This is a genomic window from Siphonobacter aquaeclarae, assembly GCF_900103285.1.
GTDB lineage: Bacteria > Bacteroidota > Bacteroidia > Cytophagales > Spirosomataceae > Siphonobacter > Siphonobacter aquaeclarae.
In genome coordinates this window covers 57,672-104,520 of the sequence record NZ_FNGS01000005.1, presented here as the reverse complement: position 1 = coordinate 104,520, position 46,849 = coordinate 57,672, and the positions used below count along the sequence as shown (strand labels likewise).

General features: G+C 54.1%; 44 protein-coding genes and 1 tRNA gene (1 of these 45 running past the window's edge). 25 read left to right on the top strand and 20 right to left on the bottom strand.

The features are described from left to right. Positions 1-151: 151 nt before the first annotated feature. Positions 152-814, bottom strand: a complete 663-nt coding sequence (locus BLR09_RS13755; protein WP_143011090.1) for a DUF6624 domain-containing protein — start codon at positions 812-814, stop codon at positions 152-154. A gap of 94 nt (positions 815-908) precedes the next feature. Beyond that, positions 909-2,348: a gluconokinase gene (locus tag BLR09_RS13750; protein ID WP_093203153.1), complete on the bottom strand. Its 1,440-nt coding sequence runs from the start codon at positions 2,346-2,348 to the stop codon at positions 909-911. A gap of 172 nt (positions 2,349-2,520) precedes the next feature. On the opposite strand from BLR09_RS13750, the gene BLR09_RS13745 reads away from it, so the two are divergent. From BLR09_RS13745 to BLR09_RS13720, 6 genes are all read left to right on the top strand, one after another. Beyond that, positions 2,521-3,390, top strand: a complete 870-nt coding sequence (locus tag BLR09_RS13745; protein WP_093203150.1) for a nucleoside phosphorylase — start codon at positions 2,521-2,523, stop codon at positions 3,388-3,390. A gap of 75 nt (positions 3,391-3,465) precedes the next feature. Then, on the top strand, positions 3,466-4,626 hold the full coding sequence (locus tag BLR09_RS13740; RefSeq protein WP_093203147.1) for a PepSY-associated TM helix domain-containing protein: 1,161 nt from the start codon (positions 3,466-3,468) through the stop codon (positions 4,624-4,626). Further along, positions 4,623-4,946 carry a hypothetical protein gene (locus BLR09_RS13735; RefSeq protein ID WP_093203145.1) on the top strand — a complete coding sequence of 108 codons (324 nt, stop codon included), beginning with the start codon at positions 4,623-4,625 and terminating at the stop codon, positions 4,944-4,946. The genes BLR09_RS13740 and BLR09_RS13735 overlap by 4 nt, the downstream gene beginning before the upstream one ends. Before the next feature lie 161 nt (positions 4,947-5,107). Continuing rightward, positions 5,108-7,951 (top strand): TonB-dependent receptor, encoded by a 2,844-nt coding sequence (locus BLR09_RS13730; protein ID WP_093203142.1) that lies wholly within the window; start codon positions 5,108-5,110, stop codon positions 7,949-7,951. A gap of 235 nt (positions 7,952-8,186) precedes the next feature. Beyond that, positions 8,187-8,260, top strand: a tRNA-Cys gene (locus BLR09_RS13725). A gap of 45 nt (positions 8,261-8,305) precedes the next feature. Next, the gene (locus tag BLR09_RS13720) at positions 8,306-8,914 is read left to right on the top strand and encodes a redoxin domain-containing protein (protein ID WP_093203139.1); all 609 of its coding nucleotides are present in this window, start codon (positions 8,306-8,308) and stop codon (positions 8,912-8,914) included. A gap of 314 nt (positions 8,915-9,228) precedes the next feature. Here BLR09_RS13720 and BLR09_RS13715 read toward each other — a convergent pair whose 3' ends face one another. The 4 genes from BLR09_RS13715 to BLR09_RS13700 form a co-directional block, all read right to left on the bottom strand. Beyond that, positions 9,229-10,326: a methionine aminotransferase gene (locus BLR09_RS13715; RefSeq protein ID WP_317039221.1), complete on the bottom strand. Its 1,098-nt coding sequence runs from the start codon at positions 10,324-10,326 to the stop codon at positions 9,229-9,231. Between the two features lie 50 nt (positions 10,327-10,376). Then, positions 10,377-10,685, bottom strand: coding sequence for a hypothetical protein (locus tag BLR09_RS13710; RefSeq protein ID WP_093203134.1), 309 nt, complete (start codon positions 10,683-10,685; stop codon positions 10,377-10,379). 78 nt (positions 10,686-10,763) lie between these two features. Next, complete coding sequence (locus BLR09_RS13705) at positions 10,764-11,978, bottom strand: sterol desaturase family protein (protein WP_245689930.1); 1,215 nt, start codon at positions 11,976-11,978, stop codon at positions 10,764-10,766. Between the two features lie 30 nt (positions 11,979-12,008). Beyond that, on the bottom strand, positions 12,009-12,242 hold the full coding sequence (locus tag BLR09_RS13700; protein ID WP_143011089.1) for a hypothetical protein: 234 nt from the start codon (positions 12,240-12,242) through the stop codon (positions 12,009-12,011). A gap of 216 nt (positions 12,243-12,458) precedes the next feature. On the opposite strand from BLR09_RS13700, the gene BLR09_RS13695 reads away from it, so the two are divergent. Beyond that, positions 12,459-13,268, top strand: coding sequence for a mechanosensitive ion channel family protein (locus BLR09_RS13695; RefSeq protein WP_093203128.1), 810 nt, complete (start codon positions 12,459-12,461; stop codon positions 13,266-13,268). Positions 13,269-13,451: 183 nt separating this feature from the next. Then, positions 13,452-14,417, top strand: coding sequence for a sulfite exporter TauE/SafE family protein (locus BLR09_RS13690; protein WP_093203126.1), 966 nt, complete (start codon positions 13,452-13,454; stop codon positions 14,415-14,417). Between the two features lie 75 nt (positions 14,418-14,492). On the opposite strand, the gene BLR09_RS13685 is transcribed toward BLR09_RS13690, so the two are convergent. Then, positions 14,493-15,413 (bottom strand): aspartate carbamoyltransferase catalytic subunit, encoded by a 921-nt coding sequence (locus BLR09_RS13685; protein ID WP_093203123.1) that lies wholly within the window; start codon positions 15,411-15,413, stop codon positions 14,493-14,495. An 84-nt stretch (positions 15,414-15,497) separates the two neighbouring features. After that, positions 15,498-16,034 carry a bifunctional pyr operon transcriptional regulator/uracil phosphoribosyltransferase PyrR gene (gene pyrR, locus BLR09_RS13680; RefSeq protein ID WP_093203121.1) on the bottom strand — a complete coding sequence of 179 codons (537 nt, stop codon included), beginning with the start codon at positions 16,032-16,034 and terminating at the stop codon, positions 15,498-15,500. 149 nt (positions 16,035-16,183) lie between these two features. Between pyrR and pth the strand changes: the two genes are divergently transcribed. From pth to BLR09_RS13665, 3 genes are all read left to right on the top strand, one after another. Next, positions 16,184-16,744 (top strand): aminoacyl-tRNA hydrolase, encoded by a 561-nt coding sequence (pth, locus tag BLR09_RS13675; protein ID WP_093203118.1) that lies wholly within the window; start codon positions 16,184-16,186, stop codon positions 16,742-16,744. 242 nt (positions 16,745-16,986) lie between these two features. Beyond that, complete coding sequence (locus BLR09_RS13670; RefSeq protein WP_143011088.1) at positions 16,987-17,457, top strand: hypothetical protein; 471 nt, start codon at positions 16,987-16,989, stop codon at positions 17,455-17,457. Between the two features lie 236 nt (positions 17,458-17,693). Further along, entirely contained in the window at positions 17,694-19,034 is a 1,341-nt protein-coding gene (locus BLR09_RS13665; protein ID WP_093203112.1) for a M28 family metallopeptidase, read from the top strand. An 89-nt stretch (positions 19,035-19,123) separates the two neighbouring features. Here BLR09_RS13665 and BLR09_RS13660 read toward each other — a convergent pair whose 3' ends face one another. Further along, the gene (locus tag BLR09_RS13660) at positions 19,124-19,828 is read right to left on the bottom strand and encodes a head GIN domain-containing protein (protein WP_093203110.1); all 705 of its coding nucleotides are present in this window, start codon (positions 19,826-19,828) and stop codon (positions 19,124-19,126) included. A gap of 90 nt (positions 19,829-19,918) precedes the next feature. On the opposite strand from BLR09_RS13660, the gene BLR09_RS13655 reads away from it, so the two are divergent. Further along, a complete protein-coding gene (locus BLR09_RS13655; protein ID WP_093203107.1) occupies positions 19,919-20,560 on the top strand; it encodes an NUDIX hydrolase in 642 nt (213 codons plus the stop codon). A gap of 57 nt (positions 20,561-20,617) precedes the next feature. Here BLR09_RS13655 and kbl read toward each other — a convergent pair whose 3' ends face one another. Further along, complete coding sequence (gene kbl / locus BLR09_RS13650) at positions 20,618-21,817, bottom strand: glycine C-acetyltransferase (RefSeq protein WP_093203105.1); 1,200 nt, start codon at positions 21,815-21,817, stop codon at positions 20,618-20,620. Positions 21,818-21,827: 10 nt separating this feature from the next. After that, positions 21,828-22,772, bottom strand: a complete 945-nt coding sequence (locus tag BLR09_RS13645; RefSeq protein ID WP_093203102.1) for an NAD-dependent epimerase/dehydratase family protein — start codon at positions 22,770-22,772, stop codon at positions 21,828-21,830. A gap of 217 nt (positions 22,773-22,989) precedes the next feature. Between BLR09_RS13645 and BLR09_RS13640 the strand changes: the two genes are divergently transcribed. Then, positions 22,990-23,454: an Lrp/AsnC family transcriptional regulator gene (locus BLR09_RS13640; protein ID WP_093204225.1), complete on the top strand. Its 465-nt coding sequence runs from the start codon at positions 22,990-22,992 to the stop codon at positions 23,452-23,454. On the opposite strand, the gene BLR09_RS13635 is transcribed toward BLR09_RS13640, so the two are convergent. Both BLR09_RS13635 and BLR09_RS13630 read right to left on the bottom strand, forming a co-directional pair. Continuing rightward, positions 23,455-24,147 (bottom strand): LytR/AlgR family response regulator transcription factor, encoded by a 693-nt coding sequence (locus tag BLR09_RS13635; RefSeq protein ID WP_093203099.1) that lies wholly within the window; start codon positions 24,145-24,147, stop codon positions 23,455-23,457. Continuing rightward, positions 24,144-26,015, bottom strand: a complete 1,872-nt coding sequence (locus tag BLR09_RS13630) for a PAS domain-containing hybrid sensor histidine kinase/response regulator (RefSeq protein WP_176785544.1) — start codon at positions 26,013-26,015, stop codon at positions 24,144-24,146. The genes BLR09_RS13635 and BLR09_RS13630 overlap by 4 nt, the downstream gene beginning before the upstream one ends. Before the next feature lie 513 nt (positions 26,016-26,528). Here BLR09_RS13630 and BLR09_RS13625 point away from each other — a divergent pair. Beyond that, positions 26,529-27,278, top strand: coding sequence for a hypothetical protein (locus tag BLR09_RS13625; protein WP_143011087.1), 750 nt, complete (start codon positions 26,529-26,531; stop codon positions 27,276-27,278). A gap of 20 nt (positions 27,279-27,298) precedes the next feature. Here BLR09_RS13625 and BLR09_RS13620 read toward each other — a convergent pair whose 3' ends face one another. Beyond that, positions 27,299-28,066: an enoyl-CoA hydratase/isomerase family protein gene (locus BLR09_RS13620; RefSeq protein WP_093203092.1), complete on the bottom strand. Its 768-nt coding sequence runs from the start codon at positions 28,064-28,066 to the stop codon at positions 27,299-27,301. Positions 28,067-28,164: 98 nt separating this feature from the next. On the opposite strand from BLR09_RS13620, the gene BLR09_RS13615 reads away from it, so the two are divergent. Then, a complete protein-coding gene (locus tag BLR09_RS13615) occupies positions 28,165-29,040 on the top strand; it encodes a tyrosine-type recombinase/integrase (RefSeq protein WP_093204222.1) in 876 nt (291 codons plus the stop codon). Here BLR09_RS13615 and BLR09_RS13610 read toward each other — a convergent pair. Continuing rightward, entirely contained in the window at positions 29,003-29,563 is a 561-nt protein-coding gene (locus BLR09_RS13610; protein WP_245689929.1) for an AAA family ATPase, read from the bottom strand. The two genes, BLR09_RS13615 and BLR09_RS13610, sit on opposite strands and share 38 nt — an antisense overlap. 58 nt (positions 29,564-29,621) lie before the next feature. Here BLR09_RS13610 and BLR09_RS13605 point away from each other — a divergent pair, with 58 nt between their 5' ends. Beyond that, positions 29,622-30,746 carry a glycoside hydrolase family 88/105 protein gene (locus BLR09_RS13605; RefSeq protein WP_218126657.1) on the top strand — a complete coding sequence of 375 codons (1,125 nt, stop codon included), beginning with the start codon at positions 29,622-29,624 and terminating at the stop codon, positions 30,744-30,746. A gap of 529 nt (positions 30,747-31,275) precedes the next feature. Here BLR09_RS13605 and BLR09_RS13600 read toward each other — a convergent pair. From BLR09_RS13600 to BLR09_RS13595, 3 genes are all read right to left on the bottom strand, one after another. Next, positions 31,276-32,259: a 2-hydroxyacid dehydrogenase gene (locus BLR09_RS13600; protein WP_093203088.1), complete on the bottom strand. Its 984-nt coding sequence runs from the start codon at positions 32,257-32,259 to the stop codon at positions 31,276-31,278. A gap of 14 nt (positions 32,260-32,273) precedes the next feature. Then, a complete protein-coding gene (locus tag BLR09_RS25700; protein WP_394331409.1) occupies positions 32,274-32,861 on the bottom strand; it encodes a polysaccharide deacetylase family protein in 588 nt (195 codons plus the stop codon). A 77-nt stretch (positions 32,862-32,938) separates the two neighbouring features. Further along, positions 32,939-34,744 carry a glycoside hydrolase family 9 protein gene (locus tag BLR09_RS13595; protein WP_218126655.1) on the bottom strand — a complete coding sequence of 602 codons (1,806 nt, stop codon included), beginning with the start codon at positions 34,742-34,744 and terminating at the stop codon, positions 32,939-32,941. Between the two features lie 391 nt (positions 34,745-35,135). On the opposite strand from BLR09_RS13595, the gene clpB reads away from it, so the two are divergent. From clpB to BLR09_RS13565, 5 genes are all read left to right on the top strand, one after another. Continuing rightward, complete coding sequence (clpB, locus tag BLR09_RS13585; protein WP_093203083.1) at positions 35,136-37,745, top strand: ATP-dependent chaperone ClpB; 2,610 nt, start codon at positions 35,136-35,138, stop codon at positions 37,743-37,745. A gap of 216 nt (positions 37,746-37,961) precedes the next feature. Continuing rightward, positions 37,962-38,759 (top strand): hypothetical protein, encoded by a 798-nt coding sequence (locus tag BLR09_RS13580; protein WP_093203080.1) that lies wholly within the window; start codon positions 37,962-37,964, stop codon positions 38,757-38,759. A gap of 77 nt (positions 38,760-38,836) precedes the next feature. After that, positions 38,837-39,478, top strand: coding sequence for a hypothetical protein (locus tag BLR09_RS13575; protein ID WP_093203078.1), 642 nt, complete (start codon positions 38,837-38,839; stop codon positions 39,476-39,478). After that, positions 39,475-40,266 (top strand): sensor histidine kinase, encoded by a 792-nt coding sequence (locus tag BLR09_RS13570; protein WP_093203075.1) that lies wholly within the window; start codon positions 39,475-39,477, stop codon positions 40,264-40,266. Before BLR09_RS13575 ends, BLR09_RS13570 begins: the two co-directional genes overlap by 4 nt. A gap of 58 nt (positions 40,267-40,324) precedes the next feature. Continuing rightward, on the top strand, positions 40,325-40,966 hold the full coding sequence (locus BLR09_RS13565) for a response regulator transcription factor (RefSeq protein WP_093203072.1): 642 nt from the start codon (positions 40,325-40,327) through the stop codon (positions 40,964-40,966). A gap of 311 nt (positions 40,967-41,277) precedes the next feature. Here BLR09_RS13565 and BLR09_RS13560 read toward each other — a convergent pair whose 3' ends face one another. Beyond that, positions 41,278-43,563 (bottom strand): efflux RND transporter permease subunit, encoded by a 2,286-nt coding sequence (locus BLR09_RS13560; RefSeq protein WP_093203070.1) that lies wholly within the window; start codon positions 43,561-43,563, stop codon positions 41,278-41,280. Between the two features lie 380 nt (positions 43,564-43,943). Here BLR09_RS13560 and BLR09_RS13555 point away from each other — a divergent pair, with 380 nt between their 5' ends. The 4 genes from BLR09_RS13555 (at position 43,944) to BLR09_RS13540 (ending at position 46,751) form a co-directional block, all read left to right on the top strand. Next, the gene (locus BLR09_RS13555) at positions 43,944-45,236 is read left to right on the top strand and encodes a DEAD/DEAH box helicase (protein WP_317039220.1); all 1,293 of its coding nucleotides are present in this window, start codon (positions 43,944-43,946) and stop codon (positions 45,234-45,236) included. Continuing rightward, positions 45,237-45,887 carry a YdeI/OmpD-associated family protein gene (locus BLR09_RS13550; protein WP_093203067.1) on the top strand — a complete coding sequence of 217 codons (651 nt, stop codon included), beginning with the start codon at positions 45,237-45,239 and terminating at the stop codon, positions 45,885-45,887. Continuing rightward, on the top strand, positions 45,887-46,378 hold the full coding sequence (locus BLR09_RS13545; RefSeq protein WP_093203065.1) for a DUF2867 domain-containing protein: 492 nt from the start codon (positions 45,887-45,889) through the stop codon (positions 46,376-46,378). Before BLR09_RS13550 ends, BLR09_RS13545 begins: the two co-directional genes overlap by 1 nt. A gap of 88 nt (positions 46,379-46,466) precedes the next feature. Further along, positions 46,467-46,751, top strand: a complete 285-nt coding sequence (locus BLR09_RS13540; protein ID WP_093203062.1) for an osmoprotectant transporter permease — start codon at positions 46,467-46,469, stop codon at positions 46,749-46,751. Here BLR09_RS13540 and BLR09_RS13535 read toward each other — a convergent pair whose 3' ends face one another. After that, on the bottom strand, positions 46,752-46,849 hold the final stretch of the coding sequence (locus BLR09_RS13535) for a glycoside hydrolase family 43 protein (RefSeq protein WP_218126654.1). The gene runs 928 nt beyond the window's last position; only the last 98 of its 1,026 coding nucleotides appear in the window; its start codon lies beyond the right edge, outside the window; the stop codon is at positions 46,752-46,754. It lies immediately after the preceding gene.

Sequence of the window (46,849 nt, the reverse complement as noted above, 5' to 3'; positions counted from 1 at the left end):
GGCGAGAGCCCGGAGTAGCTGTATGCGGGGCGAGAGCCCGGAGTAGCTGTATGCGGGGCGAGAGCCCGGAGTAGCTGTATGCGGGGCGAGAGCCCCGGGCTGCGCCCGGGGTTACTGGGGTTTGACCCCTTCGGGGTTGGTGTGTTGCTTGCTACTTCGCTTTTTTCAGGAGTTCGCGGGCGTGGGGAAGGTAGGATTTGTAGTCGGATAGGCTCCAGTCCTTGACATAGGTGGCCATCGGGGGCATACCCATCGTTTGGCGGAGGCTGTCGAGGTGGTCTGCATCTTTGAGTGGATAAATGAACGTCTTTTTCTTCTCGCGGTCGGCATAACCCTGGGAGCCGTAGATCTGCTCCCTCCCTTCCCGGACGGCAATGCGGTCTTCGAGAATCGCAACGTTGCTCGACAAGATCTTACCGTCTTTTTCCGCTTTTTTGATCAGGGGATAGTATTTCTGCTGCGTCGGGAGGTCGGCATGCTGGATAACCAGAAACAACGCCTGACTCCCCGTCATACCGACATCCTGCGGACCGAGCCAACCGTATTTTTCTAGTATCTTTTCAGTAAACCGCAGGTTCGAGATGTCTTTTTCGCGGACGACGGCCTTGAGGCTGTCGAGTGATTTTGCCGGAATTTCTTCCCGCATCCATTTGGCAAGCAGTATTCGCGCGGCCTGGTCTTCCCGGAAAAGGGAATCGAGACGGGCTGCGAGCGGTTGGTTGATTTTGCTTTGATCGATGGAAAAGGAGGTAACCTGGGCATAGGTGCTCCCTGTAACCAATAGCAGGAATAGTACCGGAAGAAGGCTTTTCATGGAGAGTCGGGGTTTCGTACGACAGGTCACCGATACCTGCCGGAACGAAAGGACGAAATCCGCTGAAAGAACCAAATGAAATTGTGATGTGCGGTCAAAGGGTTTCCAGCTCCTTCGTCACTTCATACAACTTCAGCTGCCTCTCCCCCAACCTCCTGTATAGCGCTGCCCGTACGGGATCCGGCTCAAATGTCCGCGTAATCTGCAAGCCTTCCAGCCATTTCAGGTGGTCGCGACCGGCCTGTTTCATCGCCAGGAGTACCGCGCCCCAGGCGCCTGCTTCGACGGTCTCGGGCAGACGAACCGGCTTACCGGCGCAATCAGCCAGTAGTTGCACCCACTCCGGACTTCGGGCGAAGCCACCGGAAGCAAATATCTCGTTGACCGGCCCCCGCTCTTCCAGAATACGGACCAGCGAGCAGGTATGCAGGCAGATACCTTCCAGTACGGCCCGGACCAGGTGCGCCGGCGTATGCTGCAGGGTCAGACCGAAGAAGCCGCCGCGGGCGTTGGCGTCCCAGAGGGGGGCGCGCTCGCCCAGGAGATACGGCAGGAAGATCAGGCCGTCGGCGCCGGGTTCGATAGCTGCCGCGCGGGTGATGAGTTCGTCGGTCGGAATACCCGGAAACAACTGCTCCGCAATCCATTGCAGGATTACTCCGCCGGAATTGGTACCGCCGCCTACGATGTACGTTCCTTCGTCGAGTACATAGGTGAAAGTGCGCATGAGCGGGTCGGTCGCCGCGTCAGGCGAGCAGACACGTACTGCGCCGCTGGTCCCGATGGTAATCGCGAGCCGGCCGGGTACAATTGCCCCCGTACCCAGGTTAGCCAGGCACCCGTCAGACGCCCCGATAATCAGCGGCGTTCCGGCAGGCAGTCCGGCTCCTCCTGATGCCTCCGCCCGGTGGTAGGGAGATACCGGCGGCGAAAGCTTCGCCTCCGGAATACCGGCCGTCTCCAGTGCCGGAGCGTGCCAGGCGAAGGTCGAAATATCAAACATACCCGTTGCGGAAGCCAGGGAGTAGTCAATCGCCCATTCTCCCGTCAACCGAAACCAGATAAACTCCTTGATTCCCACGAATTTATAGGACCGCTGAATGACTTCCGGCTGATGACGGCTCCACCACATCAGCTTGCAGAGGGGCGTCATGGGATGCAGCGGGGTACCGCACACCCGGAAAATGGCGCGGCCGGCTTCGCTGTCGCGCAGCTCCTGCGCTTCGACTTTGGCCCGGTTATCCGCCCAGATGACAAGGTTGCCAAGAGGGTTACCGGCGGCGTCTACCGGCAGCAAACTATGCATGGCGGCGCTGAAAGATACCGCGCGGATGTCGGTCAAACCGCCGGAGACAGCCTCCAGAACCGTTTTCACGGCCTCCCAGATTGCTTCCGGGTCCTGCTCGCTGTAATCAGGCTCCGGATGTATCATGTCGTAGCCGACGCTGTGGTGGGCCAGGACCCGGCCTGCCTCGTCAAAAACTACTGCTTTGGTATTGGTCGTACCGATGTCGACGCCGATCCAGCTTTCCATTTCGTAAGAGTCAATTCCTGCAAAAATGGAAATACCGGGCATTGGTTGGTCTGCCGGGTACGTCTTTTTTTGCGTTGCCGCTATTTCGGCGCAAGGGCGTATACATTCCTCCGAAAATCGGCTAACATTGCATCCCGGCGCTGCCGGCCACAGACACTTGTCCTTTTTGCGTATGGCTTTTCCTTCATCCGAGCTGATTCTGAATCCCGACGGCAGCATCTACCACCTGCGCCTGCTACCGGAAGACCTGGCCGATACCGTGATTCTCGTCGGCGATCCCGACCGCGTCGCCCTGGTATCCCGGCATTTTGATACGATAGACGTGCGCAAACAGCACCGGGAATTTGTCACCCATACCGGGACCATCGGCCGGAAACGGATGAGCGTCGTCTCCTCCGGCATCGGCTCTGATAATGTGGAGATCGTCATGACCGAGCTCGACGCCCTTCGCCACATTGATTTGCAGCAGCGGGTTCCCCGCACCGAAAAGCGCCCGCTAAACCTGATCCGTATCGGAACGTCGGGTAGTCTGCAGGAAGATATTCCGGTCGATTCTGTCGTTGCTTCCCGGCGGGCAGTTGGTCTTGACGGCCTGCTGGATTTTTATGCGACGGACGAATCCCGCTGGCAACCGGATCTCGCCGCTTCCCTCAAGACCACACTCGGCCTCCGCCTGCAACCCTATGTTGCGGAGGCTTCTCCCGTACTTTTCGAATCTTTTCACGACGTCGTTTCGTCGGTTCCTGGCTTTACACTGACGTGTCCGGGTTTTTATGCGCCGCAGGGACGGCACCTTCGCCTCGCTCCGAAAATTGACGGCGTAATCGGCAAGCTGCAAGCCTTCCGGCACGAAGGCTGGCGGTTGACCAACTTCGAAATGGAAACGGCAGCCTATTACCTGTTCGGCGCCCTGCTCGGTCATGAGATGCTGTCGCTCAATGCGATTGTCGCCAACCGCGCGACAGGCGAATTTTCCACCCGACCGGAGCAGACCATCGAAAAACTCATCCGCGATACGCTGTGCTGGGCGAGTGATTTGTAATTTTTCTTATTTAGACTAAATAAATATTGACTTGTATAAACAGGGATTGTTTCTTTGCAGGACGATCCCTGTTCCATGCGCGTCTTTCTCCGAAACATTGCCCGTCATCAGAAACGCTGGTTTGCCCGCTGGCACCTGTACCTCGGCCTGGGAGCCGGGGTTATTGTGGCGATTGTCGGGTTAACGGGCAGTATCCTGGTTTTCCGGGACGAAATCGATCAGGCGCTTAATCCGGCGCTGCTGCGGGTCGAACCGAGGGGGCTGAAACTGTCGTTCGACCGCGTCATCCCGCTCATCAAGGCCCAGCGGCCTGCGTTGAAATTCCAGTACCTTTATGACGAGCAGGGCCTTCCGGATACTCCTTATCAGCTCTTCGAAACCAAAACCCGTAATCAGGTCTATGTGGATCCGTATTCCGGCAGGATACTCGGCGAGCGGAACTACGAAAGCTCGTTCATCGGCTTCACCTTGCGCCTGCACCGCACGTTGCTGATTCCGGCGGCGGGGAGGTACCTCGTCGGGCTTTCCGCGCTTACTCTGCTTATTCTGACTATCAGTGGGTTACGACTCTGGATTCCGAAGAAATGGAAGCAACTCCGGGCCGGACTGACTGTCAACTTCAAGGCCGGGTTCAAACGCCAGAATTACGACTGGCACAATGTTCTCGGCTTGTACTCCGCGCCGGTGGTGAGCCTGCTATCGCTTACCGGCTTCTGCATTACATTTTCGACGGCGGTTATTCCGGTGTTGTTTCTCCTGAGTTTTCAATCACCGAAAAGCCTTTCCAATCTCCTGAATCCGAAATCCGCCTGGCAGAAAGGCGCGAAGCCGGTACCGCTGAGCGAGGTACTCGCGACGGGCCTCCAGGCAGTACCCGGAAGTACCGTCCGCGGTCTGTTTATTCCGGATACGGTGACCGGCGCGTACCGGATCGACCTCTCCAGTCCGGGAAAGCCGAAGTCCGGCGAGCGGGACCTGGTCATCGTCGATCAGTTTACCGGAAAAATCCTGTTCAATACCCGGACCGAATTACCCAACATCGGCCGTGCGTACCTCAGCTGGCTGACACCGGTGCACTACGGTACGTTTGGCGGCCGGCCGACGCAGGTACTGGCCCTGATTGGGTCGTTCATGCCCTTTGTACTATGCGTGACGGGCTTCATCATCTGGTATCCGCGCTGGAAAAAATCCGGCAGGAGGCGTCGTCCGCTCCCCCAACCCGACCTGCAGCCATGACCTACTTCGCTTCTCAGCTCCGCCTCGGACTCCGGTATGCTGCCTGGTTTGCGGCGATTGCCGCCGCTTTCGGTTTTTGCTACGGACTTATTTCGGGAATTGTCTGGCAGCCTGCGGTATTCGCCGTGCTGTTTACCGGAACCCTCGCCAGCCTTAACTTTGTGGTGGCGGTACTTTGCCTGCTGGTCCATTTAGGGGGACTCCCGTTTGGAAAAGGAAGTCGCCGGCTGGTCCGGTATTTCGGTCTTTCGCTCGGTTTCTTTCTGGTATACCTTTCCTTTTTCGGGTTGATCAAGCTCTTTAATCCGTCTATTTTCTGAGTTGAAAGCAGTAATTTTTCCGGCTTTCGTCTTTCAAAAGTTCAATTTTCTACTATTTCTCTAGGATTTCTTACCTTTTTTGAAAAATATTAATCTATAAACTTGGTAGAGTTAATAGTGTTGTTGCATCTTTGCAACAGAAACTTTGACATACCCCTTACATGAGAAAGCTTTTATTGCTTGCATTTGTATTGATTTCCAGTACGTTATCCGCACAACAGCTTTATTTGGTTTCCGGAAAACTGAAAGATGCCGAGAACAAGGAGCCGCTGATCGGCGCCTCGATCCGGATCAAAGGTACCGTCGCCGGTACTACGACCCGTCAGGATGGCAGCTTTGAGCTGAAAACCAACCGGAAACCTCCGTTTACCCTCGTGTTGTCGTCAGTAGGCTACAAGCAGGAAGAAATCGACGTAGCATCTGATAGTCAGTCCCTCATCGATCTGCAACTGAAGCCGCAGGCGCTGCTGGCGGAAGAGGTTGTTGTTTCCGCTTCCCGGATTGAAGAAGGTATTCTGAAGTCGCCGGTAGCGATCGAAAAGCTCGACATCCGTGCGATCAAGTCCTCCCCCGCTCCGAGCTTCTATGACGCCCTTGAAAACGTCAAAGGGGTACAGATGACTACCTCCAGCCTGACGTTCAAAGTCCCCAATACCCGCGGGTTCAATATTCCGAATAACTTTCGCTTCATGCAGCTCGTCGACGGTGTCGATATGCAGGCAGCGACGCTCGGCGTACCGCTGGGAAATGCCATCGGTCCTACCGAGCTTGATATTGAAAGCATCGAAATTACGCCTGGCGCCGCGTCTGCCCTTTACGGGATGAACGCGATCAACGGGATGGCTAACCTCCAGACCAAGAGCCCCTTCCAGTACCAGGGCGTCAGCATTTACCAGAAAATCGGCGTAAACCACGTGGATGGTATCGACCGTGATCCTTCTGCCCTTACCGAAACGGCTGTACGTATCGCCAAGGCGTTCAACAACAAGTTTGCCTTCAAGCTCAACTTCAGCTACCTCCAGGGAACGGACTGGCTCGCCAATACGCAGACCGACCAGAATCCGCAGAACCTGAACTCTGCCAACCCCCGTTTTCCGGAACTGTCAGGCGCCAATAACCCGGCAGCCGATCTCTGGAACCGGTATGGTGACGACCGCAGTGCCCGTTCTTCCATTGGTATTCAGTACAAAGGCCGTACAGAAACGTTTAACGTCAGCCGGACCGGTTACTACGAAAAAGACCTCATCAGCCCGACAGTACGCAACCTGAAATTCGACGGCGGTCTGTTTTACAAGCTCAATGATCACCTCGAACTTTCCTACGGCTATCGGTATGGATTGATGGACGGGATCTTCCAGCGCGGAAACAAAATCCAGCTGAAAGACGTGACGGTGCAGAACCATAAGCTCGAACTCCGCGGCAGTAACTTCGTAGCCCGCGCATACATGCTGATCGAAAACACCGGCAAGTCATACAACCTGAACCCCCTCGCCTACAACCTCGACCTCAACAACGGCTCCAACTCAGCCTGGGCAAGCAAGTTTCAGAAAGAACTGCAAACGCAGGTAAACAACGGCGTGGACCTGGCATCAGCGATGCAACTGGCCCGGAAAGTAGCCGACGCCGGTCGTGTAGAGCCGGGTACCGAAGCCTTCAACAACCTGAAGAATACCATCGTCAACATCAATAACTGGGACATCGCGGTCAACGTACCGGGCGCTCCGGCCACCGGCGGCGCAGCTCTTTGGCAGCGCAGCAACACCTACCATGCTGATTTCCAGTACAATTTCGGTGATCGCATCAAATTTGCGGATGTAGTAGTCGGCGCTGATTACCGCCTGTACTCGGTCATTCCCGACGGCAACAACTTCGTCGATTTCTCCAAACCGCTCGCAGAACGTACCACTCCCGGCGGCAAAAACCAGATCTACCAGAAGTATGGTGCCTTTGCCCTCGCTACGAAGAAATTCTTCCAGGATAAACTGAAGGTATCCGCTTCGGCACGGGTCGATAACAACCCGGAATTTTCGCCGAAGTTTAACCCGCGGATCGCGCTGGTGTACACCGCTGCCGAAAAGCATAACATCCGTTTCTCGTACCAGAACGGCTTCCGTTTCCCGGCGTTGTTTGAGGCGCTTTCATTCGTCAACAACAGTAACGTACGCCGCGTAGGCGGTCTGGCCCGGGTAAACGAAGGCCTCGGCTTCCTCGAAAACTCGTATACGCTGGTATCGTTGGATAACTTCACGGCGGCGGTCAACGCAGACGTAGCCGCGGGTCTGTCGAAAAACGACGCCGCCCTGAAAAACCGGAACGTACTGCAGGTAGCCAACCTTAAACCGGAACAACCGGAGCAGATCAACTCCTTCGAAGCGGGTTACAAAAGCGTACTCGCCAACAACAAACTGGCGATCGACGGAGAAGTATACTACAACGTCTACAAAGGCTTCCTCGGACAGGTGGAAGTAGCAGTGCCGACGTCCGGAACGGTACTCTCGGACGCGGCCGTACTCGACATGCTGACCCGCGCCAAGCAGGTGCGCTACCGGGTGTATACCAACGCCAAGAACACGTACCACAGCTATGGCGCAACGCTCGGCCTGACATACAACTTCCACAAGAAGTATACGATTTCAGGTAATGCCAACTTCAATGATATTCAGGCAAATAAGACGTCCGACGTATTTGTAACGGGCTTCAACACGCCGAAATGGGCGACGAACCTGTCGCTCGGAAACCGGGAAGTAGCGAAAAACCTCGGCTTCAACGTGGTATGGCGCTGGCAGGACAGCTTCCTGTGGCAAAGCCCGCTGGCCGACGGTATCGTGCCGGCTTACAGCACGGTCGACGCGCAGGTTACCTATCGCCTGCCCAAGGCTGGTCTGACGACCAAACTCGGCGGTTCCAATATCTTCAACAACCGGTACATCCAGTATGCTGCCGGCCCGACGATCGGCGGACTGTACTACGTTGCCTTCACCTGGGACGTGCCGAAGATTTTCTGATACGCTCTGGTACTATTTGAAAGGGGTTGCTCCACAAGAGCAGCCCCTTTTTTCTGTGAAGTCTGTGTAGTCTGTGAGAACATGATTTGTTTTCTCACAGACTACACAGACTTCACAGAAATCGGATTTTGATTTTTCCCCTGATACTCAACGCAAACGAAGATTTTCATAAAAATTTATTAACCTACTATTTCTATAGAGAATATATTTTACTATGTTTGTGATGTGCTACACGGGCTGCGTGGTCGAGTGGTGAGGCAGAGGCCTGCAAAGCCTCCGACGCGGGTTCGAGTCCCGCCGCAGCCACCACCGGATCACCCCAAGACCGAAGATTCTATTATTCCGCTGTTGATTATGTTGTACGAGATCGAAGACGAACTGGGAAATATTACTTCCCTCAAAGCGAAACCCCTCCCGGCCCGGCGTCCGGAGCGGACCAGCCCGCTGGTCAAGGGTCAGCAGGCGCCTTCTTTCCAGCTCCGCGCTACGTCCGGAGTCTGGAACGCCCGCCTCGCTGCCCGCGGGGACGAAGAGCTGACATTGGGTCAGCTGGTGCAGGAACGCCCCCTCGTACTGAGCTTTTATTGCCCCTGCTGGAACGCTTACGCGCCGAAACACCTGCATTACCTGCAGCAACTGTACCAGAATATCCGCGGTTTGGGCGGCGAACTGCTCGTGTTATCGAACGAGCCGGGTCCGCTGTTGCAACAGCTGGCTGAGCAGGAGGATCTGGATTTCAACCTGGCCTATGACCGGTACAACCAGATCGCCGGGAGCTTCGGCGTTTATTCCGATTCGCACCCGCTTTGGGAACGGGTATCGGGTATTTCGGATGACGCGTACATCCCGGCGGTCTATGTCATCGACCGGCAGCGGCAGATTGTTTTTGATTTTGTGGACGAAAACCTGGAGCTGACCTGCGATGCCCGCGAGCTGCTCACCGCGCTCTACCACGCCCGATAAGCTTTTTTTCTTTTCATCAACTGAACTATGTCTTCCTTCCGAATCACGCCAAACTCCCGGCGGTCTGCCAGACGGCACGACCAGGGCCAGCATTGACCTGTATCCTCCGGGGTCCGCGTGCGAAAGCAATGTCCTGCGTATTTTCCACCGCCCCGGTATAAATCCCATTCACGGTTTCACCCGCGATGTGAACGCCGACCGGCCCGTTAAAGGCCGGAAGCCACGCACGCCGGCCAACCGGCGAGCTGAAAGTAAGTAAGTGTGTATGCAATCAAGGTGAGAAATGCCGCTGGATTTTCCGGCGGCATTTTTGTTTACCAGGAAAGGCGGGAGAGTCGTTCGGCCGCTTCCAGCAGCATGGTGTCATCCTTGGCAAAACAGAACCGCAATTGCTTGTGGTCGTCCTTCCGGTGGTAAAAGACCGAGACCGGTATGGACGCCACGCCGATCTGCTTCGTCAGCCGCACGGCGAGATCATAGTCGTTTTCCTGACTCAAATGGCCGTAGGAAACATTCTGAAAAAACGTTCCCTGAGAAGGTACAAACCGGAAAGCGGAGGCCTCCAGCGCCTGCACGAAAAGATCGCGCTTCCGCTGATAAAAAGCCGCGACAGTAAGGTAATGCTCCGGATTACCGAGGTACTCCGCCAGCGCGTATTGCACGGGCGTTACGGTACTGAAGGTAAGGTATTGGTGGATTTTCCGGAACTCGGCCGACAGTGCTTTCGGAGCCAGGCAAAAACCGATTTTCCAGCCCGTTACGTGAAAGGTCTTGCCGAGCGAGCCGCAGAGAAACGTGCGGTCCTTCAGATCCGGGTGTGACGCCGGAGAAAGATGCGGCTGGCTATCAAACGTAATGTGCTCGTATACTTCATCCGACACGACCCAGGCATCAAGCGGTTTCAGCAGCGCTGCCAGCGCATCGAGGTCGGCCTGTGTCCAGACATAGCCCGTCGGGTTATGGGGCGTATTGACGATGACAGCGCGGGTACGGGAAGATATCTTCCCGGCCACTGCCGTCCAGTCGATCGCATATGCCGGTCCTTCCGGCGTGATGTATACCGGAATACCTCCATTTAGTTCGATTGCTGGCGCATAGGAATCGTACGCCGGTTCGAAGATCAGAACTTCGTCTCCCGGCCGGATCACCGCTGTAAGCGCCGCAAACAGCGCCTCGGTAGCGCCGGAGGTCACAGTCACTTCGGTATCCGGGTCGTACGTCAGGCCAAAAACGGACACGGCCTTCGCTGCGAGCGCCTGTCGCAACGGCGGCACGCCGGTCATCGGCGCATATTGGTTGAAGCCGCCGCGGGTATATTTCGCGACGAGCTCCGACAGCGCGGGGTCGCAGTCAAATCCCGGAAATCCCTGAGACAAATTAAGGGCCTGGTGCTCATTCGCCAGGCCCGACATTACGGTGAATATGGTGGTCCCCACATGAGGGAGCTTACTCTGCAACATAGTTACTCTCTGGTCACGGATAGTTTCGCTACAAGGTCGGCGCTGCGGCTCTCATCCGCATAAACGCCATAGGGAGTCAGCAGGGTACCTTTCTGCCCCTGCCGGGATTCGATGGCATAGACGATCAGGTTATCGTCCGGGTCGGATTCTCCCTCGAGCCGGATCGTCCTGACAATTTCAAAATCCTGGGGATGGAGCCGGATATCGTCACATTCCAGACAGTCCTGCGTCAGGTTAAAATCGAGGGTAAATCCTTCGTCTTTCAGGGAACTGAGAACGCTCACGAGCGTCTCTTCGGAAGATTGGGCCATGACGGAAAACGGATTGATGAGTCAGCCGACAAGTTACACGATCACGCGCCTATCCTGCTTTCTTCCTTCGAAAAAAACTCAGCTATAGACCCACTGGACGTATTGCTTCCGGAGAAAATTCGACAAAAACAGGAAGACAATACTCGCCAGGTTCAACCCCACCAGCAGCCATTGATTACCCGTCAGCCCATAAGCGGTGAGAATAATCACGCTGACCCGCGCGTATTCGAGGTACAGTACCCAGGTTTTCTTTTCGAGGATCGCTCCTATGTTAATGAGGCTCAGGAGGATAAATGCCCCGGCGCCAGTCAGAATCGACGACGGCCAATAGGTATCAAACAAAATCAGAAAGAACAACACGGCCGAGGTAATCGCCAGCTGCGCAATAATATAAAACCGCATTCGTCGGCTGACCACAACCTCCGGCTGCCGGGAAAGAAAAATCTCCTCCAGCTCGCCGCGTACGGTTGGATCAAACGCGGAGGGCGGCCCGAACACTACTTTCACCTTGTTCCACCAGCCGCTGGTTTTCCGGACAGACTGCCCGATCTCCAGTAAAAAGTGAAAATGCTGCCAGAGAAAGCTATAGCTCTTCAGCGGTTTGGTGAGGCCGTATACCGGCTCCTCGGTTTCTTCCTGATAAGTACCGAATAGTTTGTCCCAGATAATGAGGACATCGCCATAGTTTTTATCGAGGTACAGCTCGTTGCTGGCGTGGTGAACACGATGGTGAGAAGGCGTGACCAGGATATATTCCAGCCAGCCGAGTTTGCCCACCAGGCGCGTATGCGTGAAGAACGGATAGGCGCCGTGTACCAGCAGCAACACCGTGATCATATCCGGCGGAAACCCCGCCAGCGGCAGTACGCTCCAGAATCCTCCGCGGACAATCGCCTGAAAAACCGTAATCCGCGTCGAAACCGTATAATTAAATTCTTCACTCTGATGGTGAACCACATGCACACCCCAGAAGAGGTTGATTTCATGCGCCAGACGGTGGTACCAGTACCAGACAAAGTCCGTCAGCAGAAACAGCAGGATAAACGTCCAGAAGCCGGCTTCGAAGGTGAAAATCCGGAAATGGGTATAGATGAACGTAAAGACGTAGAAAAAGAGACTACTCGTGTACAGGTCAAACAGACGCTCGGAAAGCCCGACACCTACGTTCGTAGCCGAGTCCGCAAACTGGTGTACATCCTTTCCCATACGGCGGGAAAGGATATATTCCAGGCCGATCAGCCCGGTAAAAAGAGGAATGGCAAAAGCTAAAATATTGATTTCCAATCCGTTCATAAGTGGTCAGTTGTATGCAAGGGCGCCGGATCAGGCCGGAAAAACTTTCAGTACTCCCTCTACCGCGGCGATGCGCCGGATGAGGCTTTCCTGGGGTTCCTGCGATTCGATGTTCAGGATACCCCGCTGGGAATTGTTGAGCCAGCTGAAGTCAAGCTGGCGGATCCGGTTTCCTTTTCGGCGGACAATCGCATTCAGAATATCGTGGACAAGCGGCTTACGTGACGTTCCAAAGACACGCAGGCGGAGTTCGGTATGATTCATGGCATTGTTGGTGAAGTACCGCCGCAAATTAAATCTATTTATCCTATAAAATAGATAGATTATTTGTGAAAAAATGTGAATCTGCTGCCAGTTATCTGATTGTCAGTCCTGCTCATCGAAAAACAGCGACGAACCCTCTGCATTACGTGATAATTTCCGGTATCTTTTCGTGGAACAAATTCCACTCGTATTCAACGCACATAAACCTGATCTGACATGAATCTGGAAAGTATCAAGACCGCCGTGTTTTTAGCCATTTCCAATTACGGCGGGAAAATCCTGCTGGCGCTGATCGCCTTCATCATTGGCCGCTTCATCATCGGCAGGTTATCGAAATTTATTTCCGCCCGGATGACCCAGAGCAAGATTGACCGGGACGTACAGCCCTTTTTGCTCTCGCTGGTAACAGTCATGCTCAACGTGATGCTGTTGCTGAGCTGCGCGGGTATTCTGGGCATTGAAACGACCTCCTTTGTAGCCGTACTCGGCGCCGCCGGTCTGGCCGTAGGTCTGGCGCTGCAAGGTAGTCTCGCCAACTTCGCGGGTGGCGTATTGATTCTGATTTTCAAGCCGTTCCGCGTAGGCGACCTCATCAATGCCCAGGGCTTCACCGGCCATGTGGAGGCAATCCAGATTTTCAATACCCTGCTCGTAACGCCCGACAACAAAACGATCATCCTGCCGAACGGCGCGCTTTCAACCGGCTCGGTTACCAATATCTCCGGCAAAGGCCTTATCCGGGTGGATATGGTCTTCGGCGTCGGCAGCCAGAACTCCCTGGACAAGACGAAATCAGCCATTCAGACGGTCGTAGATACCTGTCCCACTGCACTTAAAGACAAAGCGCACGATATCCTGGTTACCAAACTGGAACCCAACGCCGTGTATTATGACGTCCGGGTATGGACGCATCCGGACAACTACTGGGATACCTATTATTATGTAAACGAACACATCAAACGCCAGTTCGATCTGACGGGAATTGAAGCCCCCGAACGCTGGCTGCATGTTGTCCAGAAAGGCTGAGCCTGACCGGCAACCGACCAAAGAGAGCGGAGCGCTATGCGCCCCGCTCTCTTTTTATTTACTATTCAACATGCTGATAATCAAAGAGATACCTTTATTCTCTTTTGCGTGCCTGAATTTAATATTCTACTGTTTTGGTGGAGTAAGAGTTAGTCTACTATTTTTGTAGGTAAACTATTTTCTATGGAGTCTCCGACTACAGAAGCAGAAGTCCCTTCCGTGCAGCACGTTCCGAAGAAAAAATCGCGGAAAAATCCGTTCGAAGAAGCCATTGTGACGCTCTGGAAACGCGAACGTAAGCCGGCGGAAGTGATCATCCATATCTTCAACGCCATAGCGCTGATGGTAGTCGGGCACCTGCTGCTGACATTCGTCACCGTTGATTCCATTACCAATGCCTTCAATTCCATTACCGTCGATATCCTGTACTACATCGCAGGCGGGTTTATCGCTCAGCTGGTCGACGGCGCCCTGGGCATGGCCTATGGCGTAACAGCGGCTACCTTTCTTGGGAACGTCGGCGTTTCTCCGGCTGTCATTTCCATGAGTGTGCATACTTCTGAGATCTTTACGTCCGGCGTTTCCGGCTACATGCACCTGAAGTATGGCAACGTCAACGCCAAGCTTTTCAAGGTTATCCTGATTCCCGGCGTGATTGGCGCGGTACTCGGCGCCTACCTGCTTTCGTCGGTTCTGGAAGAATACATGCGGTATGTAAAACCCGCTGTATCGGCCTATACCCTGATTCTCGGGATTATCATCATCCGGAAAGCCCTCGTCAAACGTCAGAAAAAGAAGCCGATCAAGCTCATCGGCCCGCTGGCGTGGTTTGGCGGTTTCATGGATTCGATTGGCGGCGGCGGCTGGGGTCCTATTGTTTCCTCGACGCTCATCGCTTCCGGCCGGCACCCGCGGTATACCGTCGGATCGGTGAACCTCGCGGAGTTTTTCATCTCCTTTTCCTCGTCTCTCACTTTCTTTTTTGTGATCGGCCTCTCGCAATGGCAGGTCATCGCCGGGCTGATTCTGGGAGGTATGGTGGCAGCACCGATCGCCGCCCGGCTGGCCAGCAAGTTGCCGGTGAAGGCGATGATGATTCTGGTGGGTATTGTGGTGATTCTCGCAAGCCTGAAACGACTGATCGGATAACCTTTCCGGGACATAAAAGCAAAAAGAGACCGGAGTATTCCGGTCTCTTTTTGCTTCTATATCCATTGAAAAACGCTATCTGTTCGCCGCCAGCAGGTACAAAACCGCCATCCGCGTCGCCACGCCGTTTTCGACCTGATTGAGGATAATCGAGTGATCGGCAGAGTCGGCGGCGTCGGAACTCAATTCAACGCCCCGGTTGATCGGTCCCGGGTGCATCAGGACGATCGGCTTATCCAGCTCATCCAGCATCGCCTTCGTAATGCCGTAGTACAGGGAATACTCGCGGAGACTGGGGAAGTACTTCACCTGAAGCCGTTCGAGCTGAATCCGGAGTACGTTGGCAACATCGCACCAACTCAGCGCCTGACGCACATCGTGCGATACCAGCACGCCCAGCTCGCGGATATAACGCGGGATCAGGGTACTCGGCCCGCACACCATCACTTCCGCACCCAGTTTCTTCAGGCAGAAAATATTGGATAGTGCCACCCGCGAGTGAAGGATATCGCCGATGATGGCTACCTTCTTCCCGGCTACATCGCCCAGCTTTTCCCGGATCGAAAAGGCATCCAGCAGGGCCTGAGTCGGGTGTTCGTGGGTGCCGTCGCCCGCATTAACCACATTGGCCGGAATCCGTGAAGCCAGGTAATGCGGCGCGCCCGGCGAACTGTGGCGCATCACGATCAGGTCTACCTTCATCGCCAGAATGTTGTTGACCGTATCAAGCAGCGTCTCCCCTTTCTTCACCGAACTTCCGGAAGAAGAAAAGTTGACGACATCCGCGGAAAGACGCTTTTCCGCCAGTTCGAAGGAAAGGCGCGTCCGTGTCGAGTTTTCGAAGAAGACATTGGCGATCGTGATATCCCGAAGAGACGGGACCTTCTTGATCGGCCGGTTGAGGACTTCCTTAAACTCGTCGGCAGTCTGAAAAATAAGCTGAATATCCTCTTCAGTGAGGTCTTTGATGCCTAGTAGGTGTCGCGTACTTAGCACGTTAGCAGGGAAATTAGGGTCAGTCCGATGCCGGCCTGACCGGTATGATCAAAAAAAGCCCCTCCTGAAAAGAAGGGGTTCGCTTTAGTCACTCAACCAGATACCATCTTTTTCATGGCCCTGTTCGGTCCATTCGACGACCACCTTCTGGGTGTCGAGGGTATTCACCCGCATGCCGGTATAATCGGGGGAAACGGGAATATCCCGGTTATAGCTCCGGTCGATCAGCACGAGGAGTTCTACCTTTTCAGGACGGCCGAAAAACGTCATCGCGTCGAGTGCAGCCCGGACCATGCGGCCGGTGGCAATGACATCGTCGACGAGGATGACGCGTTTTCCTTCGATGGTAAAAGGAATTTTGGTCTGATTCGGGCGAACAATCGACTCTCTTCTCCGGAAGTCATCCCGGTGGAAAGTCGCATCCAGCCATCCGAACGGAATAGACCGCCCGGTCGTCTCCTCCAGCTCCCGGTGAATCCGCTTGGCGATGTGAATACCGCGCGGTTGCAGACCCAGGATCACGGAGTCGGCAAATGTCTGGTGATTTTCAATGAGTTGCTGACACAACCGGCTTACGGTTATCTCGAGCAATGGACTGGCAAGAAGCAAACGTCGCTGCATAGCGCTGCAAAATTAGGCAAACGAAATTAGGAATTGGGAATCCGGAAGGGCGAAATTCGCGGCATCATTCCGAAATTATCCGGGAATCCCTGACAACGAGCCGGTAGCGGCCGATTATTATCCGGGAATTCCGACAAGTCAGTTTACGCATGAAATACCTCATCGCCGGCCTTGGCAACATCGGACCGGAATATGCACTCACCCGGCACAACGTCGGTTTTATGGTTCTCGACCGTCTTGCGGCGCAGGAAGGGCTGAAATTTGACCTCGGGCGACTGGCTTACGGGGCCGAATATAAGTTCAAAGGGCGTTCGGTATACCTCATCAAGCCGACGACCTACATGAACCTCAGCGGCAAGGCCGTCAACTACTGGCTGAAGGAGCTTAAAATTCCGGTTGAACATTTCATGGTTATTACCGATGACATCGCCCTTCCCTTCGGCAAGCTGCGCGTACGCCCGAAAGGCTCACATGCCGGGCACAACGGGCTCCGTAATATTCAGGAGATTTTGGGCACTGACCAGTATGCGCGGCTGAAGTTCGGCGTCGGAAGCGACTTCCCCAAAGGACGGCAGGTCGACTACGTTCTGGGCGAGTTTCCGAAAGCCGAATTCGACTTTCTCCCCGAGCGCCTGGACAAGGCAGCCGATATCATCCGTAGTTTTTGCACTTTGGGCACGGAACAGACGATGAATAATTTTAACGAATGATAGAACTATTTAAAGAATTTTGCATTTTTTCCAGAAGAAAGAATTGCCCGGTTTCTTCGGAAAGTTGCAGAATAATATTTCACCAATCTCCCAAAAAAGCCCCCTGTTTTCCTATATTGAATTAATTATTAGCATTTTATTCCGAAGAAAATTTCGAACCTCGCAAAATACCCGTTTGGATTATAAGCTTATCGTCCCTAGTTTTGCATCGTCAAAGAAGGACAAGCAAATTGTAAAATACCATGAAGTCTCCCAAAATGTTTGTAACTTTGCTATCGGTTCTGATGGGAGTTGCAACGGGCAGTCTGAGTGGAGCTCCCTCCGGAAAAATTTCGCAGATTATCCATACGAAAGAAGAGCCGGCGAGTAGGAACAAGGAGTTTGAATCTTTTGTTAAAGCGGAAGCGAAATCCTTTTACAAGACGGGTACTTTCCGTGAGTTATGCGAAGTACTCAATCAGTACGAAACGGCTCCGGCCGGTCTGCTGAAATACGGTCTCAGCGAGCAACAGAAGTTTTTTATCAATTTTGAGGAAGTCCGCAATCAATTGATAAACTTGCATAACAACGAGGCCAATTTTTGGATATATTGGCTAAGTATTAAGTCGGAGTCCATCAAAGGCATTTGGAGCGGAATCCAGCACGACGAAGCTCCCGTACCGGTCACAGAGAAGGTTGAGGTAATGACAGTGATTCAGGTACATGGATATTGAGAGAGGTTAGCGTTTTTTCATAGTAAAATAGGTTTAGAGGTTAAGTGGGATAAGGTTGAGCGTTTCGCTCGGCCTTATTTTGTTTTTGGCCGTCGGCAATCAGCTTTCGGCCGTCAACATAATGGCAACAAGGCGCACAGCCAGCGAATCGTTGTCGAAAGCCGAAAGCTGACTGCCGGTCGCCGAAAGCCAATTTCCCTGCCTATCTTGTCCCCACACTGAAAAACAAACTTTGTATGTTCCGGCGCTTTATTTTCCTTCTCTCCCTGTCGGTTACCTCCGCTTCTGCGCAGCAGATTGTTGTCCGTGATCCGGAAATCAGTCAGTACGTCAGCCGTGTTTCGGCCGACTCCCTGCGGTCTACCGTTCACAAACTGGTATCATTCGGTACACGGCATACCCTCAGCACGACTTCCGACGCCGGTAAAGGCATCGGCGCGGCCCGAAATTGGGTACTGTCCCGCTTTCGCCAGTTCGGAAAGACCTCCGGAGGTCGCCTCACAGCCGACCTCCAGACCTGGACACTCAAGGCCGGCGAACGCCGCATCGACAAAGACCATGACATTGCCAATGTCGTGGCTACGCTCAAAGGCACCGATCCGGCGGATTCCCGGGTATTTGTCATCTCCGCTCACCTCGATTCCCGCGCGTTTGACATCATGAACCGGGATATTGACGCTCCCGGCGCGAATGATGACGGCTCAGGCGTTGCGACTGTTCTCGAAGCAGCCCGTCTGCTTTCAGCGTCGAAATTCCCGGCGACAGTCATTTTCCTGGTCGTCAGCGGCGAAGAGCAGGGCCTTTACGGTGCCGAGTACTTCGCCAAACAGGCCTTCGAAAACAAGACTCTTATTGAAGCCGTTCTGAACAACGACACGATGGGTTCGTCCCTCGGCAGCGAAACGGCTCTTTCCGACAATACGCGTGTCCGGGTATTCAGCGAAGGCCTCCCCGCCTATCAAACCGCTGAGCAGGCTGCCAAAATCCGTGGTATCGGGGCCGAAAGCGACGGCAAGGCGCGGCAACTCGCCCGCTACCTGAAAGAAACCGGCGAGCGGTACGTCGACCAGCTCGAGATCGTACTCATCTTCCGGAACGATCGTTTTCAGCGCGGCGGCGACCACACGCCCTTCGTCAACAACGGTTTCGCCGCGGTCCGCATCACGGAAATGAACGAGAACTTCGATCACCAGCACCAGGACATCCATACCGCTAACGGTACCGAATACGGCGATCTCGAGAAGTTCATGGATTTTGAATACCTCCGGAAAAATACGGCCGCGAATATCGCCGCGCTGGCGAACCTTGCCAAAGCCCCGGCAGCGCCGGAAGAAGTGCAGATCGACCTCCGCGGTCCTGCCAGCTATGCGAAACTGGCCTGGAAAGCGCCGAAAGCCGGAAAAGTGAAAGGCTATTATATTCTGATGCGGGAGACGTATCAGCCGTTCTGGCAAAAGAAAATCTTCACGAAAGACCTCTCAGTAACCCTTCCCTACTCCCGTGATTCCTACTTCTTTGCGATTCAGGCAGTGGGTGAAGACGGGAATGAGAGCCTGCCGGTTATCCCGAAACCCTGACCAATGCCTGTTTTCTGTGTATTCTGTGCTTTCTGTGAGAAACTGCTTTTTGATTTTTCTCACAGAAAGCACAGAATACACAGAAGGCATTACTTGCCTCCGCTTACTTCTCCGCCGAGGCTGGTCTTCACATCTCTTTTGGCAGGATTTCCGCGGTAGCGAACGGCTCCACCGGTACTTGCCGAGGCGTCCAGTCGCTCGCTCGTCGAGATTTCCGCTACTCCCCCGGTATTAGCCTTGACAAAAGCGTCTTCGCTGTTCATGTCATAGGCATGAAGCTCTCCGCCTGTCGTAACGGTCACCTGTTGTCCTTCCGCTTTTCCGGAAAGACGGATGATTGCCCCTTCCACTGCCCGTGCTTTCAGGTTGCGGACGTCGGCTTCTAGTTTGATCTGGCTACCGGTCATCGCGTTCAGATCCAGATCACGGGTTTTGACGGGAGCGAGAAACGTCAGCTCGGCGCCGACGCCCGACGTGATGGCGTCTACTGAAAGGTAGGTCAGGTCAAGGCGGATATCCGTTGTCCGGCAGTCTCCTTTTTTGAACACATCTTTTTCCCATTTCTGGCGGACGATGAGTTCGTCGCCCTTGTACTCTACCGTCAGGCGGGCGTCGTCGATCGTTTCTTTCGCAGAAATCTTGAGGCTGGCGGCGTCTCCCGGACGAAGCTCGGCCGTGACACAGCCAAGGATACGGATCTTGGAGAAGGACGACAAGTCCATCGTTTTGGTGTGCTGCGCCCAGGCCGGCGTGGCAGCGAGGCAGACAAATGGCAGGATTTTCAGGTAGTTCATGACGGGTAATAAGGAAAGTTGTGGTCAAGATGCAGGGAATCGCTCTGAGGTTGCTTACTTCGTTCGCAATTTTAGTCCCTAATTGTAACGATGTCTTCCTACGAACAAAGCCACAAATATCAGCTCTGGTATAAGAACCTCCGGCAGAACGGAATTCGTATACACGGCGCAGAGGAACTTTTCACAAAATATAAATCCGACGGCGATCTGCTATTCGGCCTGTTCAACCTCGACGCTACTACCCCTGAAGGGCACAAGCTGCTTCCGCTGTGTTTTGTCAAAGGCGAAGTAGTGATGGTACTCACCTGCCTCATCGACCAGGACACGCGTGAGAAGTACCTGCTTCTTGTTCGCCAGCGTCGCATTTGCGACGGCAGCTATATGTATGAGCATCCCGCCGGTATGGTTGACGGTGCGGATACTCCCCTGGCTGTCGCCGTCCGGGAAGTCCGCGAGGAGACCGGCCTTGATATTCCTTTCGAAAAAATCATACCTCTCAACGGGCAGCCACTGTATCCCAGCAGCGGTACGAGCGACGAGGCCATGTACTTTTTCTATACCGAGCTGGAACTCAGCCGGGAAAAAATCTTCGCATACGACGCCGTTCACACCGGTCATGACCATGATGAGTTTATCCTGACGGCCGTCGTACCCTTTGCGCAGGCGCGCAAACTGATAACCAACAGCCAGGCCCAGCTCAATATCTACATGTATCTGGAGGCAATCGCCTGAAAAACAGGAGGCCGGCACCTTCCGGTACCGGCCTCACTATAGGGAAACCATTCTTCTTCAGGCGACGGTCTTGAGTACGCCCAGTTCCTCCCCTACTTTCCGGAAAGCGGCAATAGCCTTTTCGAGGTGTTCCCGGTCGTGACCGGCGGAAATCTGCACCCGGATGCGGGCTTTGCCCTGGGGCACCACCGGGTAGAAGAACCCGATGACGTAAATTCCTTCGTCGAGCAGCCGGGCCGCAAACTGCTGCGCCAGCGGCGCATCGTACAGCATGATCGGGACGATGGGGTGTTCGCCCGGGAGAATATCAAAACCTGCCGCGGTCATCTCCTGACGGAAGAAACGGGTATTATCTTCCAGTTTATCGCGCAGGGCCGTCGACGATTTCAGCAGTTCCAGTACTTTGAGGGAAGCGCCCGCAATCGCCGGGGCGAGGGTATTGGAGAACAGGTATGGACGGGAACGCTGGCGAAGCAGCTCCACAATTTCCTTCCGCGCCGCGGTAAAACCACCTGACGCGCCGCCCAATGCCTTGCCGTAGGTTCCGGTGATGATATCGATCCGGCCGAATACGCCTTTGTGTTCAGGGGTACCACGACCGGTAACGCCCATGAACCCGCTCGCGTGGCATTCATCCACCATCACCATAGCGCCATACTGATCGGCCAGGTCACAGATTTTGTCGAGCTGGGCAATGGTACCGTCCATCGAGAAGACGCCGTCGGTAACAATCAGAATCCGGCGGGAACCTGTAGCAGCCTGAAGTTGTGCTTCCAGGTCCTCCATGTTGTTATGCTTGTACCGGAAACGTTTTGCCTTGCAGAGACGGATACCGTCGATGATTGAGGCGTGGTTGAGCTCGTCAGAAATAATCGCATCCTGTTCCTGCAGCAGGGGTTCGAATACGCCGCCGTTGGCGTCGAACGCCGCCGCATAGAGGATACAGTCTTCCGCGCCGACGAATTCGGCTGTTGCCGCTTCCAGTTGCTTATGAATGTTCTGCGTACCGCAGATAAAGCGTACGGAAGACAAGCCAAAGCCGTGACTGTCAATGGTTTCGTGCGCCGCACGGATTACTTCCGGGTGGGAAGAAAGGCCGAGGTAATTATTGGCGCAGAAATTGAGGACCTCGCGACCGTCTTTGATGGCAATGACGGCTGATTGGGGCGAAACGATAATCCGTTCCGACTTATACAAACCGGCTTCCTTCAGGTTGGCCAGTTCTTGTTGAAGTTCTTGCTGGATGGATCCGTACATCTTCAGAGAGTTACGCTAAAACAGAATGATCAGACAGGTGGTGAATCATTTCACCGGTCATACGCGCCAGGTCGAAAGCTGGTTTCCAGTCCCAGTCGGCAGCCGCCCGCGTATCATCGATACTCTGCGGCCAGGATTCGGCGATCTGTTGCCGGAAGTCGGGCTGGTAGGTCGTCTGAAAAGACGGATAATACACCTGAATGGCAGCCGTCAGCTCCGCCGGCGTGAAGCTTAATCCGGCGAGGTTGTACGACGTGCGAACCGTAATGCGCGCCGCGTCGGCTTCCATCAGCTCCAGCGTAGCCCGGATCGCGTCGTCCATGTAAATCATCGGCAACCGGGTATCTTCTTTCAAAAAACACGTAAATGGCTGTCCATGAACGGCTTTGTGGAAAATATCCACGGCATAGTCGGTAGTTCCGCCTCCCGGAAGCGACTGGTAGCTCACTACCCCCGGATAGCGGAGGGAACGGATGTCCAGTCCATACCGGGTATGGTAGTAATGAAGCCAGTTTTCTGCCGCTACCTTGCTGATACCATACACAGTAGCCGGGTCAAGAAACGCCTGCTGGGGGGTGTTGACATGCGGCGCATCCTCACCGAAGACGGCAATGGAGCTTGGTACGAATACTTTGCTGATCCGGAAGGTCCGGGCGACCTCGAGTACATTGAGGAGCGTCTGCATGTTCAGCTCCCAGGTCCGGATCGGGTTGGCCTCTCCGCTGGCAGAAAGCACGGCGGCGAGGTGGTAAATCTGGGTGACATTGTACTGCCGTACGATGTCCGCGATGGCCAGTACCTGCGTGGCGTCCAGGGAAACAAAAATACCCCTGGGATTGGGCGGCACACGGAGGTCAGAGGCGATGACACGGCTTTCGCCGTAGCGTTCCTGCAGTGCCTGGCAGAGAACGGTGCCGATCTGTCCGCCGGCACCGATAATCAGAATGTTTTCCATTGCGAGGTCAGTTTGTTGATGCGTGAATTCCGACCGCTGTGCAACACCCGGAAGTGTTACGATGCAAATCTACATTCTCAGTAATATTTATGGATCAATTAGAATTCAATTGGAAAATATTACTGCATAACTATTTATTCACCACAATAGTTACTGATAGAATGGAACGATGTATGTTTGGAACGGAAAATTTTTCGGCGCCTTAAATCCCCTACCGGTGGAGCACCTTGACGAACTCGATCTGACCCTGCTGCGACTCCTCCAGCAGGACGCGAAAATGACGACCAAAGAACTGGCCGCGGAACTCAACCTGACCATCTCGCCGGTATACGAACGGATACGCCGGCTGGAAAACCTCGGGTATATCCGGCAGTACGTGGCGGTGCTGGATAAAACCCTGATCGGACGGCCCATAACCGTGATCTGTCAGGTATCCATGCGGTACCACAACGAAGAATTTATCGAGAAATTTGAGCAGAAAATTCAGGAGCTGGACGAAGTACAGGAATGCTACCACATGGCAGGGCAGGTTGACTTTCTGTTGAAGATCAACCTGAAATCCCTGGAAGACTACCATGATTTTGTGAAGTACAAGCTTTCGAAGCTTGACAACATCGGCACCCTCAACAGTACGTTCGTCCTGAAGGAAATCAAACACACCCTGGGTTACCCGATCGGGTAACTACAGGATGTTCAGGCGTTCCAGCAGTTCGGATTTATTCGCCCGGCTGATGGGAATAACCTTATCGGAGATGACGAGGTTGTTTTCCTCAATATCCACGATTTTGGACAGGTTGACGATGAAACTGCGGTGTACGCGGAAGAAAAACCTGGGATTTAGTTTTTCCTCGAGATTCTTCATCGTCGCGTAGACAATATGCGACCCGCTGGTAGTACGTATTTTGACATAGTCCCCAACATTTTCGACATAAAGCATCTGGTCATACGCGACACGGATGTAGCGCCCGTCGGTCTTGACGTAAATCTCGTTGAGATCGCTGCGCGGCGCCGGTTTGGTCAGACGCTTTTCCAGCACCTTGTCAACCGCCTGCATAAACCTGGGCAGTGCAATAGGCTTTTTCAGGTAGTCGGTTACCTGATATTGAAAGGCGTCGTAGGCATATTCCGTTTTGGATGTCGTCAGGATAACATCCGGCATATAGGACAATTGGTCCAGTAGCTCCAGACCGTTGAGGCCGGGCATTTCTACGTCCAGAAATAAAAGGTCAACCTGTTTCTCCCGCAGGAAAGCCAATGCCTCGGTGGGCTGATCAAAAATACCGATGATTTCAAGGTCGTCCCGCTTTTCGCACAATCGTTCGAGAGAAAGCCGGGCCATCAGCTCATCGTCAACAATAACACATTTAAGTTTCATGCGGCGGCGGTTTTTTGGGCGAGTCTGCAAACCTCAACGGCTAAGATAGTCGCCATATGCGATAATTCGTCCTGAAACACGACAATTTTATCGAGGATTCCCTCCACACTTTTATCTTGTGTTAGCTGCATTTCCAGCAATTTTAGCTCCTGTTGCAACCGGGTAAGCCCGACCATCGCCAGTGGCGGATTGAGCTTGTGAGCCTCTCTGGCCAGGTTCTCCCAGTCGTTTTTTTGAGCTAAATTATCCATATTTTGATATTCGGGCAGAAGGTCGCTTAAAAAAGTTTGAAACATTTCATGCGCATAGGACCAGTCGTCTCCGTACAACTCTAGGAGATAGGCGCCGTCCAGCTCCGGATGGTAGTGCCACTCTTCGGGACTTAACACGTTCAAATACTGACTCAATTTTTCCAATAATTCGGTTGGCGTAAAAGGTTTTGTCAGAAAACCGGCCATGCCGGCTTCCTGTGAAAGTCGCCGCTGCTCGTCGGTAACCGACGCCGTCAACGCGACCACAGGCGTCAACCGGTTCCGGGTATGCCGAAGCAGGCGGGTTACCTCCATCCCGTCTATATACGGCATTTGTATGTCCATGAGGATGAGGTCGAAAGACTCCTGCGTCGCTTTTTCCAGCGCCTCCCGCCCGTCTCCGGCCAGGTCATAGGCTACCTTCCAGCGGTCGAGCAATCCACCCACATACTTTCTGTTCATGATGTTGTCTTCGGCGACCAGGATTCGCTTTCCGGCAGGCAGGGACGCAGCAGGTACATGCGGCGACTGTGCAGCACTGCCCGGAAGCCTGAACGGCAGCCTGAATTCGAAAACCGTCCCCTCGTTCCGCACGCTGCGGACGTGTATGTTTCCGCCCTGCAGCTCCACAAGGCGGCGGACGATCGACAAGCCCAGACCGGCGCCGCTTACTTTCGCGCCTTCCTCTCCGGGAAGCTGCCGGAACCGTTCAAAGATGACATCCAGGTACTCCGGATCCATGCCGATACCGGTGTCTGACAAGGCAAAAACCAGCGTACGGACGCCTTCCCGCGGGGTCGGCGTGGCCGCCTCGGTAACCTTCAGACGGACCTGACCGGATTCGGTAAATTTTTCAGCGTTGGAATAAAGATTGAGCAATACCTGATACAGCAGCGGCTCATCGCCCAGCAACCGGACCGGCACCCCGGGATCGAGCTCGGTCACGAAGCTGAGATCCCGGTGTTCGTTGCGGATTTCAAACATCCGCCGGATAGCATGCAGCGTATGGGCAAGGTCGAACTCCTGCTCTCCCGGCTTGATCAGTCCCGCTTCGAGGACGGAAGCATCCAGCAAATCCGACAACAGCGTATGAAGAAAATGCGAGGACGACTTCAGAATGTCGAGATATTCGCGCTGTTCGTCGTTCGGCCGCGTTTCGTACAGCAGGTGCGTCATCCCGATGATGGCATTCAGCGGGGTGCGGATTTCGTGGCTGATATTGGCCAGAAACTGCCGCTCGGCTACCTGGGCCTCGCGGGCGACGGAGCGCGCTTTTTCCAGCTCTGCCTGCAGGCGTTTCTGCTCGGTTGCGTCATAATGGATGCCGATGGACCCGATTACCTGCCCGTCTTCGTCGTATACCGGCGCTGCACTGACCCATACCCAGATGGTTGTCCCGTCCTTTCGCCTGACGGGCAGCTCGTAGCTGCCTGTCAGGCCGTCTTCCCGCCTGCGGTTTTGTTCGAGGACAAAGGAACGGTAGCTTTCGTCAACCAGAAAGTCGCTGGCAATCCTGCCGAGCAGTTCTTCCCGCTCGTATCCGACCATGCGACAGAACTGATCGTATACCCTGACGATTCTGTCCTCCCTGTTTACTTCCAGTAATCCGAGATCCATCTTATTTCCCAGGCAGGGGATTCCTGCATTCTGCTCCCTTTCGAGCGGTTGTGATCCTGCGGGGCAAACCCGCCGATCGTACATACGTCAAAAACCAGAAAAAGGCGACCGAATTCGTTCAAAAAACCTCCGTTTATCGAAAAACGGCCCGCGCCCCCGCCCGTATTTACTAGGTTTGATTCTAACAAGAGACAAAAACGCTCAAAAATACCAGCTACAGATCATAATCCCTGTTTTTATACACGATATTACATTCCACCTATCCTTAAGAGTTGCCCCTGCCCGTCAAACCGGCAGGGGTATTTTTTTTGCAGTAATCTTCCCCTGGTACAATTTTTACTTTCCATAATTACATGCTATTTTTGTACGTAAAACGGCCGAAAAACGTTTCATTTATGCAGTTTGTCGAAAATCGTTCCGGTCGCTCGACGTATAGACGCAGATTTACGAGACCAACGGCACCCAACCGTCCACATCATTTGTCCCAGGTGATTCGTTAACAGACCCGCTGTCATGTTTGTCCGCTCGCTTACGTCCGTCAGACCCGCTACTTTTCAGCTCGCCGGTGTCCTTACCACATATGGTTTGTTTTTCCTCTCGAGACCTCTCTCGGGGCAGTGGTTCGGTGCGGCGTCTCCTATACACGTTCACGTTATTATCTGCCTGTTTGTGTTGCTCGCTACGGCGCTGTTCGGCGTCTGGTCGACGGTCTCCAGTTACTCAGCTGTACTTGCCGGGCGGGAAGAACGACTGACTCTTTTTCTGGAGTGGATGCACCGGGTATCCACCCGCATCGGTATCCTGGTTTGCCTGGTCGTCCTGTTCGTCAGCTCATTTGCCCCGCAGTACCTTCCGCAAGATGTGGTTGTGGTTATTGTGATTCCGGCGATTCTCCTCGGCTTTTCACTGGGAGCGGGTGGCCTTAGCCGTCGTTCCTTCTTTGTGGAAGTTATCTTCCGGACAGCCGTCCTCTACCTGTTGTACCTGGCGGGTGTCGGAACGGCAGGTATCGCCCTGTTCCTCGGCGTTTCCTTTTTTGTGCATCCGGCTACGTTCTTTGTCAACCACCGCGTACGCCCCGTACGGCCGATCCGCCGGAAAATTGAAGCACGGCTTTCATCCTTTTTGCTGTTCGGCTTCAGCCTCGTTGTCGCGCCGCTGGCCGGTTCCTTTCTGACGCATTTCGGCGTTATTCCGGAAAAGGCCCTGACCGTTTCGCTTCTGCAGCTGTGTGGCCAGGTCCTCGCCCAGTTTCCTTTCTGATATTCACTACTTTCTGATAATCAAAGCCCTTTAAACGAGGGCTTTCTTTTTTGCAGAAAGGCGCTGATTCCTTCCTTTGCATCCTGTGTACGACCGATCGCATCCTGTGCTTCTGCTTCCTGATTGAGCATCGTTTTCAGGTCGGATGAGAACGATTCATTCAACAATTGCTTGATCGAACCGACTGCGAGCGTCGGCGCCTGCCGGTAGAGACTCACCCAGCGATCGACAGCAGCATCGAGATCGTCCGCCACTTCGTTGACCAGTCCGAGTTCCAGACATTCGGCAGCGGATACAGTCTTCCCGGTTGTCGCCAATTCGAAGGCCTTCCTCGGACCGACCAGTCTCGGTAGAAAATACATGGACCCTGCGTCCGGAATCAACCCGATGTGAATGAACAACTGAGCCATCGAAGCAGAAGAATGCGCAACCAGGACGTCACATGCCAGGGCCAGAGACGCTCCGGCGCCCACCGCTACGCCGTTGAGCCGGCCGATGATCGGTTTGGGAATGTACCGCATCGCCATGATAAGCGGAATATAGCGCTCGCGCAGAACGTCCCCCATTCCGGTGGCTTTACCGATTCCGATTTTGAGATCTGCACCGGAGCAGAACGCTTTTTCGCCGCTTCCGGTCAGGACGATGACCCGTACCCGCTCGTCGCGTCCGGCTTCCTGAATCGCTTCCGTCAGTTCACTGAGCAGCTCCGGACTAAGTGCGTTATAGACTTCGGGGCGGTTCAGGGTAATCCGGCAGACTGAGTCGGCGACTTCGTACACTAAATTCATGACGTTTTTAAGGGAGTAGATGAAGAGAAGTGAAGATGGGGAAAGTTCTCCATATATTTACACGAAGCGCGTCGAAATACCGTACGAGGCTACCGGCCATGATCCCTTACTTTCTTCAGCATATCAAGTTCGAGAAGCGTTGCAGCAAACATACCCTGTCGGCGTATACGTCTGATCTTGAGCAGTTTTCCATTTACCTCAAGAATACCTATGAGCTGACAGAGGCCGAACAGGCCGATTTCCAGATGATCCGCTCCTGGATCGCGGCGCTGGCTGAAAAAAAGCTCGACAACCGCTCCATCAACCGGAAAATCGCCACGCTCAGAGCGTATTATGGGTTTCTGCTCCGGCAAAAAACAATTGTTAAGGATCCGATGCTGCTGATCCGCTCGCTGAAAACCGACAAGCAACTTCCTTCTTTCGTCCGCGAACAGGAAATGCACCACCTGCTCGACGACCTGGCCTTTACCGAGGACTTTGCCGGGCAGCGGGACCGCGTTGTACTGGAGCTGCTTTACGGAACCGGCATGCGCCTTTCCGAACTCATCGAATTGAAAATCAGCGACCTGAATACCTATGAAAAAACGCTGACGGTGCTCGGCAAACGCAACAAGCAGCGTATTCTGCCGCTTCCGAATCCGTTGTATCAGTTGCTCTCCCAGTACCTGAAACTACGGGACGAACTCGAGATTCCGGACGAATGGCTCATCCTCTCCGACAACGGCCGAAAGGCCTATCCGGTCTTTATCCAGCGGATAGTGCGGAAGTACCTTTCGCTGGTTTCGTCGCTGGAAAAGAAAAGTCCGCACGTACTCCGCCATAGCTTCGCTACACACCTGCTCAACAACGGCGCAGACCTCAATGCGATCAAGGACCTTATGGGGCACAGTTCACTGGCCGCGACACAGGTATACACGCATAATTCCATCGAAAAACTCAAGGAAGCGTATTTGCAGGCTCACCCGAAAGCATAGTCAACCAGGCAGTTACACGTTCGACCCGTTCGGCGACGCTGGTATCACCCAAAATTTTCAGAACCGGGCATCCGAGGGTGGCGAGCCATTCTTCCTGCCTCCGGCGACTGCGTCCTGTAAACGCCGGATCGTCGTATTGAGCTGCCCAGGTCAGAAACGCTTCGAACGCTTCCCGGCGGTCCGGAGCCGTCAATGCCTCCGGGCCGTACCGTTGCAACTCCCTGGCTTTCAGTCGCTCCAGCCGGATATCCGCCGGAATCCAGAGAAATACAGCTGCATCCGGTTTCCATTCTTCTCCCCAGCCCAGCAGCGAACCGCTGACAATAGCGTCAGAATGCGTTTCGAGTGCGTTCGTCAGCAACCAGTTCCGGACCTCCGGATTACGCTTGATTTGGAAAGGAGGGTCGGTTGACTCCCAGAAAAAATCGTCTGTATCGAAAAAGGGCCGGGATAATCGGGCCGACAAGTGTTGGCCCAGGGTTGTCGTACCCGAACACGACGCCCCGATGATGTGCAGCAACATGATGCAAAAGTAGGGTTTATGGCCCGGACGGCAGTCTGTTTCGTAAATGCTCTCAACCATGAAACTCACCTGTCTTGTCGCTCTTGCCGCCGTTACCTCCGCGACGGCCGGCGGCTCTCTGACCGTTAGCCATCCGGCTTCCGGCGACCCTCCTTCCTCTATCTTTTCGGCCGGATATATCAAGTCGAAAATGGAAAAAGTTACCGACTGGCAACTCAGTAACCCGAAACACAAAGCCACTGACTGGACCAACGGAGCTTTCTATGCGGGTGTATTCGCCGCGTATGAAACCACGAAGTCGCCGCGTATCCTCGACTCGCTGATTGCGATGGGAGAACGAAACCGCTGGCTGCCCGGACAACGGTTTGACCATGCCGATGACATTGCGATCAGTCAGACCTATATTGATCTGTACCGCATCCGGAAGGACCGGAAAATGATTCAGGCGACGATAGACACTGTCCTGAAAATCAGACAGGTACTCGGCCCGGAAATCCGCAAGCGCGGCATTACCTGGTGGTGGTGCGACGCGCTGTTCATGGCGCCGCCTACCCTCGTCAAGCTCGGCAAAACACTTAACGATCCCTCCTACTATACGCAAAGCGACACGCTGTTTCGCCAGACCTATAACCTGCTGTATAATAAGGAGGAGCGCCTCTACGCCCGGGACGCCAGCTACCTCATCAACGAAAAAGGAGAAGGCAAACGCGAAGCCAACGGGCAGAAGATATTCTGGTCCCGCGGGAACGGCTGGGTCATGGGTGGTCTCGTTCGGCTACTGAAAGAATTACCCAAAAACCACCCGCAACGGAACTTCTACCTCACGCAGTTCAAGGATATGAGCGAGCGCCTGCTTGAGCTGCAGCAACCTGACGGCCTTTGGCGGGCGAGTCTGCTGGACCCGGAATCGTTTCCGGGTGGCGAAGGCTCCGGTAGCGGGTTCGACTGCTATGCAATGGCGTGGGGTATTAACCAGGGTATCCTGCCCAAGTCGAAATTCCTCCCCGCGGTGAAGAAAGCCTGGGAAGGTCTTAACAAGCTCGTCGCCGAAGACGGGAAAGTAGGCTGGGTGCAGCCCATCGGCGCAGATCCGCGGCGCAATTTCAGCGCAGATAGCTGGGAGGTGTATGGTGCGGGCGCGTATTTGCTGGCAGGATCGGAAGTGGTGAAGTTGAAGCAGTAGGCTATAGGCTGTAAGCTATAGGCAATACGCTGCAGGAAACAGCGCCGGTCGTCCCCAAATCGGGTGACCGGCGCTGTTTTGTTAGGGCTTTAAGCCGTGAGCTTTAGGCTATAAGCTGATGACGTGAATAGTTGCCGCACCTTGCCTATAGCTTATCGCTTTGTCGTTCGGGTAATGTGGTGAAGTTGAAGCAGTAGGCTTTAAGCGATAAGCTATAGGCAATACGCTGCAGGAAACAGCGCCGGTCGTCCCCAAATCGGGCGACCGGCGCTGTTTTGTTAGGTCTTCAAGCCGTAAGCTATAGGCTATAAGCTGATGACGTGAATAGTTGCCGCACACTGCCTATAGCTTATCGCTTTGTCGTTCGGGCAATGTGGTGAAGTTGAAGCAGTAGGCTCTAAGCGATAAGCTATAGGCAATATGCTGTTTTGTTAGGGCTTTAAGCCGTAAGCTATAGGCTATAAGCTGACGATGTGAATAGTTGCCGCACCTTGCCTATAGCTTATCGCTTAAAGCCTATTGCTTCAACCTATTGCCTTCCCAGCTCCTGCGTCAGAGGCTGTCCCGCCTGGTACTCGGCCAGGCTATTGAGTGTCGTTCGGGCGATTTCGTCGAGAGCTTCCTGGGTCAGGAAGGCCTGGTGGGCGGTAATCAGCACGTTCGGGAAGCTCATCAGGCGGGCGATGGTATCGTCCTGAATGATGGTTTCGGAGAGGTCCCGGAAAAAGAGGTGTTCTTCCTGTTCGTATACATCGAGCCCGAGAAACCCGATTTTACCGGATTTCAGCGCTTCAATTACGTCTATTGTATGGACCAGTGCGCCGCGTCCGGTGTTGATGAGCATGACCCCGTCCTTCATCCAGGCAAGCGTCTCTTCGCGGATAAGGTAGCGCGTGGACGCGTTGAGCGGACAATGGAGCGAGACAATATCCGACCGGCGGAGCAACTCCTCCAGCGGCAGGTATTCGGCAAAGGTCAGTTCAGGATCGGGATGGATGTCATAGGCGAGTACCTGCATACCCAGGGCGTGAATCGTCCGTGCGAATGTCGACCCGATTAGTCCGGTACCGATTACCCCGACTGTACGGCCATGCAGGTTGAAGCCGGTGAGTCGTTCGAGGGAAAAGTTACCTTCCCGAACCCGGTTATAGGCCTTGTGTGTCTTGCGGTTCAGCGTCAGAATAAGGGCCAGGGCATGCTCGGCGACCGCCTGCGGAGAATAGGCCGGTACCCGGACAATGCGCACGCCGGCCTCGGCGGCGGCAGCGATGTCGACATTATTGAAGCCGGCACAACGCAGGGCAATGAGTTTCAATCCTTTCCCGGCGAGGTGGCGGATAATCCCTCCATTCAACCGATCATTCACAAAGACACAAATCGCTTCAAAACCTTCAGCGAGGCGAACGGTTTGCTCATCGAGCGAAGCGGAGAAATAATGCAGCCGGTGGTCGCCGCGAAAGCGGTCAAAGGTTTCCCGGTCGTACGACTGGGTACTGAAGAAGGCGATTTCCATGTTGGACAGAGCGGTCAGTTTTCGTCAGGAAGACGCTCAAAGGTATAACCTCTCCGCCGAAGTTCCGGCAGGATTGTTCCGTCCAGTAAACGGTAAAATTTGTCCTTTCTCCGTGGATCCGTACCTAAGTGAATCAACAGGAAGGCGCCGTCAAGCGATTGCTCCGCTTCGTACCGCAGCAGCCGGTTCCACAACGTGTCGCTCGACCGGTAGTTCGGCAACCCGGGCCAGGTGTAGTCGGCATTGGTACCGGTGCCGGGAGTAAAATTGAAAACCGTCAGCCCTCTTTCTTCACTCCAGCGAACGGTTTCCCTGTTATACCATTCATACGGGGGCAGAAACCACGGCGCCTGCTTCACTCCGATATGCTTCAGCTCGGCATACGCGGCATCGAGATCCCTGTCAAACAGCGCCCGGGAAACCAGCAGTGAATCGCGGCGGGTCCAGTCGCAATACAGCAGGTGTTTATCAGAGTGGCTGCCGACATAGTGTCCGGCCTGTACCATTGTCTTTGTCCAGCGCCGGAACCGGGCTTTCCGGAGAAAATCACCGGTCAGGAAAAAATTACCTTTGATTCCGTTCCGGCGAAGTACGCGGCCGATCAGGTGACGGCCCTCAGCGCGGTCGTGCGCCGAAAATACCAGGTAGATGCTTTTCTTCCCGTCGATCGGTCGCCGGATCAGCGCGCCCTGCGTGTCGCGGACTTTTTTTTTACGGTTCCTTCCTCCTGAAGGGAAGAGAGATAGTAGGAAAGACTGGCGGTGCCGTCCATCGTCGGCTCATTCGTGGAGTAATCGCCGAAATCATCATGGTACACGACTAACCCCGATTGAAATGCCTCATATTCATCGGGATGTACCAGTTTGATCCCGATCAATTTGTTCCAGATACTGCCATAGATCGGGCCGTCGACCAGTCCGCCCGGTATTTTGTATCCATACAGATGCGTGAAGGCCGAGTGTGGATCTTTCGGCGCAGTTCCGGATTCGGGGAGGTCGCAGATCATGCTCGTTCCCCACGGGTTACAGCCAAAAAGCCAATCGCGGTAGGCTGCCTCCGCCTCCGCCAGCGAGGCGTCGCCCGTCACTTCACGGTACAGACGGATTTGGGTCACAATTCCGGCTACGAGGTTATTGGAACACCAGATAAACGGCACGCCATTCAGGAAGGGATTGCGCTCGCCCCGTTTCAGTACTTTGTCAATCCCCTGCTTCATGAACTCCCGGTACCGGGCGGCATCTGCACCCGGACCAGCTGCACCGAGGTAGTGACCGAGATTCACAAACGGGTACCATTGGTAATGGCGGGCCGTATCGGCGCCCATCCACGGCGTCACGGGCTCCTGTTTGGCGAAGGCGAGCGCGTCCTGTGCAAGAGCGGGTGATGCGTTGAGTTTGTGCAGGGCAAGGGCCGCTAACTCCATGTCGTCCACGTAGTTATCTTCTTCGTAGAAATACGGCGCGCGACCGGGAGCGGTCTGGGTAGTACCCGGAAACTGTTTTCCGAAGGCGTACGCATCTTTCGCCCGTTTTGCCAGATCCGCTGCGAAAGCGGCATCATACTCTTTCAAAAGCAGGCTTCCGAGAGCAAAAGCCGAGGCAAATTTTCCGGCGGATGACGCCACACCCTGCGTGCGGTTTTTGTACCGGAACGCGCCCTGCGGTTTTCCCGTGATGAAGTAGACCGGTCGCGCCAGGCCTTTGTTGGCCGCATAGCGTACGCTGTCTTTGTTGGGAAGGCGCAGGCCGGCATGGTCGCGGTCGTCCGCAATCTGATTGTAATACTCTCCGGGGCCGGGGTTCATTTTAACCATCCAGCGCAGGCCCCAGCGGGCTTCGTCCAGGATATCGGGGATGCCGTTTTTTCCGGGATTTCCCCAGGCGTCAAACGCATCGCCGAAGCTCTTCGGGGTTTTGTAGTAGGCAAACAGCAGCTGGAATGTTGCGTTGGCGGAGGTCGGGAGGTATTGCAGGTAATCGGAGGCATCGTGCCAGCCGCCGGAGACATCGAGATGCGTGGAATCCTTCTTCGGATCGGGATGATAGACGATGAAGCCGTCGTACCGGTGACAAGTATCTTTCAGAAACGGATTGTAGTTGCTGCGCTGCTGCCGCATGTATTTCAGGAGGAAGTCGGCGGTACCGTCGTATACATCGTTTCCGATGCGGAACGCGGGCGAGGTTACCCCTGCGGCCCGGATACGGAAGGTACCCGGCCGACCGAATGCGCTGAAATTCAGGCGGAATGTATGGGTAAACGCTGCATATTTTCCATAGGCTTTGACTTCTGCCGAACGGAAAATGACCTTCTCCCCTTCCAGTACTTCAAAATCGGAACAGGAAATGGGCTGTTTGCTGACCAGTACGGCGACCTTCGCCGACCGCTCCAGGTAACCCAGCTGATTTATGCGGATCCATGCAGTTTCCTGCGCAAATACGGGAAGCGTAGCAAAAAGGAATAACAGGCAGAGGAGACGAACTTTCATAAGAGGATGGTCACAATTTCAACGGCTGAATATACCGTGACCCGGTGGATTCGCCAAACAAATACTTCGTCTTTTTGCGGGATTATGCCGAAACATGGTGCTTAAACAGGCAAAATCCGACGTCTTTTTCTGCTGATATTTTAGGGGAATTGAAATGCTTTTTATCCTTTTGCCGGGAGGAAGTTATGTGTTACTTTATCGTCGCCGGACAGACCAGGGACGTGGCCGTTGCGGTGAGGAGGTTTACCCGGTTCCTCCCCGGAAATTTTAGCAGTTTTTCCGACAAAATGACCGGAATAGTGTCGCACCATACCCTCCTCAACCGACAAAACGACATATTTCTTCCGCTGGCTGTTCTTTTTTAGCGATACCGTCATCCAACAATGTTGCCATGAATTTCAACCAATATACCATCAAGGCCCAGGAAGTAATCCAGCAGGCCGTACAGATTGCCCAGGGAAACCAGCAGCAGGCAGTCGAGACGGGGCACGTACTGAAAGCGCTCCTCGAAGACGACGCCAATACGCTGGGCTTCCTGATGAAAAAAGCCAATGTCAACCAATCCCTTCTCGAAACCCGGCTCGACGCCATCGTCGACGGCTACCCGAAAGTTTCCGGAGGACAGCCCTATCTGGGCAACGACCTCCAGGCAGCACTGAACAAAGCCCAGGCTTTCCTGAAGGATTTTGACGACGAATTTGTCAGCATCGAGCTGATTCTGCTCGGTCTGACAGCCGGAAAAGACGCCGTAGCCACCCTCCTGAAGGAAGCCGGCCTCCGGGAAAAGGAACTTCAGACCGCTATCAAAGAATTAAGAGGAAAAAATAACCCTGTGAAAGACCAGAACGCAGAAGCCAAGTACCGGTCGCTGGAGCGGTACTCCAAAAACCTGAATGAACTCGCCCGCAGCGGCAAGATCGACCCGGTTATCGGTCGGGACGAAGAAATCCGCCGGGTACTGCAGATTCTTTCCCGCCGGACTAAAAACAACCCCATTTTGCTCGGGGAGCCCGGCGTCGGAAAAACGGCCATCGTGGAAGGCCTCGCCCAGCGGATCGTCCAGGGCGACGTTCCCGAAAACCTGAAAGACAAGATCATTGTCTCCCTCGATATGGGTCTGCTCATCGCCGGCGCCAAGTACAAGGGAGAGTTTGAAGAGCGTCTGAAAGCCGTCATCAAAGAAGTAACCGACTCCGACGGCGAGCTGATCCTCTTCATCGACGAAATACACACGCTGATCGGCGCCGGAGCGGGCGGTGAGGGCGCAATGGACGCGGCCAACCTCCTCAAACCGGCCCTCGCCCGCGGCGAGCTTCATGCCATCGGAGCGACGACGCTGAAAGAGTATCAGAAATACATTGAGAAGGACAAGGCGCTCGAACGCCGGTTCCAGGCCGTCATGGTGGATGAGCCGGATGAAGCCGACGCCATCTCCATCCTCCGTGGGATCAAGGAAAAATACGAACTCCACCACGGCGTACGGATTCAGGACGACGCGGTGATCGCGGCTGTCGAGCTGTCGAGCCGGTACATATCCGACCGTTTTTTGCCCGACAAGGCCATTGACCTCATGGACGAAGCTGCGGCCAAGCTCCGGCTCGAAATGGACTCCGTTCCGGAAGAACTCGACGAACTCAACCGCCGCGTCATGCAGCTGGAAATTGAGCGCGAGGCCATCCGCCGGGAAAACAACAAAGAGAAAGAATCGGCCCTGAGCAAGGAAATTGCCGACCTCAGCGAGCAGCGCAACGAACTGAAAGCCCGTTGGGAAGCCGAGAAACAGGGCGTCAACGAAGTCCGTACCCTGAAAGAACAGGTAGAACAACTGAAGCTGGAAGCCGACCAGGCCGAGCGTGCGGGAGACTACGGCAAGGTAGCCGAGATCCGCTACGCCCGCATTCCGGAAGCGCAGAAGCGCCTGACCGAACTTCAGGGCACCGACAAGGACGATAACCCGATGATGCGGGAGGAAGTAACGAGCGAAGATATCGCCGAGGTAGTCGCCAAATGGACAGGCATTCCGGTAGCGAAAATGCTGCAGTCCGAGCGCGAAAAGCTCCTCGGCCTGGAGAAAGAACTACACAAGCGCGTAGCCGGGCAGGATGAAGCGATTGAAGCAGTGGCCGACGCCGTGCGGCGGAGCCGGGCCGGCATGCAGGACCCGAAACGGCCGATCGGAAGTTTTCTCTTCCTCGGGCCGACGGGCGTTGGAAAGACGGAGCTGGCCAAAACCCTGGCCGATTACCTCTTTAACGACGAAAACGCCCTCGTGCGGATCGATATGAGCGAGTACCAGGAGCGCCACGCCGTCAGCCGGCTGGTCGGAGCGCCTCCGGGGTATGTCGGGTATGACGAAGGCGGTCAGCTGACCGAGGCCGTCCGCCGGAAACCCTACTCCGTGGTCCTGCTCGACGAAATAGAAAAAGCGCACCCCGATGTCTGGAATATCCTGTTGCAGGTATTGGACGATGGTCGGCTGACGGACAACAAAGGCCGCATCGCGAACTTCAAGAATACCATCATCATCATGACGTCGAACATCGGCAGTCAGATCATCATGGAGAAGTTTGGCGAAGACGAAGGCTGGAACCGTCCGTTGATTGTGGAGGAAGCGAAAAATGCGGTGATGGAGTTGCTGAAGGCGTCGGTACGACCGGAGTTTCTGAACCGGATCGACGAGATCGTGCTCTTCGAGCCGCTGAATCCGAAAAACCTGAAGAAGATTGCAACGATACAGTTCCGCCAGATCCAGCAGCGCCTGAAAGAACAGGGTATTACGCTGGAGGCTACTGATGAGGCCCTGGAGAAAATTGCCGACGAAGGCTACGAACCCGCATTCGGGGCGCGGCCGCTGAAACGGGTACTCCAGAAGCGCATTCTCAACGCCCTGTCGAAAGACATACTGGCGGGAACGGTCGGGAAAGACGCCGTCATTCTGATGACGTTATCGCCCGACAACGAGATCGTCTTTGAGAATATCAATGGCGAGTTGGAAGTTTAATTTATGGCTTGAGTTGATAAGCCCCGGCGGATTTCTGCCGGGGTTTTCTTTTTTCGGGCGACGGGGTTTTTCCCGTATTTGGGGGTATAATACCCGTATTTCGACCTAACGCATACTGAGAATCAGCGTGTTCCGTTTGAGTAGTCGGATGAGGGGTTGTGTGGAATTTATTTCCCGGGTAAGTTTCCGTTGGAAATGAATTAACCACATACTGTTATGAAAAAGAAAGCTTGGGTTTTAATGAGCATCGCTTGCATCGCCGTCGGCTGTTGTACAAGCTGCAAGAAGAAAACTAAAACTGACTCAGTCAAGTTACGCGCGAATGAGATTATCACTGACTTGAGACTATTTGAGATTTTCGGAATAATTGATTCCGTTAAGGCTCAAGATGAAATAAATCAATTTAGTGCTATTATGGATTCCACTCTATCAAGCGGAGGGCATCTTGGAGATAAATTTGGTGGATCGAGCACTTATCCTAGACACCCATACCCATTTCGAGACAAAATAGCTATTGCCGATCTCCAAAGATTCTTTAAAAACAACAATGCCGATTTTCTTATAATCTATCCAGTAATAAGAAAAGGCACGCACAAGATTGGCTTTATCTACTCATTAGCAAAAAAAGATAGTTCGCTTATTTCTGTCTTTTTAGATCCAAGTGATACATTGACTCATCTGGCATCAAAGAAGGCCTTTAAAGATGTCACTCAGCTAAACGGAGGAGAAATCGAAGAGAAACTTTTGGGAAGAGATTTTTATGCCAACGGGGCCGATTTTTTCAGTGTGCATATTCGAATAGACAGTTTCGAAACTTGGCTAAATTCGAGACCGGGAAATCCAAAGTATATCCATTTCATTCCTGGTCGCATAGCGAATCCATCTACGGGAAAGAAGACCCTCACTGTCCTCGCTCGCATTGAAGATTCAAGAGGAATATTTGTCAGGAGCGCAAAAGACGATGAATATTATAATATGACCCTTCCCTGTCCTCCTCCTACTGGATGCCGCTGATATTCTAATTTGTTCCGGATCTGTGTAAATTACACAGATCTTTTTATATTTCCGTACCGCGTTACGTCCGACTTTTTATGAGCTGGTACTTCGCTCCCTACTACCTTATTCTGGCTGCCGGCGTCATAATAGGTGCCTGGCGCTATAAAACACTGCCTAATAGTCTGCGCTTTCTTTTCTGGACTTTTTGTGCAGCAACTGTTACGGAATACGTCGCTCTTTTTCAAATCCTGCGCTATCAGAATAACCTGCTGGTGTACCATCTGTATATGCCTGTCGCATTTACATTGTATTGTTTGACGTATTATTCGGAAATTGGGAACCGGATTATCCTATATAGTATCGGCTTTTTTTTGGTGTTTTACGGCATCAATATTTCTCTATGGCAACCCTTCCTTACCAAATTCGGCAGCAATTCTGCGATACTCATGCTGGTTCTAACCACCATCTGGGTACTCTGGTATTTCCGTCGACTGCTTGCTAATCCGGAAGAAAAACACCTTAAAAACTACGCTCTATTTCCCGCCAGTTGCGGGCTATTGCTGTTCAACACCAGTACTCTTATTGTTTTCTCCGCACATGATATTCTGTCGGAGCAGGAATACATCGCGGCGTTTCCTGTTTTTAATATCATCCGCCAGGTAGCAAATGATATTCTTTATAGTACCTTTATCCTATCATTTATCGGAAAGAAAGTTACGCTCCGCCCCCAGACATGAGTACTTCCGGCACGTTGATCCTTACTGTCGTTGTGGCTACGGTGCTGCTGGCGCTGCTGGCCGGGTTTATCATCTTCATGACCTTTCTGTACAAGCAGCGGCACGATAAGTTTCAGGCCGAAAAGAAATCCCTGCTCGAAGCCTTTGAAAAGGAATTGATTCAGGCCCGTTTCGAGATGCAGAACGAAACCCTGAAAAAAGTAGCGGAAGAACTGCACGACCACATCGGGCAACTGCTGACCGTAGCAAAACTGGAAGTGGGCGTACTTGAGCTGAAACACCCCGCCGCCGCCGACGGCCTCGCACGCGTGGGCGACCTCCTCGGCACGACGCTGAAAGCTGCCCGCGATCTTTCCAAAACGCTCGACGAAGATACCATCGGCTCCTTTGGTCTCGCAGAGAGCCTCCGCCTCGAAGCGGAACGCATTCAGGCCATCGGCACCTATGAAGTCGCGTATAGCTGCGAGGGTAACCCCGTTCACCTGCCGCGGAACGGAGACATTGTGTTGTTCCGGATGATGCAGGAACTGCTGGCCAATACGCTGAAACATGCCGAAGGTACGCGGATCGATCTGCGGGTCTGTTACTCCCCTTCCCGACTGGAAATGCACCTCGTCGACAACGGCCGGGGATTCGACATTTCTGCTACCGAAAACCGCCCCGCCGACGCGGCCGGATCGGGTCTCCGGAACCTGAAAAGACGGGCTGGTTTACTGGGGGGAAATTTCTCCCTCAACAGCACGCAGGGCACTGGTACTCAGGCAAAAATAATCATTCCCATCGCTTGACTTATCGTAAGAAATTACAGAAGTTTAGGATACCCTAACACTGTCTTTGTCCGTCCTTATGAAAACGACCGTTGCCCTGGTTGACGACCATACTATGGTTGCCGAAGCCCTCTCCAGCCTTATCCAGCAGTTCGACGATTACGACGTACTTTTTGTGGCTGAAAACGGCCGCAAAATGATGGAGTCGATTCAGGTCGGTCTTCTTCCCGACATCCTGATCCTCGATCTCAATATGCCCGTCATGAACGGAATGGCCTGTCTGCCCTGGCTGCAGGAGCATGCCCCCGCCACCCGGGTCGTGATCCTCAGCATGAACGAAAACGAGGAGCAGATTGTGAGGAGCATCCGCGAAGGAGCTGTCGGATACGTCCTGAAAGGCTGCCGCCCTTCTGAATTACACCAGGCACTGAACGAAATCCGGGACAAAGGTTTCTATTACTCACCCTACCTGAGCGAACAACTGGTGCGCAGTATGCGGCCCGGCAACCGGCACGATCATCCCTATACCCTCAACGAACGGGAACTGAACTTCCTGCGCCTGGCGTGCAGCGACCTGACCTATGCCGAAATCGCCGACAAGCTGTGCGTCAGCCCGAGAACGGTGGATGGCTACCGCGAGGTCGTTTTCCAGAAAATGCAGGTAAAATCCCGGGTGGGAATGGCGTTGGAGGCGGTGCGGTCGGGGTTGGTGGAATTGTGAAAGCGGTTTTCGGTTTAGCGTTTTCAGTTTAGAGTTTGGGGTTGTGGGAGGAATCAGATCCGTCAGCCGGGGACTCTGGGGAAACCTGTTTGCGGTTTTGGTTCTTGGGCGATGTAGGTCACCCGCAGCGTGAAGCAAGAAGCTGTTTATGGTTTTGAGTTATTGGGACGACGCAGGTCGCCCCAAGACCCCAAAACGACAAGCAGGTTTCCAAATACGCCAAAGACCTGCAAACCCCGTTCCCGACCCAACTGAAAACAGAAAACTGCAAACCGAAAACAGCAACCCCAGGACTCCACACCCGATTCCCCCTACACCCGGTACCGCTTCAAACTCAGCATCAGCGCCGGCAGCAGCAGCAGGTTGGTTACACACGCCATCAATACCGTGGTAGAGACCAATACCCCCAGCGCAGCCGTGCCGCCAAAGCTGGAGGCCGAGAAGACGGCAAAGCCGCCCGCCAGAATCAATGCCGTATGGATGAGGCTGACGCCGGTTTCACGGATCGCCGCGGAAATCGCCTGATTCGGATCGAGCCCTTCGGATAGTTTTCGGCGGTAACTCGTCAGGAAGTATACCGTACCGTCGGACGAAAGACCAAAGGCAATGCTGAATACCAGGATGGTCGACGGCTTAAACGGTATGCCCGTGTAGCCCATAATACCGGCTGTGACGAGCAGCGGAATCAAACAGGGTAATTTGGAAAGAAGAATAATGGGGATGGACCGGAACAGGATCATTCCGACAAGCGCAATCAGCAGTATCGCGATCAAAAGGCTTTCATACAGGTTTCCGAGCAGGTAATCGTTGCTTTTGAGGAATACCAGGCTGTGACCCGTGAGGTGTACCTTGCTGCCGGAAGACGCGAAGATGGAATCTACCTTCGGCTCGAGCGTCGACATGATTTCCTTGATCCTGTGAGACCCTACGTCTGCCATCTGGTAGCTTACGCGGGTATACCGGCGGGTGGAGTCGAGGTACGCTTTCAGCAGAGAATTACTTCCCGACGAGCCTGCCGGGAGGTTTCCGGCCAGTTTTTGCAGTTCCAGCAACGGAGGAAGTACATAGAAACGCGGACTACCGCCCCGCTGCGCCTGATACGCCAGACGGATACCGTCTACCACCGAGCGCCCTTTCGAAAATTCAGGGTATTGCGCCATGACGCGCTCGAGCGAGCGGATTTTGTACAGCGTCCGGGCGCCTTCGTCGAATACCCCGTTCGGATGACCGGTATCGATGGACACTTCCATCGGCAGCGCGCCCTTGAATTCGGTTTCAAAGAACCGGAGATCACGGTACACCGGGTCGTTTTTAGGAAGATCGTCCACCACATAGCCCTGTACCTGCACGAAAAACAGCCCCAGGCCGGCGATAATTGTCACCGCCGTAATCGTCAGGTAAATAGCCGGGCGGCGATTCCGCACCCAGTGGTCAATACGCAGCAGCAGCGGCATCCACTTGCTTTCCGTCGCCTGCTCTATCTTCGCCGGCATGTAGCTCAGCAGGACGGGTACAACCACCATCGAAATGGCGTAAACGGCAAGAATACAGATGGCGGCCACGACGCCGAATTCCATCAGCAAACGGCTGTTGGTGAAATAGAATACCCCGAAACCAATCGCCGTTGTCACGTTGGCCAGCAAGGCGGAGAGTCCTACTTTCCGGATGATATTTTCCAGGGCCCGTTGTTTGTCGCCATGTTCGCGGAGTTCATCCTGATAATGATTGACAAGGAACACGCAGTTCGGCACGCCGATGACCATCAGCAGCGGCGGCAGCATCCCTGTCAGAATCGTGATTTCATAACCGAAAAGTACCAGCGTACCGAGCGTTACGAGTACGCCCATACCCACCACCAGCAGCGATACCAGCGTGATGCGCCAGGACCGGAACAGTACCCATACCATCAGGGCCGTCACCACCGCCGCCAGGATGAGAAACAGGGTCATTTCGTGCGATACTTTCTTCATGACTTCTGTCCGTATCGCCGGCATACCGGAATAGTGGAGGTCTATTCCTGTTTTTTCGGAGAATGCCTTTCCCTTTGCCCGGATCGTCTCGACGATCGTAATCCGCTCTTTGGAGTTCAGCACCTTTTCATTGAAGGTGATGACCATGAGGGTGGATTTGGTTTCGGGATTGAAAACAACGCCTTCGTAAAAGGGCTGGTCAAACAACTGTTTTTTCAGGGTATCTACATCCGCCTGCGACGAAGGCCGGGCCGTTATCAACGGTTTCAGCGCCCAGGAAGAGTCTGTTTTTTGCAGGTGAAAGACACGGGCGGAAGACAATACCTCCCGTACGCCGTGCATCGATTTAATATCCGTCGTCAGGTCATACCAGGCCTGATAAACCGGGAGGCTGAACCATTTTTCGTCCTGAAAACCTATGACCATCGAGGTTCCGTCGGCGCCGAACCGCTGCTTGAAACGTTCGTACTCAATCTGCGTGGAATCGCTGAGCGGCAAAACGCGCGCAATCTGGTAGGAAAGCTGGAGGCGGGTTCCGAGAAAACCCATGAAACCGACGAGTACCGCGAGAAAAACAAGACTAAAAATCCGATGGCTGAGAATCCAGCGGGCAAAAGATCTCCACATAGAGGAAAAGGCTATCAATCAGGACAAAGGCAGGCAACTCCCAACAGGGACATCCTGATCTTCGAAAACAATACCGGCGCCGGAAGGCTTTCCGGAGAAACGTACGAATCCCGGTTTTACATCATAGCCTGCACGCCAAAATCTTCCGAAACCCCGTTAAAAGACCCCGGAAACAGGGATTCATCCGGCAAAGATGATAAAATTTTGCCATGCTGAACCCGGAAAAGAGACATAAACCCCGATTAACGGGACGCTGGCACGTTCCGATTTTTCCGTTACCTTTGTTCAGATCAAGCGGTTCTGCTGGCCGGAAAAAAGGGTCAGCGAATAGTCCGGAAGCTGCTTTTCCGGCGCTATACACGACCTAACTAGCCGAAATTTTGTTTTTCCACGAATTCGCCCTTCATGACGATACGCTCGACGCGATCGAATCCATGAATTTTCACGAGGCCACTCCGGTACAGCAGATGGCCATCCCCAAAATCCTCTCCGGTACGGACTTGCTGGCCTGCGCCCAGACCGGTACCGGGAAAACCGGGGCCTACCTCATCCCTATTCTCGACCGCATTCCCGAATTTCCGAAGGGGCAGACGAGCACGCTCATCCTCGTCCCGACGCGGGAACTGGCTCAGCAGATCGACGAGCAGGTTCAGGGCCTGGGATATTACCTCGATGCAACATCCATCGCCATTTACGGCGGCAACAAAGGACCCGAGTGGGAACAGCAACGCAAGGCGCTGACCCAGGGAGCCGATATCATCATCGCTACGCCCGGTCGCCTCATCGCTCACCTCCAGCTGGGGTATGTCCGTTTTGAGCAGATCCGGTTTGTGGTACTCGACGAAGCCGACCGCATGCTGGACATGGGGTTTATCGGCGATATCATGAATATCCTTCACCACGTACCCGACAAACGGCAAACGCTGCTGTTTTCGGCGACGATGCCTCCCAAAATCCGGGAGCTGGCGAAGAAAATTCTTCATCACCCGGAAGAAATCAACCTCGCGGTTTCGAAACCGGCCGAGGGTATTGACCAGCAGTTTTACCTTTCCCGCGATGACCAGAAGATTCCGCTGCTCATCCACCTGATGAAGGATTTGGAAAAACCGAGCATGGTACTGTTTACGTCCCGGAAATCGGAAGTAAACCCGATCGTTCGTGCCCTGCGGAAAATGCACTGGCAAGCCCGCGGTATCTCCTCCGACTCGGAGCAGACCGAGCGTGAGAATATCCTCCGGGATTTCAAAAACCACCAGTTTCCAATTCTGGTGGCGACCGATGTCCTTTCCCGCGGTATCGATATCGACAGCCTCAGCCACGTGGTGAACTTCGATGTTCCCCGCGATCCGGAAGACTACGTGCACCGCATCGGCCGTACCGCACGGGCAGCCAACAAGGGTACTGCTATTACGTTTATCAACGAGCAGGACCAGCCCCGCGTCATGCGGATTGAGCGCCTCCTCGAACGGGATCTTCCGAAGCAGTCGATCACCGAAGAGATCGGTCTTGGCCCCGCTCCTGCCTGGGCTCCGCCTTCCGGCAAATCCCGGCACAACCAGCGCCCGAAAGGTCAGGGCGCCCCGCACAAACCCGGTCCCAACAACGAGAAAAAGCCCAAGTGGCACGGCAAGAAGAAGCGAAGCGGCCCTCCGAAAAACTCGCCGACCAAGTAGATGGAAAACAAGCTGATCCGGAAACTCCTCGTCAAACCCGGCACGACGGTATGGGTGGAAAACGCCCCCGACGCACCGGAACACATCTTCGGTGCATTTCCTGCCGACGTTCGGGTCACCGGTACCCCTGACGGATTTCAGGGTATCTTTCTTTTCGTGAAAAACAGTACGGAGCTGAATGCTGCGCTTGCGTACATTCACCCCCTGCTGAAAAAGGATACGCTTTTCTGGATTTTCTACCCGAAGAAGGATTCCGGAATCGAAACCGACCTCAAAATGGCGAAATGGGACGAGCTGGCAGCGTATGCCCTGACGCCCTGTGCATCGGCGGCGGTAGATAAGGTATGGAGCGGTCTCCGCATCAAACCCATAGACGAAGTAAAAGCCTCCGGCGTCGGAAACGACTCAATCCGCCAGAACGAGTACGGCGGGTACATCGATGTCGCCAACAAACAGGTTTCCCTGCCTGCCGATCTCGCCGCTGCGCTGACGACCGAAGCGCGCGAATTTTTCAACGGCCTTTCCTATACCAATAAAAAGGAGTACGTACTCTGGGTGCTGACTGCCAAACAGGAAAAAACGCGGCAGGAACGCATTGGAAAAACCCTGGAGAAACTACTCTCCGGAAAGAAAAATCCGACGGAAAAGTAATGTCCGTTCAACCTGCGACGCTGCCGCCGGCATCCGTTCTTGCCAAAAGTACCTGGCAGTATCAGGATGCCTTCCGGATTCCGACAGACCGGCCGGTCACACCCTTCGAAGCCGGCCGCGCCTTCTTTTCCTCCGCTCCTGCCTGGGTAGAACGGCTATTTGACTGGCGAAACCGGCTGGTGCGGCGCCTCGGGCTGAAAGTACCGGAAGGCAACCGCAAACCCTTTACCGGCACGCCGGGAGAGCAGATGGGCTTGTTTCGCGTGTATGCGCATACGGAGCAGGAACTTGTTCTCGGCGAAGACGACAGGCACCTCGATTTCCGCGTTTCGCTGCTGACGGAGCCCGGGTTTCTCACGCTTTCGACCACCGTGCGTTTTCATAATTTCTGGGGACGGCTTTATTTTCTGCCCGTCGCACCGTTTCACCGGATGGTCGTTCCCGCTATGCTTCGGGGCATGAAACGTAACCTCCTGGCTGCCAATCATTAAGTTCTCGCCGCCGCTTACGAATCGGTCGGTATCGGATACTCCGTTTTCCCCTTGTATACGCTTTCTTTGAGGGAAAACCCCCATCAACGTGATCTTCTTTCGTATTCTCTGGGGAATCGACGCAGTCGTGGCCCTGGTGATCATCTACTTCTTTTTTGTGGGAATCGGCGACGGGTCCGTCTCGTCCTTCAACATGGGCCTTTGGCTCCTGATCCTCAGCGTATTGGCTATCGTGCTCGGCGGCAGTCTCTGGCTGAGACGAAAACAGCAGCCGGTTCTGGCGAACCTGCTGCTGCTTGTTGTAGCCGTTCCCGGCGTGTTATATGGCTTATTTGTACTACTACTCGTCGTGACGAATCCACACTGGCAGTAACTACCGTGTGCCGGAAGGCAGGGGTATCGCCTGGCCCGAAGGAATAGGTTTGCCAAAGGAAGGCGTCCCGTCTTTGTTCCAGGTAATCTTCTGCGCGC

Coding starts and splice junctions, on each gene's coding strand:
- BLR09_RS13700 (WP_143011089.1), bottom strand. CDS start 12,242: ATGAATCATACCGAACTCCGCCTGCGTGTCTTTGGAACGTCACGTAAG.
- BLR09_RS13595 (WP_218126655.1), bottom strand. CDS start 34,744: ATGAAAGTTCGTCTCCTCTGCCTGTTATTCCTTTTTGCTACGCTTCCC.
- BLR09_RS13705 (WP_245689930.1), bottom strand. CDS start 11,978: ATGAACGGATTGGAAATCAATATTTTAGCTTTTGCCATTCCTCTTTTT.
- BLR09_RS13695 (WP_093203128.1), top strand. CDS start 12,459: ATGAATCTGGAAAGTATCAAGACCGCCGTGTTTTTAGCCATTTCCAAT.
- BLR09_RS13545 (WP_093203065.1), top strand. CDS start 45,887: ATGTCCGTTCAACCTGCGACGCTGCCGCCGGCATCCGTTCTTGCCAAA.
- BLR09_RS13655 (WP_093203107.1), top strand. CDS start 19,919: ATGTCTTCCTACGAACAAAGCCACAAATATCAGCTCTGGTATAAGAAC.
- BLR09_RS13670 (WP_143011088.1), top strand. CDS start 16,987: ATGAAGTCTCCCAAAATGTTTGTAACTTTGCTATCGGTTCTGATGGGA.
- BLR09_RS13560 (WP_093203070.1), bottom strand. CDS start 43,563: ATGTGGAGATCTTTTGCCCGCTGGATTCTCAGCCATCGGATTTTTAGT.
- BLR09_RS13735 (WP_093203145.1), top strand. CDS start 4,623: ATGACCTACTTCGCTTCTCAGCTCCGCCTCGGACTCCGGTATGCTGCC.
- pyrR (WP_093203121.1), bottom strand. CDS start 16,034: ATGCAGCGACGTTTGCTTCTTGCCAGTCCATTGCTCGAGATAACCGTA.
- BLR09_RS13580 (WP_093203080.1), top strand. CDS start 37,962: ATGAAAAAGAAAGCTTGGGTTTTAATGAGCATCGCTTGCATCGCCGTC.
- BLR09_RS13605 (WP_218126657.1), top strand. CDS start 29,622: ATGAAACTCACCTGTCTTGTCGCTCTTGCCGCCGTTACCTCCGCGACG.
- BLR09_RS13630 (WP_176785544.1), bottom strand. CDS start 26,015: ATGGATCTCGGATTACTGGAAGTAAACAGGGAGGACAGAATCGTCAGG.
- BLR09_RS13570 (WP_093203075.1), top strand. CDS start 39,475: ATGAGTACTTCCGGCACGTTGATCCTTACTGTCGTTGTGGCTACGGTG.
- BLR09_RS13665 (WP_093203112.1), top strand. CDS start 17,694: ATGTTCCGGCGCTTTATTTTCCTTCTCTCCCTGTCGGTTACCTCCGCT.
- BLR09_RS13575 (WP_093203078.1), top strand. CDS start 38,837: ATGAGCTGGTACTTCGCTCCCTACTACCTTATTCTGGCTGCCGGCGTC.
- BLR09_RS13565 (WP_093203072.1), top strand. CDS start 40,325: ATGAAAACGACCGTTGCCCTGGTTGACGACCATACTATGGTTGCCGAA.
- BLR09_RS13625 (WP_143011087.1), top strand. CDS start 26,529: ATGTTTGTCCGCTCGCTTACGTCCGTCAGACCCGCTACTTTTCAGCTC.
- BLR09_RS13715 (WP_317039221.1), bottom strand. CDS start 10,326: ATGTCGGGCCTGGCGAATGAGCACCAGGCCCTTAATTTGTCTCAGGGA.
- BLR09_RS13750 (WP_093203153.1), bottom strand. CDS start 2,348: ATGGAAAGCTGGATCGGCGTCGACATCGGTACGACCAATACCAAAGCA.
- BLR09_RS13645 (WP_093203102.1), bottom strand. CDS start 22,772: ATGGAAAACATTCTGATTATCGGTGCCGGCGGACAGATCGGCACCGTT.
- BLR09_RS13720 (WP_093203139.1), top strand. CDS start 8,306: ATGTTGTACGAGATCGAAGACGAACTGGGAAATATTACTTCCCTCAAA.
- BLR09_RS13615 (WP_093204222.1), top strand. CDS start 28,165: ATGATCCCTTACTTTCTTCAGCATATCAAGTTCGAGAAGCGTTGCAGC.
- BLR09_RS13690 (WP_093203126.1), top strand. CDS start 13,452: ATGGAGTCTCCGACTACAGAAGCAGAAGTCCCTTCCGTGCAGCACGTT.
- kbl (WP_093203105.1), bottom strand. CDS start 21,817: ATGTACGGATCCATCCAGCAAGAACTTCAACAAGAACTGGCCAACCTG.
- pth (WP_093203118.1), top strand. CDS start 16,184: ATGAAATACCTCATCGCCGGCCTTGGCAACATCGGACCGGAATATGCA.
- BLR09_RS13710 (WP_093203134.1), bottom strand. CDS start 10,685: ATGGCCCAATCTTCCGAAGAGACGCTCGTGAGCGTTCTCAGTTCCCTG.
- BLR09_RS13755 (WP_143011090.1), bottom strand. CDS start 814: ATGAAAAGCCTTCTTCCGGTACTATTCCTGCTATTGGTTACAGGGAGC.
- BLR09_RS13620 (WP_093203092.1), bottom strand. CDS start 28,066: ATGAATTTAGTGTACGAAGTCGCCGACTCAGTCTGCCGGATTACCCTG.
- BLR09_RS13740 (WP_093203147.1), top strand. CDS start 3,466: ATGCGCGTCTTTCTCCGAAACATTGCCCGTCATCAGAAACGCTGGTTT.
- BLR09_RS13745 (WP_093203150.1), top strand. CDS start 2,521: ATGGCTTTTCCTTCATCCGAGCTGATTCTGAATCCCGACGGCAGCATC.
- BLR09_RS13550 (WP_093203067.1), top strand. CDS start 45,237: ATGGAAAACAAGCTGATCCGGAAACTCCTCGTCAAACCCGGCACGACG.
- BLR09_RS13610 (WP_245689929.1), bottom strand. CDS start 29,563: ATGTTGCTGCACATCATCGGGGCGTCGTGTTCGGGTACGACAACCCTG.
- BLR09_RS13635 (WP_093203099.1), bottom strand. CDS start 24,147: ATGAAACTTAAATGTGTTATTGTTGACGATGAGCTGATGGCCCGGCTT.
- clpB (WP_093203083.1), top strand. CDS start 35,136: ATGAATTTCAACCAATATACCATCAAGGCCCAGGAAGTAATCCAGCAG.
- BLR09_RS13660 (WP_093203110.1), bottom strand. CDS start 19,828: ATGAACTACCTGAAAATCCTGCCATTTGTCTGCCTCGCTGCCACGCCG.
- BLR09_RS13600 (WP_093203088.1), bottom strand. CDS start 32,259: ATGGAAATCGCCTTCTTCAGTACCCAGTCGTACGACCGGGAAACCTTT.
- BLR09_RS13730 (WP_093203142.1), top strand. CDS start 5,108: ATGAGAAAGCTTTTATTGCTTGCATTTGTATTGATTTCCAGTACGTTA.